The 57,671-nt window shown below is 61.2% G+C and carries 49 protein-coding genes, 1 tRNA gene and 2 rRNA genes (1 of these 52 cut by a window edge); 32 read left to right on the top strand and 20 right to left on the bottom strand.

The features are described 5' to 3' along the window. The first annotated feature begins 199 nt into the window (after window positions 1-199). The 3 genes from QFZ88_RS00020 (at window position 200) to QFZ88_RS00030 (ending at window position 3,497) form a co-directional block, all read left to right on the top strand. A 23S ribosomal RNA gene (locus QFZ88_RS00020) occupies window positions 200-2,998 on the top strand. A 176-nt stretch (window positions 2,999-3,174) separates the two neighbouring features. Further along, window positions 3,175-3,289: ribosomal RNA gene (gene rrf / locus QFZ88_RS00025) — 5S ribosomal RNA — on the top strand. A 131-nt stretch (window positions 3,290-3,420) separates the two neighbouring features. Further along, window positions 3,421-3,497 (top strand) — tRNA-Met (locus QFZ88_RS00030). A 108-nt stretch (window positions 3,498-3,605) separates the two neighbouring features. Here the strand turns inward: QFZ88_RS00030 and QFZ88_RS00035 are convergent. From QFZ88_RS00035 to QFZ88_RS00060, 6 genes are all read right to left on the bottom strand, one after another. Then, window positions 3,606-5,198, bottom strand: a complete 1,593-nt coding sequence (locus QFZ88_RS00035) for a GMC family oxidoreductase (RefSeq protein ID WP_024922109.1) — start codon at window positions 5,196-5,198, stop codon at window positions 3,606-3,608. Window positions 5,199-5,282: 84 nt separating this feature from the next. Next, window positions 5,283-6,320: an extracellular solute-binding protein gene (locus tag QFZ88_RS00040; RefSeq protein ID WP_024922110.1), complete on the bottom strand. Its 1,038-nt coding sequence runs from the start codon at window positions 6,318-6,320 to the stop codon at window positions 5,283-5,285. Window positions 6,321-6,421: 101 nt separating this feature from the next. Continuing rightward, window positions 6,422-7,204 carry an ABC transporter permease gene (locus tag QFZ88_RS00045; protein ID WP_024922111.1) on the bottom strand — a complete coding sequence of 261 codons (783 nt, stop codon included), beginning with the start codon at window positions 7,202-7,204 and terminating at the stop codon, window positions 6,422-6,424. Continuing rightward, on the bottom strand, window positions 7,201-8,100 hold the full coding sequence (locus QFZ88_RS00050) for an ABC transporter permease (protein ID WP_051504921.1): 900 nt from the start codon (window positions 8,098-8,100) through the stop codon (window positions 7,201-7,203). Before QFZ88_RS00050 ends, QFZ88_RS00045 begins: the two co-directional genes overlap by 4 nt. Continuing rightward, window positions 8,097-9,188: an ABC transporter ATP-binding protein gene (locus QFZ88_RS00055; RefSeq protein WP_024922113.1), complete on the bottom strand. Its 1,092-nt coding sequence runs from the start codon at window positions 9,186-9,188 to the stop codon at window positions 8,097-8,099. Before QFZ88_RS00055 ends, QFZ88_RS00050 begins: the two co-directional genes overlap by 4 nt. Window positions 9,189-9,276: 88 nt before the next feature. Further along, the gene (locus QFZ88_RS00060; RefSeq protein WP_024922114.1) at window positions 9,277-10,407 is read right to left on the bottom strand and encodes a branched-chain amino acid ABC transporter substrate-binding protein; all 1,131 of its coding nucleotides are present in this window, start codon (window positions 10,405-10,407) and stop codon (window positions 9,277-9,279) included. Window positions 10,408-10,606: 199 nt separating this feature from the next. Here QFZ88_RS00060 and QFZ88_RS00065 point away from each other — a divergent pair, with 199 nt between their 5' ends. From QFZ88_RS00065 to QFZ88_RS00105, 9 genes are all read left to right on the top strand, one after another. After that, window positions 10,607-11,524: a branched-chain amino acid ABC transporter permease gene (locus QFZ88_RS00065; protein ID WP_024922115.1), complete on the top strand. Its 918-nt coding sequence runs from the start codon at window positions 10,607-10,609 to the stop codon at window positions 11,522-11,524. A 1-nt stretch (window position 11,525) separates the two neighbouring features. Continuing rightward, window positions 11,526-12,701 carry a branched-chain amino acid ABC transporter permease gene (locus tag QFZ88_RS00070; RefSeq protein ID WP_024922116.1) on the top strand — a complete coding sequence of 392 codons (1,176 nt, stop codon included), beginning with the start codon at window positions 11,526-11,528 and terminating at the stop codon, window positions 12,699-12,701. After that, window positions 12,698-13,483, top strand: coding sequence for an ABC transporter ATP-binding protein (locus QFZ88_RS00075; RefSeq protein WP_024922117.1), 786 nt, complete (start codon window positions 12,698-12,700; stop codon window positions 13,481-13,483). The genes QFZ88_RS00070 and QFZ88_RS00075 overlap by 4 nt, the downstream gene beginning before the upstream one ends. Beyond that, a complete protein-coding gene (locus QFZ88_RS00080) occupies window positions 13,476-14,177 on the top strand; it encodes an ABC transporter ATP-binding protein (RefSeq protein ID WP_024922118.1) in 702 nt (233 codons plus the stop codon). The genes QFZ88_RS00075 and QFZ88_RS00080 overlap by 8 nt, the downstream gene beginning before the upstream one ends. 159 nt (window positions 14,178-14,336) lie before the next feature. Further along, complete coding sequence (locus QFZ88_RS00085; RefSeq protein ID WP_024922119.1) at window positions 14,337-15,611, top strand: flavin-containing monooxygenase; 1,275 nt, start codon at window positions 14,337-14,339, stop codon at window positions 15,609-15,611. A gap of 181 nt (window positions 15,612-15,792) precedes the next feature. Further along, a complete protein-coding gene (locus QFZ88_RS00090; RefSeq protein WP_024922120.1) occupies window positions 15,793-16,206 on the top strand; it encodes a RidA family protein in 414 nt (137 codons plus the stop codon). Window positions 16,207-16,215: 9 nt separating this feature from the next. Next, window positions 16,216-16,890, top strand: coding sequence for a DUF1028 domain-containing protein (locus QFZ88_RS00095; protein ID WP_024922121.1), 675 nt, complete (start codon window positions 16,216-16,218; stop codon window positions 16,888-16,890). 43 nt (window positions 16,891-16,933) lie between these two features. Continuing rightward, complete coding sequence (locus tag QFZ88_RS00100) at window positions 16,934-18,424, top strand: aldehyde dehydrogenase (protein ID WP_024922122.1); 1,491 nt, start codon at window positions 16,934-16,936, stop codon at window positions 18,422-18,424. Between the two features lie 50 nt (window positions 18,425-18,474). Further along, window positions 18,475-19,410 carry a LysR family transcriptional regulator gene (locus tag QFZ88_RS00105; RefSeq protein WP_024922123.1) on the top strand — a complete coding sequence of 312 codons (936 nt, stop codon included), beginning with the start codon at window positions 18,475-18,477 and terminating at the stop codon, window positions 19,408-19,410. Between the two features lie 5 nt (window positions 19,411-19,415). Here QFZ88_RS00105 and argE read toward each other — a convergent pair whose 3' ends face one another. Then, window positions 19,416-20,585, bottom strand: coding sequence for an acetylornithine deacetylase (argE, locus tag QFZ88_RS00110; protein ID WP_024922124.1), 1,170 nt, complete (start codon window positions 20,583-20,585; stop codon window positions 19,416-19,418). 132 nt (window positions 20,586-20,717) lie between these two features. Further along, complete coding sequence (locus tag QFZ88_RS00115) at window positions 20,718-21,134, bottom strand: cupin domain-containing protein (RefSeq protein ID WP_081766797.1); 417 nt, start codon at window positions 21,132-21,134, stop codon at window positions 20,718-20,720. Window positions 21,135-21,401: 267 nt separating this feature from the next. On the opposite strand from QFZ88_RS00115, the gene QFZ88_RS00120 reads away from it, so the two are divergent. Beyond that, window positions 21,402-23,471, top strand: coding sequence for an NAD(P)-binding protein (locus QFZ88_RS00120; protein WP_024922126.1), 2,070 nt, complete (start codon window positions 21,402-21,404; stop codon window positions 23,469-23,471). A 96-nt stretch (window positions 23,472-23,567) separates the two neighbouring features. On the opposite strand, the gene QFZ88_RS00125 is transcribed toward QFZ88_RS00120, so the two are convergent. Further along, window positions 23,568-24,251, bottom strand: coding sequence for a GntR family transcriptional regulator (locus tag QFZ88_RS00125; protein WP_024922127.1), 684 nt, complete (start codon window positions 24,249-24,251; stop codon window positions 23,568-23,570). A gap of 149 nt (window positions 24,252-24,400) precedes the next feature. Here QFZ88_RS00125 and QFZ88_RS00130 point away from each other — a divergent pair, with 149 nt between their 5' ends. The 14 genes from QFZ88_RS00130 to QFZ88_RS00195 all read left to right on the top strand — a co-directional run bounded on the left by QFZ88_RS00130 (window position 24,401) and on the right by QFZ88_RS00195 (window position 37,238). Beyond that, on the top strand, window positions 24,401-24,556 hold the full coding sequence (locus QFZ88_RS00130; RefSeq protein ID WP_161773102.1) for a hypothetical protein: 156 nt from the start codon (window positions 24,401-24,403) through the stop codon (window positions 24,554-24,556). Continuing rightward, a complete protein-coding gene (locus QFZ88_RS00135; RefSeq protein ID WP_024922128.1) occupies window positions 24,553-25,473 on the top strand; it encodes an SMP-30/gluconolactonase/LRE family protein in 921 nt (306 codons plus the stop codon). Before QFZ88_RS00130 ends, QFZ88_RS00135 begins: the two co-directional genes overlap by 4 nt. Next, complete coding sequence (locus QFZ88_RS00140; protein ID WP_024922129.1) at window positions 25,470-26,255, top strand: SDR family NAD(P)-dependent oxidoreductase; 786 nt, start codon at window positions 25,470-25,472, stop codon at window positions 26,253-26,255. The genes QFZ88_RS00135 and QFZ88_RS00140 overlap by 4 nt, the downstream gene beginning before the upstream one ends. Window positions 26,256-26,335: 80 nt before the next feature. Further along, complete coding sequence (locus QFZ88_RS00145) at window positions 26,336-27,583, top strand: enolase C-terminal domain-like protein (protein ID WP_024922130.1); 1,248 nt, start codon at window positions 26,336-26,338, stop codon at window positions 27,581-27,583. A 74-nt stretch (window positions 27,584-27,657) separates the two neighbouring features. Further along, window positions 27,658-28,812, top strand: coding sequence for a fumarylacetoacetate hydrolase family protein (locus tag QFZ88_RS00150; RefSeq protein WP_024922131.1), 1,155 nt, complete (start codon window positions 27,658-27,660; stop codon window positions 28,810-28,812). Window positions 28,813-29,126: 314 nt separating this feature from the next. After that, window positions 29,127-29,861 carry a FadR/GntR family transcriptional regulator gene (locus QFZ88_RS00155; RefSeq protein ID WP_373426362.1) on the top strand — a complete coding sequence of 245 codons (735 nt, stop codon included), beginning with the start codon at window positions 29,127-29,129 and terminating at the stop codon, window positions 29,859-29,861. A gap of 3 nt (window positions 29,862-29,864) precedes the next feature. Next, a complete protein-coding gene (locus tag QFZ88_RS00160; protein WP_036255042.1) occupies window positions 29,865-31,064 on the top strand; it encodes a mandelate racemase/muconate lactonizing enzyme family protein in 1,200 nt (399 codons plus the stop codon). Window positions 31,065-31,138: 74 nt separating this feature from the next. Beyond that, window positions 31,139-31,828 carry a GntR family transcriptional regulator gene (locus QFZ88_RS00165; RefSeq protein WP_024922133.1) on the top strand — a complete coding sequence of 230 codons (690 nt, stop codon included), beginning with the start codon at window positions 31,139-31,141 and terminating at the stop codon, window positions 31,826-31,828. 53 nt (window positions 31,829-31,881) lie between these two features. Further along, the gene (locus QFZ88_RS00170) at window positions 31,882-32,856 is read left to right on the top strand and encodes a sugar ABC transporter substrate-binding protein (RefSeq protein WP_024922134.1); all 975 of its coding nucleotides are present in this window, start codon (window positions 31,882-31,884) and stop codon (window positions 32,854-32,856) included. 64 nt (window positions 32,857-32,920) lie between these two features. Further along, window positions 32,921-33,904: an ABC transporter permease gene (locus QFZ88_RS00175; protein ID WP_024922135.1), complete on the top strand. Its 984-nt coding sequence runs from the start codon at window positions 32,921-32,923 to the stop codon at window positions 33,902-33,904. Next, window positions 33,901-34,632, top strand: coding sequence for an ATP-binding cassette domain-containing protein (locus QFZ88_RS00180; RefSeq protein WP_024922136.1), 732 nt, complete (start codon window positions 33,901-33,903; stop codon window positions 34,630-34,632). The genes QFZ88_RS00175 and QFZ88_RS00180 overlap by 4 nt, the downstream gene beginning before the upstream one ends. A gap of 7 nt (window positions 34,633-34,639) precedes the next feature. Beyond that, the gene (locus QFZ88_RS00185) at window positions 34,640-35,395 is read left to right on the top strand and encodes an SDR family oxidoreductase (RefSeq protein WP_024922137.1); all 756 of its coding nucleotides are present in this window, start codon (window positions 34,640-34,642) and stop codon (window positions 35,393-35,395) included. Beyond that, window positions 35,395-36,288, top strand: a complete 894-nt coding sequence (locus QFZ88_RS00190; RefSeq protein ID WP_024922138.1) for an aldose 1-epimerase — start codon at window positions 35,395-35,397, stop codon at window positions 36,286-36,288. The genes QFZ88_RS00185 and QFZ88_RS00190 overlap by 1 nt, the downstream gene beginning before the upstream one ends. 794 nt (window positions 36,289-37,082) lie before the next feature. Then, complete coding sequence (locus QFZ88_RS00195) at window positions 37,083-37,238, top strand: hypothetical protein (protein ID WP_161773103.1); 156 nt, start codon at window positions 37,083-37,085, stop codon at window positions 37,236-37,238. Window positions 37,239-37,909: 671 nt separating this feature from the next. Here the strand turns inward: QFZ88_RS00195 and QFZ88_RS00200 are convergent. The 6 genes from QFZ88_RS00200 to QFZ88_RS00225 all read right to left on the bottom strand — a co-directional run bounded on the left by QFZ88_RS00200 (window position 37,910) and on the right by QFZ88_RS00225 (window position 44,594). Continuing rightward, a complete protein-coding gene (locus QFZ88_RS00200; protein WP_036255041.1) occupies window positions 37,910-38,839 on the bottom strand; it encodes a nucleoside hydrolase in 930 nt (309 codons plus the stop codon). Window positions 38,840-38,850: 11 nt separating this feature from the next. Beyond that, a complete protein-coding gene (locus tag QFZ88_RS00205) occupies window positions 38,851-39,864 on the bottom strand; it encodes a nucleoside hydrolase (RefSeq protein ID WP_024922140.1) in 1,014 nt (337 codons plus the stop codon). 17 nt (window positions 39,865-39,881) lie between these two features. Beyond that, a complete protein-coding gene (locus tag QFZ88_RS00210) occupies window positions 39,882-40,868 on the bottom strand; it encodes an ABC transporter permease (RefSeq protein WP_024922141.1) in 987 nt (328 codons plus the stop codon). Further along, entirely contained in the window at window positions 40,856-41,896 is a 1,041-nt protein-coding gene (locus tag QFZ88_RS00215) for an ABC transporter permease (protein WP_024922142.1), read from the bottom strand. The genes QFZ88_RS00210 and QFZ88_RS00215 overlap by 13 nt, the downstream gene beginning before the upstream one ends. Then, entirely contained in the window at window positions 41,893-43,473 is a 1,581-nt protein-coding gene (locus tag QFZ88_RS00220; protein WP_024922143.1) for an ABC transporter ATP-binding protein, read from the bottom strand. Before QFZ88_RS00220 ends, QFZ88_RS00215 begins: the two co-directional genes overlap by 4 nt. A gap of 113 nt (window positions 43,474-43,586) precedes the next feature. Next, a complete protein-coding gene (locus tag QFZ88_RS00225; RefSeq protein WP_024922144.1) occupies window positions 43,587-44,594 on the bottom strand; it encodes a BMP family lipoprotein in 1,008 nt (335 codons plus the stop codon). Between the two features lie 243 nt (window positions 44,595-44,837). Here QFZ88_RS00225 and QFZ88_RS00230 point away from each other — a divergent pair, with 243 nt between their 5' ends. Together QFZ88_RS00230 and QFZ88_RS00235 are read left to right on the top strand one after the other, a co-directional pair. Continuing rightward, a complete protein-coding gene (locus QFZ88_RS00230) occupies window positions 44,838-45,422 on the top strand; it encodes an amino acid synthesis family protein (protein ID WP_024922145.1) in 585 nt (194 codons plus the stop codon). Next, window positions 45,419-46,003 carry an amino acid synthesis family protein gene (locus QFZ88_RS00235; RefSeq protein WP_024922146.1) on the top strand — a complete coding sequence of 195 codons (585 nt, stop codon included), beginning with the start codon at window positions 45,419-45,421 and terminating at the stop codon, window positions 46,001-46,003. The genes QFZ88_RS00230 and QFZ88_RS00235 overlap by 4 nt, the downstream gene beginning before the upstream one ends. A gap of 65 nt (window positions 46,004-46,068) precedes the next feature. Here QFZ88_RS00235 and QFZ88_RS00240 read toward each other — a convergent pair whose 3' ends face one another. The 3 genes from QFZ88_RS00240 to QFZ88_RS00250 form a co-directional block, all read right to left on the bottom strand. After that, window positions 46,069-47,280: an amidohydrolase family protein gene (locus QFZ88_RS00240; RefSeq protein WP_024922147.1), complete on the bottom strand. Its 1,212-nt coding sequence runs from the start codon at window positions 47,278-47,280 to the stop codon at window positions 46,069-46,071. 106 nt (window positions 47,281-47,386) lie between these two features. Continuing rightward, window positions 47,387-47,917 carry a MarR family winged helix-turn-helix transcriptional regulator gene (locus QFZ88_RS00245; protein WP_024922148.1) on the bottom strand — a complete coding sequence of 177 codons (531 nt, stop codon included), beginning with the start codon at window positions 47,915-47,917 and terminating at the stop codon, window positions 47,387-47,389. Window positions 47,918-47,962: 45 nt separating this feature from the next. Continuing rightward, window positions 47,963-48,607: a cysteine hydrolase family protein gene (locus tag QFZ88_RS00250; protein ID WP_024922149.1), complete on the bottom strand. Its 645-nt coding sequence runs from the start codon at window positions 48,605-48,607 to the stop codon at window positions 47,963-47,965. Window positions 48,608-48,858: 251 nt separating this feature from the next. Here QFZ88_RS00250 and QFZ88_RS00255 point away from each other — a divergent pair, with 251 nt between their 5' ends. The 3 genes from QFZ88_RS00255 to QFZ88_RS00270 all read left to right on the top strand — a co-directional run bounded on the left by QFZ88_RS00255 (window position 48,859) and on the right by QFZ88_RS00270 (window position 54,557). Further along, window positions 48,859-49,698, top strand: coding sequence for an NAD-dependent epimerase/dehydratase family protein (locus QFZ88_RS00255; RefSeq protein ID WP_024922150.1), 840 nt, complete (start codon window positions 48,859-48,861; stop codon window positions 49,696-49,698). A gap of 11 nt (window positions 49,699-49,709) precedes the next feature. Next, on the top strand, window positions 49,710-50,519 hold the full coding sequence (locus QFZ88_RS00260; protein ID WP_024922151.1) for an SDR family NAD(P)-dependent oxidoreductase: 810 nt from the start codon (window positions 49,710-49,712) through the stop codon (window positions 50,517-50,519). Window positions 50,520-51,074: 555 nt separating this feature from the next. Beyond that, a complete protein-coding gene (locus tag QFZ88_RS00270; RefSeq protein WP_024922153.1) occupies window positions 51,075-54,557 on the top strand; it encodes a P-loop NTPase fold protein in 3,483 nt (1,160 codons plus the stop codon). Between the two features lie 369 nt (window positions 54,558-54,926). Here the strand turns inward: QFZ88_RS00270 and QFZ88_RS00275 are convergent, their stop codons facing one another. Continuing rightward, window positions 54,927-56,138 (bottom strand): UvrD-helicase domain-containing protein, encoded by a 1,212-nt coding sequence (locus QFZ88_RS00275; RefSeq protein ID WP_024922154.1) that lies wholly within the window; start codon window positions 56,136-56,138, stop codon window positions 54,927-54,929. Further along, window positions 56,135-57,671: the 3' portion of an ATP-dependent nuclease gene (locus QFZ88_RS00280; RefSeq protein WP_024922155.1), read on the bottom strand. 98 nt of this gene lie beyond the right edge of the window; the window shows 1,537 of its 1,635 coding nt (coding positions 99-1,635); its start codon lies beyond the right edge, outside the window; the stop codon is at window positions 56,135-56,137. Before QFZ88_RS00280 ends, QFZ88_RS00275 begins: the two co-directional genes overlap by 4 nt.

Consider the following 57,671-nt stretch of genomic DNA (forward strand, 5'->3'; position numbering starts at 1 on the left):
TGTTCGGAGCCTGGCCCTGGAAGGTCCATAACCTTCCGTAAGCGGTCGGGTGATGATGGGCATGGTTCGTCGCTTGGGACGCTCAATCCCAGGCAGATGATGGGTAAGCCTAACCGCGCCCCCGGATAGATCTCGAGAAGCTGGTCTTTTTGTGCCGATGGCATTGGGAAAAATCCCGATGAACATTGGCAATGAGAACGATCAAGTGTCTTAAGGGCAATTGGTGGATGCCTTGGCATGCACAGGCGATGAAGGACGTGATACGCTGCGATAAGCGTCGGGGAGGTGCGAATACCCTTTGATCCGACGATTTCCGAATGGGGAAACCCACCTAAGGTACTTGGAAAATCAGAGTAGCAGAGCGATCTGCTGCTGTGGTTTCCAAGTATCGATATTAGGTAACTTACCCTGAATACATAGGGGTAAAGTGGCGAACGCGGGGAACTGAAACATCTAAGTACCCGTAGGAAAGGACATCAACCGAGACTCCGCAAGTAGTGGCGAGCGAACGCGGACCAGGCCAGTGGCTTTTGTGAGATAAGTGGAACCTTCTGGAAAGTTGGGCCATAGTGGGTGATAGCCCCGTACACGTAATGCGAACAAAAGTCCTAGAGTAAGGCGGGACACGTGAAATCCTGTCTGAACATGGGGAGACCACTCTCCAAGCCTAAGTACTCGTGCATGACCGATAGCGAACTAGTACCGTGAGGGAAAGGTGAAAAGCACCCCGACAAGGGGAGTGAAAGAGTACCTGAAACCGATTGCCTACAAACAGTGGAAGCCCGCAAGGGTGACCACGTACCTTTTGTATAATGGGTCAGCGACTTAGTGTGACGAGCAAGCTTAAACCGGTAGGTGTAGGCGCAGCGAAAGCGAGTCTGAACAGGGCGTTCAGTTCGTCGCATTAGACCCGAAACCGAGTGATCTAGCCATGAGCAGGTTGAAGGTAAGGTAACACTTACTGGAGGACCGAACCCATAACTGTTGCAATAGTTCGGGATGACTTGTGGCTAGGGGTGAAAGGCCAATCAAACTCGGAAATAGCTGGTTCTCCGCGAAATCTATTTAGGTAGAGCGTCGACCGAATACCCTGGGGGGTAAAGCACTGCATGGGCTAGGGGTCCTCACCGGATTACCAAACCTAAGCAAACTCTGAATACCCAGGAGTACTAGTCGGCAGACACACGGCGGGTGCTAACGTCCGTCGTGAAAAGGGAAACAACCCTGACCTACAGCTAAGGTCCCCAAGTTATGGCTAAGTGGGAAAGGATGTGAGGATCCCAAAACAACCAGGATGTTGGCTTAGAAGCAGCCATCATTTAAAGAAAGCGTAACAGCTCACTGGTCTAAATAAGGGTCTTTGCGCCGAAAATGTAACGGGGCTAAAGCCATACACCGAAGCTTAGGGTTCGCAGCAATGCGAGCGGTAGCGGAGCGTTCTGTAAGCCAGTGAAGGGAGACCCGTGAGGGCTCCTGGAGGTATCAGAAGTGCGAATGCTGACATGAGTAACGTAAGGGGAGTGAGAGACTCCCCCGCCGAAAGACCAAGGGTTCCTGCTTAAAGTTAATCTGAGCAGGGTTAGCCGGCCCCTAAGACGAGGCGGAAACGCGTAGTCGATGGGAACCACGTTAATATTCGTGGGCCTGTGGGTAGTGACGGATTGCACAAGTTGTTCGACCTTATTGGATTGGTCGGGCAGCGGAGCGGTTCCAGGAAATAGCTCCCACTTATAGACCGTACCCGAAACCGACACTGGTGGTCAGGTAGAGTATACCAAGGCGCTTGAGAGAACTATGCTGAAGGAACTCGGCAAATTGCACGCGTAACTTCGGAAGAAGCGTGACCCTTTCCTGCGCAAGCAGGGTGAGGGTGGCACAGACCAGGGGGTAGCGACTGTTTATCAAAAACACAGGGCTCTGCGAAGCCGCAAGGCGACGTATAGGGTCTGACGCCTGCCCGGTGCTGGAAGGTTAAGAGGAGGGGTGCAAGCTCTGAATCGAAGCCCCAGTAAACGGCGGCCGTAACTATAACGGTCCTAAGGTAGCGAAATTCCTTGTCGGGTAAGTTCCGACCTGCACGAATGGCGTAACGACTTCCCCGCTGTCTCCAGCATAGACTCAGTGAAATTGAATTCCCCGTGAAGATGCGGGGTTCCTGCGGTTAGACGGAAAGACCCCGTGCACCTTTACTATAGCTTTACATTGGCATTCGTAGTGGCATGTGTAGGATAGGTGGTAGGCTTTGAAGCCAGGGCGCCAGCCTTGGTGGAGCCACCCTTGAAATACCACCCTTATTACTATGGATGTCTAACCGCGGCCCGTTATCCGGGTCCGGGACAATGTATGGTGGGTAGTTTGACTGGGGCGGTCGCCTCCTAAAGAGTAACGGAGGCGCGCGATGGTGGGCTCAGAACGGTCGGAAATCGTTCGCTGAGTGCAATGGCATAAGCCTGCCTGACTGCGAGACTGACAAGTCGAGCAGAGACGAAAGTCGGTCATAGTGATCCGGTGGTCCCGCGTGGAAGGGCCATCGCTCAACGGATAAAAGGTACGCCGGGGATAACAGGCTGATGACCCCCAAGAGTCCATATCGACGGGGTTGTTTGGCACCTCGATGTCGACTCATCGCATCCTGGGGCTGGAGCAGGTCCCAAGGGTATGGCTGTTCGCCATTTAAAGCGGTACGTGAGTTGGGTTCAGAACGTCGTGAGACAGTTCGGTCCCTATCTGCCGTGGGTGTAGGAATATTGAAAGGATCTGTCCCTAGTACGAGAGGACCGGGATGGACGGATCTCTGGTGGACCTGTTGTGGCGCCAGCCGCATAGCAGGGTAGCTATATCCGGACGGGATAACCGCTGAAGGCATCTAAGCGGGAAACCCACCTTGAAACGAGTATTCCCTGAGAACCGTGGAAGACGACCACGTTGATAGGCCGGGTGTGGAAGAGCGGCAACGCTTGAAGCTTACCGGTACTAATAGTTCGATCGGCTTGATCGTTCTCATTCCTAATGTTCATCAAACCAGCGCTCACGCATGAGCGGCCCTTACAGGGCCTATGCTCCGCGGGGGCGCCGGAAAACCGGCGACGCGCAGTCGCGCTTGCGGGCCTTGCCCGGAAGAAACTGCAGTCGCCAGGCACAAAACAGCTTCTCGAATAACGTGCGTTTTGCCGACCTGGTGGTTATGGCGGAGCGGCTGCACCCGATCCCATTCCGAACTCGGCCGTGAAACGCTCCAGCGCTGATGGTACTTCGTCTCAAGACGCGGGAGAGTAGGTCGCTGCCAGGTCTGCCAAACGCACGTTAAATCTTCTCCTTACGATACGGCCCGCCAACGGGATCACGGGCCGCGAAAGCGGCCCTTTCATTTGGCGGATCGGTGGATTTTATGTAGGCAAATGCTTACATAAACTCGGTTGACGCGGGATGGAGCAGCCCGGTAGCTCGTCAGGCTCATAACCTGAAGGTCGTAGGTTCAAATCCTACTCCCGCAACCAAATCTAAAACCCGGCGCAAGGCCGGGTTTTTTGCGTTTGGACAAGGGCGACACGGCTAACGGTCCCATAGGGGCAGCGGCAACGACTGCATCCCGACACCACCCACGCTTAGCCCAGGATCATATCCGCCGCGCGCTGGCCGATCATCATCGTCGGCGCGTTGGTGTTGCCGCTGATCAATCGCGGCATGACGGAGGCGTCGGCGACACGAAGCCCTTCCATGCCGCGTACTTTCAAGGTGCGGGGATCGACGACAGCCATGGCGTCGTTGCCCATCTTGCAGGTGCCGACCGGATGGTAGACGGTCAGCGCCTCGGCGCGCAGATAGGCGAGGATCTCGTCGTCGGAGCGGACGTCCTTGCCGGGCAGTATCTCGGCACCGCGCAGCGGATCGAACACCGACGAGGCGAAGATGCTGCGGGCGATCTTGATGCCTTCGACCAGAACCCGTGCATCCTGCTCGTCGGAGAAGAAGCGGTGGTCGATGTGGATGGCTCGGCGTGAGCCGTCCCGTGAAAGCGTGATTTCGCCGACGCTTTTCGGCCTGAGCACGCAGGTGTGGATCGCATAGCCATGGCCATATTCGACCAGCCTGCCGCGATGGCTGCGGTAGCCGGGCACGAAGTGGAACTGGATGTCCGGTTCTTCGCCGGCATATCTGGTGCGCGCAAAGCCGCCGGCTTCGACATAGTTGGTGGTGAGCATTCCCTTGCGGCGCGCGAGGTACCGGTAGGGCGCGGCAAGGATTCGGGGCAGGTTGGCCAGGGAAAGACCCAGGCCGCGCGTGCTCGACGAGCGTACGGTGATCATGCCGTCGACATGATCCTGCAGGTTCTTGCCGATACCGGGCAGATCGTGAGCCGGCGCAATACCAGCGCGCGACAACTCTTCGGCGGGGCCTATTCCGGATTCGAGCAGGATCTGGGGTGAGTTGATGGCACCCGCCGAAAGCACCACTTCGCGGGCCGACAGTGTCGTCTCCACGCCTTCGCGCAGGACGCGGACACCGGTCGCGCGCTTGTCCGCGACGACGATGCTCTTGACCTGGCACTCGCTCAATATGGTCAAGTTCGGGCGGTTTATGACCGGGCGCACGAAGGCGGTGAACGCGCTGAAACGCTGTCCACGGTCCTGCGTCACGTTGTAGACGCCGAGCCCAAACTGGCTCTCGCCGTTGAAATCGCTGTTTTCCGGAAGGTTCGCAGCGCGACCGGCCGCCACGAACATGCGCGATAATTCGTTGGGATCGCGGGGATTGTCGACCAAAAGGTCCCCGTCGCTTCCGTGGTAGTGGCTGTCCTGGCCGATCAGGTTGCGCTCCAGCCGCTTGAAGACCGGCAGCACGTCATCATAGGACCAGCCGTTACAGCCGAGGCGCGCCCATTCGTCATAATCGGCGGCGGAGCCGCGGATGTAGACCATCGAGTTGATCGAGGTCGAGCCGCCGAGCGCCTTGCCGCGATTGACCGGAATGCGGCGGCCGTTCAGCTGCGGCTGCGGCACGCCGACATAACAATAATCGTAGTTCGGATTGCCGTAGAGCGAGAGGATGCCCGCCGGCACTTTGACGCGCAGGCTCTGGTCGCTGCCGCCGGCTTCGATCAGGCAGACCCTGGTTGCCGGATCGGCGCTGAGGCGGTTCGCCAAGACGCAGCCGGCGGAGCCGGAGCCAACGACGATGTAGTCAAATGGTTCATTCATGGCTTTTGTCGAGCGAGCAGGGGGACGACCCGCCCATGGAATGGGCGGGTATGAAATGCCAAGTGAATCAAGGCGATCGACGGTCTATTGAAGGAGCTGGGTCCAGACCTTGGTCACCAGTTCCTGCGCGGCCGGCGAACAGGCCTGGCCCATCTTGACCGGCGCGGACGGGAACAGTTCGGGCGCGTTCTGCTTGTTATAGAGCGCCTTCGCTTCATCCACCTTCACCGGCGACGAATGGCCGTAGTAGTTGTACTGGCCGGTCGCGTTGTCGAGTTCCGTCATGAAGTTGATGAATTTCTTGGCGTTTTCGATGTTGGTCGCGCCCTTCGGCACGACGTAGGAATCGAGCCAGCCGACCAGACCTTCCTTAGGCATCGCATATTCGACATTGGCCTTGTCGTTGCGGCGCAGCCGCATGGTGTTGCCGTCCCACCAGAAGTGCATGGCCACTTCACCACCGCCGATGCGGTTTTCGATGTTGTCGCTCGAATAGGCAGCCACGAACGGTTTTTGTGCCTTCAACAGGTCGAGAACGCGCTTCATCTCCTGCGGGTCTTCGCTGCAATATTTGATGCCGAGATAGTTCTGCGCGGCGGGGATGACTTCGTCGGGCTGGGCGAGGCTGGCGATCTTGCCCTTCAAATCCTCGGACGGCTCGAAGTAGATTTTCCAGCTGTCGACCGGGCCCTTGTAGAGGTTGCGGTTGACGGTGAAACCGGCATTGCCATAGGCCAGCGGCACGGAATAGTTGCCGGTCGGGTCCCACCATTGCTTCTGCCATTGTGTCGAGATCTGCTGGAAGGCGGGCATCGAACTGGCGCCGATATCCTCGAGCAGGCCGCTGTCGATCATGATCTTCACGAAATGCTGGGACGGCGTGACGATGTCGTATCCCGACGAGCCGGCCTGCAGCTTGGTCAAGAGATCTTCGTTCGAGGAGAAGGCGTCGACGGTGACCTTGATCCCCGTCTCCTTTTCGAACTTCGCGACCATGTCGGGCGCGATGGAATCGGCCCAGGCATAGATCGAAAGCGTGCCTTCGGCCCACGCGGAGGCCGTCGCCAAAAGGCTGATGGCGCTGGCGGCGGCAAGCGTTGAGATGCGGATGCGGATAGGCATGGAGTTCCCCTTATCTTTATGGTTCGGGGAACGATAACAAACGGGCGACGGCGATAAATTTCATTTGCCCGACGTGCTGCTTAGGAAAAAGCTCGCTCTGTCTATTGGCGGCGTTGCAGCAGGAAAGCGACTGTGGCCAGCGCGACCGAAACGATCATGATCAGCGTCGAGATGGCGTTGAGCTGTGGCGAGACGCCCTGCTTGATCAGCGAGAAGATATAGACCGGCAAGGTGGTGGCGCCGCCGGAATTCAGAAGATTACTGGTGATGAAATCGTCCATCGAAATGACGAAGGCGAGCATGGCGCCGGCGAACACGCCGGGCAGGATCAGCGGCAACGTCACCCGGCGAAAAGCAACCCAGCCCGACGCGTAGAGGTCGCGCGCGGCTTCCTCCAGATCGGCATCCATGCCTTGCAATCTCGCCCTTATCGGCAGGAATGCGAAGGGGATGCAGAAGGTGGTGTGCGCGATGGTGAGCTTCAGCAGACCGTTGGTCAGGCCCAGTTCGGAAAACAGGATGAGCACGGCCACGGCAACGACGATCTCGGGTAGCAGCAGCGGCAGATTGACGATCGTTTCGGAGACGCGCCGGAAGCGCACATTCCTGCCGCGCACCAGCACCAGCGCCGCCATCAGCGCGACGATGGTGGACAGAACCGTGGCGATGCTGGCGACGAAAAGCGACGTCTTGACCGCGCCGACAAGTGCGGCGTTCGACAGGGCCGTTGTGTACCAGTGCAGCGAGAAGCCGCCCCAATTGGCCACGATGCGGTTGGCGTTGAACGAATAGAAGATCACCACCGCGATCGGCAGATAGAGGTAGACAAAGAAGATGATGCTGAACAGGCCGAAGCCCGGATAGCGCCGCACATTGCCGGTCATGCGTTGCTCTCCCGGCTTTCCTTGCGGGTAGCCTGAAGGCCGCGCCAGAGCAGGAAGATCATCACCGCGCACATCAGCACGATGGAGATGGCGGCGCCCAGCGGCCAGTTGCGGGCAGCACCGAACTGCAGCTGGATGAGATTGCCCATCATCATCGTCTTGCCACCGCCCAGCAGCGTCGGTTCCAGCACCGCGCCCAGGCAAGGCACGAAGACGAGGATCGCGCCGGCGATCATTCCAGGGGCACACAGCGGCAGGATCACGCGGCGCAATGTGGTGAAGCGGCTGCCATAGAGGTCGTGCGAAGCCTCCACCAGCGCCGGGTCGAGCTTTTCGATCGAGGCGAAGACCGGCAGGATCATCAGGGGAATGTAGCTGTAGACGAGCCCGATGAGCATCGCCGTGTCGGTGAAGAGCAGGCTGCCCATATTGTCGACCAGCCCAAGCGCTCGCAGCGCCTTGGCGATCACCCCGTCATTGCCGAGGATGATGATCCAGGAATAGACGCGCACGATCATCGAGACCCAGAACGGCAGCGTCACCAGATAGATCAGCATCATCTTGGCCGACGCCTTCTGCAGCGAAATGAAGTAGGCGACCGGAAAGCTGAGAAGCAGGCAGATGATTGTCGTCGCCGCGGCCAGGATCATCGTGCGAGCAACGACGATCAGATATTGCGGATTGAACTCCAGCTCGCCCGACCAGCCCTCGTTGAACAGGATCTGCTTGTAGGGCGCCGTGGTGAACACATAGTCGAAGCCGCCATAGGGGCCGCGGGTCGAGAACGAGACCAGGATGATGATGCCCACCGGCACGATCAGCGTCAGAAGCATGATGAGTTGTGCCGGCAAAAGGCCGAGCACGTTCCAGCCGGGTGTTTTCAGGCGCCCGATCATGCGCCCAGGATCCGCGCCGATTCCGCCGCGAAGCTGAGCTTTACCGACTGGCCGACTTCGAGCGTGCGGTCGCGGCTCTGGCTGTTGCGTTTGGAAACGCGCAGCAAGGTGCCGTTCGCGTCCACCACATAGTGTGTGTAGCCGCCGAGATAGTTGGCGCCGACAATGGTGCCCTCGGCCGCGATATGGCCATCCTGCGAGGGCAGGCTGATCTTTTCGGGGCGGATGGACATCACGGCCTTGCCGCCGGCCACGGCCTGCTTGTGCGGAGCACTCAGCGTCACGCCGAGCGGGATCGACACCGTGGCGCTGTCGCCATCGAGCGCGATGACGTCGGCCTCGAGGAAATTGGTCTCGCCGATGAAATCGGCGACGAAGCGGTTCGATGGTTCCTCGTAGATGTCGGCCGGCGTTCCCAATTGCTGGATTTCGCCATCGCCCAGCACGCAGATGCGGTCCGACATGTCGAGCGCCTCTTCCTGGTCGTGGGTGACGAACACGAAGGTGATGCCGGTCTGGCGCTGCAGTGTGCGCAGTTCATCGCGCATGGCCTGCCGGAGCTTGAGGTCGAGCGCCGAAAGCGGCTCATCGAGCAGCAGCACTTCCGGCTCGGGGGCCAGCGCCCGGGCAAGCGCGATGCGCTGGCGTTGACCGCCCGACAATTGCTGTGGCTTGCGGGCCGCGAATTTTTCCATGTGCACGAGGCGCAACATGTCGGCCACGCGCGCCGAGCGGCGATCCCTGGACCAGCCGAGGTTTTCCAGTCCGAAGGCGATGTTCTGCTCCAGCGTCATATGCGGAAACAGCGCATAGGACTGGAACACGGTGTTTACCCGGCGCTTGTGCGGGGGCAGGGCCTGGATGTTGGCGCCACGTAGCGATATCTCGCCGGTCGAAGGCTGTTCGAAGCCGGCGATCATCCGCAACAGCGTGGTCTTGCCGCAGCCAGACGGGCCAAGCAGCGTGAAGAACTCGTTTTCGTAGATGTCGAAGGTTACCGGCTTCAGCGCCTGGAAGTTGCCAAAGGCCTTGGAGACACCTTTGATCTCCACCGCCTTCTTGTGCTGCGGCGAGCGGCTCATATCCATGTAATCGATCTCGATGGGAAGGGCATGGCAAGCCGCCACGTGAATGGGCCGCCGGCATTGCGCGCGATGGCGCAATGCCGGCAGGTCGTCACATCTTGACCCACTTGCCGCTGTGCACGATGAACCGGTCGATCTCGACCGGCATCTGGGTCTGGCCTTCCTTGTCGAAGGACACGGTACCCAAAATGCCATCGTGCTTGATCGCGCGGACGGTCTCGCTCAGCGCCTGCTTGTCCTCGATACCCTTTTCCTTGATGGTTTCGAGCAGGATCTGCGTGGCTTCGTAGGCATATTTGGCGTAGGAGCCGGCCGGATCAGGATAACCCTTGGCTTCGTACGCCTTGTAGAAGGCCTCCAGCTTCGGGTTGGTCTGCACGGCGGGCGTGCCGACGATGGTGCCTTCGGCGGCCGGGCCGGCGATCTCGATGAACTTCGGATCGTAGATGCCGGAAATGCCGTACATCGGCAGCGAACCAAGTCCGAGATCGGCCATCTGGCTGCGCACGAGGGCAGCCTCGGTGACCACGCCGCCGAAATAGATCGCGTCCGGGCTGGCTGCCTTGGCCGTTGTCAGCATGGCACGGAAGTCGGTCGTTCCGACCGCGGCCGCATCTGAGAAGACGACCTCGCCGCCCGCCGCCTTGAAGAAGTCGCCGAACCATTTGGTGTTGGCCGCGCCATAATCGGTGGTGTCGGAGATGATGGCGATCTTCTTGACCTTGCCTTCCTTGGCGATTGCCTCGGCAAGCGGCTTGTTCTCATTGACCAGCGTAGGCGTCACGCGGGTGACGTTGGGAAGGTTCTGCTCGGTGATCTTCGGGCTGACCGCACCCCAGACGACGAACGGCATTTGCGCGCGATTGAAGACCGGGATGGTGGCGAGCGCGACGGAGCTGTTCCAATGGCCCGTCGCCGCGACGACGGCGGGGTCGTTGATCAGCTTCTGGGCCGCCGAAACGCCGACTGCGGGGTCCGACGCGTCATCCAGGACAACGCCTTCGACCTGATGCGGATAGCCGCTGGCATTGGCCTCGTCGATGGCGAGAAGGAAGCCGTTGCGGGCACCAAGGCCCTGCTGGGCGTTGCCGCCGGACAGCGGTCCGATGAAACCGAGCTTGATCTGGTCGGCGCTGGCCTCGGCCATCCCTAAGGAGAGCGCGAACACGGATCCGGCCAGCAGTGAAGATATGCGCGCAAGCGCGCGGCGTCTGTTCAGCATGGTTCCACCTCTTTTTTTGTTTTCTTCCGCGAAGGTCGCGTTCCGGCCGATCGGGAGACCGCCATCTAGCGCAACTATATTTCGCCGCTACCGCCTCGCGAAATTCGGAAATTGCTATCTGCTACATCGGAGATTCATTATGTGCTCATAGGGGCGGCGCTGGTAATCGTCCGGGCTCCAAGGGAGAGAGACGGGCGGCATGGCAGAGCTATTTGTCCAGCAAGCGGTGAACTGGATTACCCTCGGGTGCATCTATGCTTTGCTGGCCATCGGCTTCAGCCTGATCTTCGGCGTTCTCAACGTCATCCACTTCTCGCATGGCGATGTGGCGATGACGTCACCCTTCATCGCGCTGGCAATCGCCCAGGCACTGGCAATCGCCGTCGGGGTTGCGAGCCCCGCCTGGCTGATCGTTGCCGCATGCGCTGCCGTGTTTGTCGTCGGCCTCATCGGCGTGACCCTGGACAAGGTGGTGATCCGGCGCTTCCGGGACGCGCCGCCGATGATGGCGCTGGTGGCGACGGTCGCATTGGGCATCGTCATCCGCGAACTGATCCGCCATCTCTACCCGCAAGGCTCCAACCCGCACGCCTTTCCGCGGCTCGCCTCGGGCGTCGCCTTCGAAGTGGCGGGCGTGCAGGTCGGCTGGTTTTCCCTGCTGGTGGTGACGCTGACATTCGTGCTTGTCGCCCTGCTTTTCGCCTTCCTGCGCCTGACGCCTCTCGGTCTGCGCATCCGCGCGGCCTCCGAGGACCGTGTCGTGGCGCGCATGATGGGTATCCGCGACACGCGTGTCTTCCGCGCTACCTTCTTCGTCGCCTCGGCCATCGGCGCTATCGCCGGCCTGCTGTTTGCGAGCTATGCCGGGGTGACGCGGTTCGATTTCGGCGTCATGGCCGGCCTGCTCGGCTTCTCCGCGGCGGTCATTGGCGGGCTGGGCTCGATGCCCGGCGCCATCCTCGGCGGCCTGATCATCGCCGGCATAGAGGTGCTCGCCCAGACATTCGTGCCGGACGGTGCCTCATACCGGCTGGTTTTCGTTTTCCTGCTGGTTATCGGGGTGCTGCTCTTTCGCCCTGAAGGACTGCTCGGTCGCGCCGTCATGGTGAAGGTGTAACATGAGCGCAGGTTCTTCATCGCCGACAATTGGCCAGGGCAAGGCGGCGACAATTGCCGTCGCGGCACAGCTTTGCGGTGCCGGATTCCTCTATTTGATCCTCAAGGCGGAAGGCGGTTGGCAGGTCATCGGCCTGTTGGCCCTGCTGGCTGCGGGCTTCTATCTCCTGGAAAAGAGGCCGCAGATCGCCGACCTGGTGACGGCGAGTTTTTCCCAGGCTCCCGTGGTGGCGGTCGGGACGGCGGCGGTGGTCGTGCTGTTGTTTCCGTTCGTGGTCGGCTCGAACACCTATGTCCTGCATCTGCTCATCGTCGCCCAGCTCTACGCGGTGCTGGCGCTGGCGCTGAATTTCCAGCTCGGCAGCGCCAACATTCCCAATTTCGCGACCGGCGCCTCCTATGGCATCGGCGCTTATGTGTCGGCGCTTTTGGCCATCAATTTCGGCATGAGCTTCTGGCTGACCCTGCCTGTCGCCGCCGTGGCCGCGACGCTGTTCGGCTTCCTCATCGGCATCCCGTCGATGCGCACCCGCGACACCTATCTGGCGCTGGTCACCATTGCCTTCGGGGTGGTGGTGCAGCAGCTTTTGAACAATCTCAGCTGGACAGGCGGCCCCAACGGGCTGGTCGGTATTCCCGCGCCCTCGCTGTTTGGCCATTCTTTTGCCGATCCGCTGGTCGTGTTCGGCTGGAAACTGCCGAGCCAAGCCAATTTCTACTACCTCTCGGCCGCTTTGGTGGTGGTGGCGATCGTCACTGCCCGCCGCCTGCATTCCTCGCGCATCGGGCTGGCCTGGAACGCGCTGCGCGCCGACGAGATCGCGGCACGTGCGCAAGGCATCAATGTCGCCTGGTTCAAGGTGCTGGCCTTCGCGGTGGATGCTTTCCTCGCCGCCTTCGCCGGCACCATCTACGCTTTCTATGTTTCCTACATCTCGCCCGACAATTTCACTTTCCTGGTTTCCGTCACTATCATGACGATGGTGATCGTCGGCGGCATGGACAACATCTTCGGCGTTATCGTCGGCGCCTTCCTGCTGACCATTCTGCCCGAGAAGCTGCGCGCCTTTTCCGACTACCGGCTGCTGTTTTTCGGCATCGTTATCATCGGCTTCCTGATGATCCGTCCGCAGGGCCTGTTTCCGCAGCGCATGCGCAGCTACGGAGAAAGCAAGTGAACGCTCTCCTCGAGGTCGAGAACGCGACGATGCGCTTTGGCGGCCTCGTCGCGCTGAACGACATCAGCTTCTCGGTCGGCCGCGGCGAGGTGCTGGCCGTCATCGGACCCAACGGGGCCGGCAAGTCGACGCTGTTCAATGTCGTCACCGGTGTCTACCGACCGACGTCCGGTCGCGTGCGCTTCGACGGTTCCGACATCACCGGTCACCCGGCGCATGACGTGGTTGCGCGTGGCGTCGGCCGCACCTTCCAAACCTCGCGCCTGTTTTCCGACCTCAGCGTGCTGGACAACGTCATCATCGGCATGCACACGCGCACCGGGACCGGCGTGCTGGGCGCGCTGTTTCTTCCCGGCGCATCGCGGCGTGAAATGGCTGCCTGCGTGGAAAAAGCCGAGGCGCTGCTCAAGGCCGGGTCGGGCGATCTGTTCGAACAGCGCTACAGGCTGGCCGGGACACTGGCGCAGGCCGACCGGCGCCGGCTGGAAATTGCCCGTGCATTGGCCTCCGAGCCGAAGCTGTTGTTGCTCGACGAACCTTCCGTCGGCATGGACGAGATCGAGACCGATGCATTGATCGCCGATATCGCGCGCCTGAAGCGCGAACGAGCGGATCTTTCCGTGATCCTGATCGAGCACGACATGCGCGTGGTCGAGGCCTTCCCGCACCAAGTCATCTGCATCGACTATGGCAGCAAGATCGCCGAGGGCGATTTCGCGGCCGTGAAGGCCGATCCGCGCGTGCAGGAAGCCTATCTCGGAAAGGCGGCCGTCCATGCTTGAGTTGAAGGATGTCGACACGGCCTATGGTCCGGTGCCGATGCTGCGCGCTGTGACGATGAGCGTGCAGCCCGGCGAGCTCGTCTGCCTGCTCGGGCCCAACGGCGCCGGCAAGACCACGACCTTCATGACGGTTTGCGGCGTCGTGCGGGCGCAACGCGGCAGGGTCGAGGTGATGGGCCGCGACCTGGCCTCGCTCGGCACCGAGAATCTGGCGGCGCTCGGTGTCGGGCTAGTGCCTGAGGGGCGGCGGCTGTTCCCCAGTCTCACCGTGCAGGAGAATTTGCGGCTCGGTTATGATGCCGTTTCCGGCCGGGGACCGGATTTCGAGCCGCAACTGGACAAGATGTGTCACTTGTTCCCGCGCATTCGCGAGCGATTGCGTCAGGTGGCGGGAACGTTGTCGGGTGGCGAACAAGCCATGGTGGCGCTGGCGCGCGCGCTGATCGGCGAACCTAGGCTGGTCATCATGGACGAGCCGTCGCTTGGCCTGTCGCCCAAGCTGATCGACGAATATTTCGAGATCACCAAAGAAGTGCATCGGCGCGGCACGACGATCCTGTTGATCGAACAGAATGCCGAGATGGGTCTTGGGATCGCCGACCGCGGTTATGTGCTGGTCAAGGGCCGCGTCGCGCAGGAGGGACCGGCTCGCGAGCTGTTGTCGTCGAAGGCAGCCAGGAGCCTCTATCTCTGACTGTCCGGGGCGACGGACCGCAGCCTCCCGGTATTTAGGGACAAGCTAACCAGTGCCACGTGAAATCGTAATTTTCGCGACCCGACCCCTCCAGTAAACCAGCCGTGAGACCTCCGCTGCAACCGCAGAAACTTCCGGAGGCCAGAAAAGGGCGCAGAAATGTCGGTCGAAACAGTAGACACGCTTGTGGTTGGCGCGGGCCAGGCCGGGGTGGCCATGAGCGAGCATCTGAGCAAATGCGGCGTGCCTCATCTCGTTCTCGAACGGCATCGCATTGCCGAACGCTGGCGCTCCGAGAGATGGGATTCACTCGTTGCCAACGGTCCGGCCTGGCACGATCGTTTTCCCGGCATGGAGTTTGAGGAGACTGGCCCCGACGGTTTTCCTTCCAAGGAAACGGTTGCGGACTATTTCGTCGCCTACGCGAAAATGATCGGTGCGCCGATCCGCTGCGGCGTTGAGGTGAAGCAAGTGCAGCGGCTTGCGGGCCGCCCCGGCTTCCGGGTCGAAACGTCGGACGGCGTGATCGAGGCCAACAGCGTCGTTGCCGCCACCGGCGCTTTCCAGAACCCGATTGTCCCGAATATCGTCCCCGACAGCGCGGGTATCGTCCAGATCCACTCCAACACCTACCATAACCCTCAGCAATTGCCCGAGGGTGCGGTGCTGGTGATCGGTGCCGGATCGTCGGGGGTGCAGATCGCCGATGAACTCGTTCGCACGGGAAAGCGCGTCTATCTCGCGGTTGGACCGCACGACCGTCCGTTCCGCAGCTATCGCGGCCGCGATTTCTGCTGGTGGCTGGGGGTGCTGAACAAGTGGGACGCCGAAACGCCGGGCCCGGGCACCGAACACGTCACGATCGCCGTCAGCGGCGCCCGCGGCGGCGAGACGATCGATTTCCGGCGTCTTGCGGCGCGTGGGATGACGCTTGTCGGCCGCGCCGAGAGTTTTCGGGACGGAGTGATGCGTTTCGCGCCTGACCTGAACCAGAACGTTGCGCGCGGCGATGCCAACCATCTATCGCTGATGGACGAGGCCGACGCCTATGTCCTGGCCAACGGTCTCGACCTACCGGAAGAACCCGAAGCGCGCCGGCTCGATCCCGATCCGGAGTGCATGACCAATCCCATTCTGGAACTCGATCTGGCGAAGGCCGGTATCACCTCGATCATCTGGGCCACCGGCTATTCCGTCGACTACAGCTGGATGAAGGTCGATGCCTTCGACGAGAAGGGCCGACCGAAACACCAGCGCGGCGTGTCGAGCGTGCCCGGCATCTATTTCCTCGGTCTGCCCTGGCAGTCGCGCCGGGGCTCCTCCTTCATCTGGGGTGTCTGGCACGATGCAAAACATCTGGCAGACCGCATTTCCACGCAGCGCAAATATCTGGCCTACCACGCCGCCGCTATAAAGCAGACCGAAGACGCGTAGCCGACGGCGGTTGCGCTGCCCGCCGCCCTGACTTTCGCTGATTAGGCCCGGCCTTATCAGCGATGAGAAAGACTGTTCTTTCGGCGCTCATTCCGCCCGACGAATATCCGCACAGCAGATGCGGGCATGGGTCGAACGTCGCTCGACGAGGGACCGCTGGCCCGTTCCGATGGAGACCACGATGGCGCATACCCGCATTCGCAAGTTCAACACCAAGGATACCTATCCCGAGCAGAAGCTCGACAACGATCTCTGCCAGGCGGTGATCGCGCGCGGCACCACGGTCTTCCTGCGTGGCCAGTGCCCGCAGGATCTCGATACCGCCAAGAACATCGGCAGCCACGATCCGGTCGAGCAGACCCACAAGGTCATGCAGAACATCAAGCAGCTCATCGAGGAGTGCGGCGGCAAGATGGAGCATCTGGTGAAGGTGGTGGTCTACATCACCGACGTTCGCCATCGCGAGGCGGTCTACCGGACCATGGGCGAATACATCAAGGGCGTGCATCCGGTATCGACCGGGCTGGTGGTGTCGGCGCTCGCCCGGCCCGACTGGCTGGTCGAGATCGACGGCACAGCCGTTATCCCGGACTGAGGGCGCGGCATGACCTTCTCGATCGTTGCGCGCTGCAGCCGCACCGGCATGTTCGGTGTGGCGGTGTCCTCGTCATCGCCGGCTGTGGCCGCGCGCTGTGCCTATGCGCAGGCCAATGTGGGGGCGGTCGCCAGCCAGAACGTCACCGACCCGACGCTGGGCACCCGCGCGCTCGACCTGATGGCGCGCGGTGCATCCGCCACTGAGGCGGTGTCCATTCTGAAGCGCACCGGCGCGTATATGGAATTTCGGCAGCTGCTGGCCGTCGACGGCGCCGGCATCAGCGCGATCCATTCCGGCCCAAAGGCGCTTGGCATCTGGGCCGAGGCGCGGGCTGAGAACGTCGCCTGCGGCGGCAATCTGCTCGCCAATTCAGGCGTGCCGCAGGCGATGGTCGACGCGTTCCTCGCCTCGGAAGGTCATCTCGGCGACCGCATCATCGCGACGATGCGGGCAGCCCTGAAAGCCGGCGGCGAGGCTGGACCGGTCCGTTCGGCCGGCATGAAGCTGGTGCGCGAAGTGGCCTGGCCGGTGGCGGATTTGCGCTGCGACTGGACGGAAGACTGTCCGATCGAGGAGCTGGGAAAGCTCTGGGACATCTACAAGCCCCAGCTCGACGCCTATGTGACCCGCGCCATCAATCCCTCCGATGCGCCGAGCTACGGCGTGCCCGGCGACGAATAGTCCGGACGGACAACCCTAAGCAAAGTGTGAAGCAGGAGCCCGCATGAGCGAACTCAGCCACAAGGACTGGATCGGCAAGGCGGCAACGATCCGCTTCCGTGACAAGGCCTTCATCGACGGCAAGTTCGTCGCCGCGCGTTCCGGCCGCACCTTCGCGAGCATCAACCCGGCAACCGGCGAGACGCTGGCCGAAGTCGCCTCCTGCGGCGAGGAAGACATCGACCTCGCCGTTGCCTCGGCACGTCGCGCCTTCGCTTCCGGCGCCTGGTCGCGGGCGACGCCCGGTCATCGCAAGGACGTGCTTCTGCGCCTGGCACAGTTGTTGCGCGAGAACCTGCACGAACTGGCGCTGCTGGAATCGCTCGACATGGGCAAGCTGGTCACTGACGCGGCCACCGTCGACGTGCCGGGCTCGGCTGGCATCTTCCAGTGGTATGCCGAGGCGATCGACAAGATCTATGACGAGATCGCACCGAGCGGTGCGGGCGATCTGGTGTTGGTGCGGCGCGAGCCGCTTGGCGTGGTCGGCGCGGTGGTGCCGTGGAATTTCCCGCTCGACATGGCGACCTGGAAATGCGCGCCGGCACTGGCAGCCGGCAATTCGGTCGTACTGAAGCCCGCCGAACAGTCGCCTTTCTCGGCACTGCGGCTGGCGGAGCTCGCCATGGAGGCCGGCTTGCCGGCCGGCGTGCTCAACGTCGTTCCTGGCCTCGGCGAGACCGCCGGGCAGGCGCTCGGCCGCCACATGGACGTCGATTGCCTCGCCTTCACCGGTTCCACCGCTGTCGGCAAGATGTTCCTGCAGTATTCCGGCCAGTCCAACATGAAGCAGGTGTGGCTGGAAACCGGCGGCAAGAGCCCGAACCTGGTGTTCGCCGATTGCGGCAATCTCGATGCGGCGGCCGACATGGCTGCCTTCGGCATCTTCTTCAACCAGGGCGAGGTCTGCTCGGCCAATTCGCGCTTGCTGGTCCAGCGCAGCGTCAAGGATCAGATGGTGGAGAAGCTTGTCGCGCGAGCCGCCGCGACGCAGCCGGGCGATCCGCTCGACCCGGCCTCGAAGATGGGCGCGATGGTCGATGCCCGTCACACCGCCAACGTCATGCGGTTTGTCGAGACCGGCAAGAAGACCGCGCGGCTTGTCGCCGGCGGCGAGCAGGTCACCGTCAATGGCCGCGGCAGCTTCGTGCAGCCCACCATCTTCGACAATGTCTCGCCGAACGACAGCATAGCCCGTGACGAGATTTTTGGACCGGTGCTGTCGGTCATCGCTTTCGACGACGAAGACGAGGCCGTCCGTATCGCCAATGACAGCGTCTATGGCCTGGCCGCCTCGCTGTGGACGGACAGTCTTTCGCGCGCGCACCGCATCGCCGGGCGCCTGCATGCCGGCACCGTTTCGGTCAACACCGTCGACGCGCTGAGCCCGATGACGCCCTTCGGCGGCTTCAAACAGTCCGGCTTCGGCCGCGACCTGTCGTTGCATGCTCTGGACAAATACACCGCGCTCAAGACCACGTGGATCAAATATTGAGGAACACCAACGCCTTGATCCGCGCGCCGAAACTGGCAACATAACCAGCCATGCCACTTCGCTTTACCCTCAGACAGCTGGAATATTTCGTTGCCGTCGGCGAAGCGGGATCGATCGCCAAGGCTGCCGAGCAGGTGAATGTCTCGCCGCCGTCCATTTCGGCTTCCATCGCTCAGCTCGAGACGGAGTTCGGCGTCCAGCTTTTCGTGCGCAAGCATTCGCACGGCCTGTCGCTGACGGCCGGCGGTCGCGTGTTCCTGAAAGAGGCGGCGCGGCTGCTTGCTGACGCGGATGCCTTGCACGACGTCGCCGGCGATATCGCCGAAAAGGTGAGGGGTCCGCTGGCGATCGGCTGCCTGCTGACCTTTGCCCAGATCATCTTCCCGACGCTGCGCCGCCGGTTCGAGGACAGCTATCCCGATGTCCGCGTCCGCCAGTTCGAGCGCAACCAGGGCCAGTTGCTGGAATTGCTGCAGCGTGGCGACATCGATGTGGCGCTGACCTACGATCTCGACCTTTCACAGGACATGGCCTTCGAGCCGCTGATGCAACTGCCGGCCTATGTGATGTTGCCGGCGGGACATGCGTTGGCCACCAGAACCTCGATAGCGCCGGAAGAACTGGTCGATCAGCCGATGGTTCTGCTCGATCTGCCGTTCAGCCGCGAATACTTCCTGTCCGCCTTCCAGCAGAAAGGGCTTCGACCCTATATCGCCGAGCGCACCGGCGACATCGCGGTGATGCGTTCGATGGTGGCCAATGGTTTTGGCTATGGCATTGCCAATATGCGACCGCTCAACACGCTTTCGCCCGACGGCAAGCCGCTGGTGTTCGTGCCCCTGGCTGGAGACCTGCGCCCGCTCACCATGGGCATAGCCATGCCCAATGCGGAGCACCGCACACAAACGGTGCAGGCTTTTATCCAGCATTGCCGCCGCTTCGTGGTCGAGCAGGGCGTGTTCGGCACCGAGCGTGTCGTCGGGTAGATCGGCTATCGAGTTACTGGCGACGCCTCGTCGGCGAGCCGCTCCAGCAATTTTTCCAACATCTCGTCGCAACGGCGCATCTGTTCGACCGTGACGAATTCGTCGGGCTTGTGGCCCTGCGCCATCGAGCCCGGTCCGCACACCACCGTCGGCGTGCCGACATCGCGGCTGAACAGGCCGCCTTCGGTGCCGAATGCCACCTTGATCGTGCCATTGGCGCCGGTCAGCGATTTCACGAAAGCCACCGCTTGCGAATTCACCGGCGTGTCGAGGCCGGGATAAGTGTTGGTGATTTCGATATCGATGGCGGCTTCAGGTGCAATTTCTGCGGCGGTGGAAACGATGCGTGCGGCCTCGCCGCGCAGGCGTTCCAGTATGGTGTCGGGATCGTCTGCCGCAATGTTGCGGATCTCGAAATCGACCTGGCAAAGGTTCGGCACGATGTTCAGGGCCACCCCGCCATTGATCCTGCCGGCGTGGATGGTGGTGTAGGGAATGTCGTAGTCGCCATCGCGCGCACCGTCGCGGGCCAGCCGCTCCTGTTCGCTGCGCAGCACATTGACGAAATCGCAGGCGAGGTGGATGGCGTTGAGCGCGAGCGGCGCGAGTGCGGAATGGCCTTCGCGGCCCTTGCAGATGGCGCGCGCGGCGACCTTGCCCTTATGGCCGGTGGCGACCTGCATGGAGGTCGGCTCACCGACGATGCATAGAAGCGGTTTCTGCGGCGCGGCGGCGAGCATTTCCACCAGGCTGCGAACGCCGAGGCAGCCGATTTCCTCGTCATAGGACAAGGCCAGATGCAGCGGCGTGCGCAGCGGGCGTTCGGCCGCCTTCAGCGCCGCTGCGACGGCGCAGGCGACAAAACCCTTCATGTCGGCCGCGCCGCGCCCCAGCAGCTTGCCGTCCCGGCTCGTCATCGCGAAGGGCGGCACGGTCCAGTCCTGGCCGTCGACCGGCACCACATCGGTATGGCCGGACAGCATGATGCCGGGCCGGTCGGCCGGGCCGATCGTGGCGAAAAGATTGACCTTGTGGCCGTCGTGGCTGGGAATGAGGTGGCACTGGATGCCCTTTGCTTCCAGCAGCTCAGCCACGTAGTTGATCAGAGCCAAATTGGAATCGCGGCTCACTGTTGGGAAAGCGATCAGTCTTTCGAGGATATGGATGCTGTCCATACTGCAGCTTGCCTGGTGATTTGAGCCGGTTCTAGGGCAATTCCGCTTTTCTCTGAATCGCGGAATTGCTCCATCTCTTTGTTTTTACGAAATTCCGGACGCAAAACCGCTGCGCAGCTTTGCTAGAATTGCCTAGCCTGCGATCTGATAGCGCGATGGCTCTGAAGGCTGAGCAGCAACGGTTACGAACCGATCGACCGTCACCACGAAGAAGGTCTTACGGAGGTGGTCCTTGACGTCCCAGGTCACGACCTCGCCTTGATGGCAAAACCAGCTATCTCCGGGACCGTATGTCACGCTGTTCCCGGCTTCATCGCTGATTGTCACCTCGCCATCGAGCACAGTGGCATGCTCATGAAAAGGATAGATTACTTTGAAACGGCCTTTCGTAACTTCATAGATGCCACTGAGGACCTGTCCGCCGTTCGACGAATACAGATTCTTGCCGTGCATGACCGGTTTGCCTTCTAAAGTAACAGCCGAAAGATTTTCGGGAGGTCCCCATACATCAAGGCCGATAGCTTCTGCACCAAGCTTAAACGCAATCATATTGATCCCCCCTCAGTCGACGTTGATTGTTCAGAGCATCCTATGATCTGGGCTTCCTGCGCATGAAGTCATATTTGGTTTCGTCCTGCATCGGTTGATCCTAACCGGCGACGACACGGCGATTAGGCCACTCCTAAGCGGTGCAGAAGAAAACTATAGTTTTCCGGTGCTTGGCGACCCTTATGACTAGGGCCGTGCTGCCTGGGTTGCGTGACGATCCGATTGGCAGTCGCGTCGGCGGCAGGGCCGGCGAGGAGAGGAAGTTTCATGCGCGATCCCCGCTACGACATTCTGTTCGAGCCGATGAAGATCGGGCCGGTGACGGCGAAGAACCGGTTCTATCAGGTGCCGCATTGCAACGGCGGCGGCTATCGCGACCCTTCTGCAGCGGCCGAGATGCGGCGCACCAAGTCGGAAGGCGGCTGGGGTGTCATCTTCACCGAGCAGACCGAGATGCACCACACCTCGGAAATCACGCCGTTCATCGAACTGCGGCTGTGGGAAGACCAGGATATTCCGGCACTCGCCAAGATGGCGGCGGCGATGCGCTCGCATGGCGCGCTGGCTGGCATCCAGCTCGCTTACTCCGGCATCAACGGACCGAACCTCTATACCCGTGAAGTGCCGCGCGGGCCGACGGCCTTGCCGATCCGCACCTTCACCAACGACCCGGTGCAGGCGCGCGCCATGGACAAGCAGGATATCAGAGACCTGCGCCGCTGGCACCGCAACGCCTTCAAGCGCGCCAAGCAGGCCGGCTTCGACCTGGTTTGCCTTTATGGCGCGCATGGCTTCGGCATCATCCAGCACTTTTTGTCCACTGCTACCAACCAGCGCACCGACGAATATGGCGGCTCGCTGGAGAACCGTTCACGCCTGATGCGTGAACTGATCGAGGAGGGTCGCGACGCCATCGGCGACACCTGCGGGCTGACGCTGCGCATCTCGCTGGACGAGATGATCGGCGAACTGGGCTTCGCCAATTCCGAAGTGCGCGACATGATCGAGATGCACGCCGATCTGCCGGACCTGTGGGATCTCGCCCATGGTGCCTGGGAGGATTGTTCCGGCCCGTCGCGCTTCAAGGAAGAGGCAGCACAGGAAAGCCTTGTCGCCGGCATCAGGAAGCTGACGTCGAAACCGGTCGTGGGCGTCGGGCGCTTCACCTCTCCGGACGTGATGGTGAAGATGATCAAGTCGGGCACGCTCGACTTCATCGGCTGCGCGCGGCCGTCGATTGCCGATCCCTACCTGCCGAAGAAGGTGGAGGAAGGCCGCATCGAGGACATTCGCGAATGCATCGGCTGCAACATCTGCATCACCGGCGACATGACCATGTCGATCTCGCGCTGCACGCAGAACCCGACCTTCATGGAGGAATGGCGCAAGGGCTGGCATCCGGAACGCATGCAGGCCAAGGGGGCGAGCGAAAGCGTGCTCATCGTCGGTGCCGGCCCCGCCGGCCTGGAAGCGGCGCGTGCGCTTGGTATGCGCGGCTATCAGGTGGCGCTGGCCGAAGCCGGAACCGAACTCGGCGGGCGTGTCGCACGCGAATGCCGCCTGCCGGGTCTTTCGGCATGGGGACGGGTGCGCGATTATCGCCAGTATCAGATCGGACAGATGCAGAATGTCGAGGTCTATTTCGACAGCCGGCTCTCCGCCGACGACATCCTTGGCTTTGGCTTCCAGAACATCGCCATCGCCACCGGTTCGACATGGCGGCGCGACGGCGTCGCCCGCGCCCATGTCGTGCCGATGCCGATGGACCCGGCCATGCCCGTCTACACGCCGGATGATCTGATGGATGGTAAGGTGCCCACCGGCAATGTCGTGCTGTTCGATGACGACCATTATTACATGGGCGGCGTGCTGGCCGAACTCATGGCACGGCAAGGCGCGAAGGTCACGCTGGTGACTGCTTCAGCCTATGTGTCGGACTGGACCCGCAACACGCTGGAGCAGGGCGCCATCCATCGCCGGCTGGCCGAACTCGGCGTTGAGATCGTGCTGAACCGCGCCGTCACGCGCATCAAGGCCGGCGGTGTCGCCACGGCCTGCGCCTATACCGGCGCGGAGCGCGACATCGCGGCCGACGCGGTGGTGCTGGTAACCTCGCGGCTGCAAAACGACGGGCTCTGGAGCGAGCTCAAGGACCGTCGGGCGGAGTGGGCCGACAACGGCATTCGCTCGATCAAGGTGATCGGCGATGCCGAAGCGCCCGGACCGATTGCCTGGGCGACCTATGCCGGCCACCGTTTCGCCCGCGAACTGGACGAGCCGGATATCGGCGACGCCTTGCCGTTCCGCCGCGAAGTGACGGCGCTTGCCGCAGAATAGTCGCCAGGCCGATAGCCGTTGTGTTCGACGGGCTAGCGTCCCGTCGAACGGCACGGCCTGGTGCTCGCCGGGGTCGATCGCCTCGGGTTCCTTCGGCTAGGATGCGGCGTTGTCCGCCTCGAAATAGGAGGAAAACCGCTGCGCGAGCTCGCCGAGGTCGAGCATGACGCGCCGCAGGTGGATCTGCATGATCTCCTGGGCGGCGGTCGGGTCGCCTGCCGTCACGGCCTCCAGGACTTTTTGGTGATCGTCCACCAACTGGTCGAGCTGCCCCGCCTGGAGCGACAGGCGGCGAACGCGGTCCATGTGCTTCTTCGCGTCGGAAATGAACCCCCAGACGCCGTCGCGGCCGGCCAGGTTGCAATAAAGCGCGTGCATGCGCTCGTCGCATTCGAAGAACAGGTCGGGATTGTCTTCCGCGACAGCCAATTCCTGTTCCTCGATGGTCTGGCGGATGCCAAGCAGGATGCGGCGGTTCGACTGCCTGGCTGCTTCGGCGACGATCGCCAGCTCCAGATGTTCGCGAACGAACTGCGCCGTCCGGACCGCATCCATGCGGATCGGTGCGACCACGACGCCCGCGCGGGATCGCAGATCGACCAGACCTTCCGCGCTCAGCCGCGACAGGGCCTCGCGCACCGGTGTGCGGCTGACGCCGAGCAGATCGGCCAGCGCATGCTCGCCCACCGGCTCGTTCGGCTTCAGTTCGAGCCTGATGATCTTCTGCGAAAGGCTGCGATAACAATGCTCCGCCGCCGAGATTTTCGTGTCACGCGCCATGAAGCATAAGCTCTTTGTTTTCTTGCATGCAATCCTTCAATCGGCACACGATAGCCTGAAAAATATACATTTTCCATACGCTCATGGAGCGATGCTTGACCGCTCGTTATATCTTGCATACAAGAATGCAAATGGTCTGGGAGGACACAATGGCGCATCGCGACGGCCCACATCCCGTCACGGTTTTCGTTTCGGGTGCGACCGGCATCGATGATCTGCCGGTCGGCTTCCTGGCGGGCCAGGAGAAGGCATCCGGCAAGGCCGACGAAAGCATGTTCTCGATCGAAGCTTCGGTATCTCCATGAGCGTGGCGGTTTCCTTACTGTTCGATGCCAAGGATGTCGTCGGCGAGAGCATCATCTGGTCTGGTGAGGAAAAGGCGCTCTACTGGGTCGACATTGTCGGCCGGCGCATCCACCGGCTCGAACCGGCGAACGGCCGCCATGATGTCTGGCCAACGCCCGATTTCGTGACTTCCATCGGCATGCGGGCGAATGGCGGTTTCATCGTCGGCCTGCGCCGCAGCGTCTGCCTGTGGCGGCCGGGCGGCGCCTTCGAGGAATTCGCGGTGCCGGAACCTGACTTGCCCGACAACCGGCTCAATGAGGGGCGTGTCGCGCCGGACGGCACCTTCTGGGTGTCGACCATGCAGAGCAATCTCCATCCGGACGGTTCGCCCAAGGAGATGGACCGCAATGCCGGCGCCATCTACCGCATCGACCCGAACAGCGGCGTCTCGCAACTGACGCCGAACGAATACGGCATCACCAACACGATGGGGTGGACGCGGGACGGCCGCTTCTTCTTCGCCGACACGCTGGCGAACGAGATTTATCTCTTCGATTGTGCTGTCGCCACGGGAACGCTGGCCAACCGGCGCACCATCGTCGCCGGTTTCGCGCGCGGTTTTCCGGACGGTTCCTGCCTCGACGCCGAGGACCGGCTGTGGAACTGCCGCGTCGCCGGCGGGGCCGCTGTAGCGGGCTTCGATGTTGAAGGCGATCTTGTCGGTCTCGTCGAATTGCCGGCGAGCTGGCCGACGAGTTGCACCTTTGGCGGGCCCGATCTTTCGACGCTTTATGTCACTTCGGCGCGTTTCACCATGTCGGCCGCCCATCTCGACGCGCATCCATTGGAGGGCGGGCTCTTCGCCGTCGAGGGCGTCGGCCGCGGCGTCGCCGAGTCGAAGTTCGGGGCGCCTGATTGGAAAAAAACACAATGAACGAATTTGCCGGCAAGAGCATCGTCGTGACCGGCGGCAGCCTCGGCATGGGCCTTGCCTGTGCTCGTCGCTTCGCGGCTGGCGGCGGCAAGGTGCTGGTCGTCGCGAACGACAAGGCGTCGGTCGATGATGCGGTCAAGTCGATTGGCGATCATGCGGCGGGCTTCGTCGGCGACGTGCGCTCGAAGGACGACATGGCGGCGGCGGTGGCAATGGCGGTTTCGCACCATGGCGGCGTCGATGTGCTGGCCTGCTGCGCTGGCATCCAGCGCTATGGCACGGTGGTCGATACGCCGGAAGAGGTCTGGGACGACGTGCTCGACATCAACCTCAAGGGCATCTTTCTCGCCGCGAAATTCGCCATTCCAGAAATGAAGAAGCGTGGCGGCGGCGCGATTGTCGCCATCTCCTCCGTGCAGGCCTATGCCTCGCAGGCGGGCGTGGCCGCCTATACGGCGAGCAAGGGCGCCATCAACGCGCTGGTGCGCGCCATGGCGCTCGACCATGCGCCGGACAACATTACCGTGAATTCCGTCTGCCCGGCCTCGATCGACACGCCCATGCTGCACTGGGCGGCGGATATCTGGAAAGGCGACAACACCGCCGAGGCAACGCTGGATGCCTGGGGCAGGGGCCATCCGCTGGGTCGCGTCGGCAAGCCGGCCGAGGTCGCCGATCTGGTCGCCTTCCTTGCCAGCGACAAGGCCCGCTTCATCACCGGCGCCGACATCAAGATCGACGGCGGCGTGCTCGCCAAGCTCGGTATCGTGATTCCCGAGTGATTGGTCCGAGTGATCGGAAAATCCGCTATGAAACCGTTTCTCGATGTCTTCCCGATGATAGCCTTGCCTTGGAGCCTTCCATGAAGCGACCGAAAATCACCGATATCCGCGCGACCACCGTCACCGTTCCGCTGGAGGCGCCGCTGCGCCATTCCAACGGGGCGCATTGGGGGCGTTTCGTGCGCACCATCGTCGAGGTTGAGACCGATGTGGGCATTGTCGGCCTCGGCGAGATGGGCGGCGGTGGGGAGAGCGCGGAGGCAGCTTTCCGGGCGCTGAAACCCTATCTCGTCGGGCACGATCCGTTCGAGCTGGAAAATCTGCGCTTCATGATCTGCAACCCGACCGCCAGCCTCTACAACAACCGCACCCAGATGCATGCGGCGATCGAATTCGCCTGCCTCGACATCATGGGCAAGTTCCTCGGCGTGCCGGTCTACGACCTGCTCGGCGGCAAGATGCGGGAGATGGTGCCCTTCGCCAGCTACATGTTCTTCCGCCTGCCCAACAAGGATACCGGCGAGGGCGAGACGCGCACCGCCGACCAGCTCATCGAGCAGACGCTGGCGCTGAAGAAGAAGTGCGGCTTCACTTCGCATAAGCTGAAGAGTGGCGTCTTCCCGCCGGACTACGAGCTCGAGGTTTACCGCGCCTGGGCGAAGGCGCTTGGCTCCGACAGCGTGCGCTATGATCCCAACGCCGCCTTCACCGTGGAGGAGGCGATCCGCTTCGCCAAGGGCATCGAGGATCTCAACAACGACTATTACGAGGACCCGACCTGGGGCCTGAACGGCATGCGCAGGGTGCGCGAAAACACGACGATGCCACTGGCCACCAACACGGTCGTCATCAATTTCGAGCAGCTTGCCGCCAATGTGCTCAACCCCGCGGTCGACGTCATCCTGCTCGACACGACCTTCTGGGGCGGCATCAGGCCTTGCGTGAAAGCGGCGGGCGTCTGCGAGACCTTCCAGCTCGGCATCGCCGTGCATTCGTCCGGCGAACTCGGCATCCAGCTTGCCACCATGCTGCATCTCGGCGCGGTCGTGCCGAACCTCGTCTTCCATGCGGACGCGCACTACCACCAGCTCGTGGACGACATTATCGTCGGCGGGCCGATGCGCTACGAGAACGGTGCCATCAAGGTGCCGTCGGCACCTGGCCTCGGCGTCGAGATCGATCGCGACAAGCTCGGAAAATACGCGGACCTGTACAAGAGCCTCGGCGGCTATCCCTATGACCGCGACCCGGCGCGTCCCGGCTGGTTCGCCACGGTGCCGAACACCCGATGGGCTGATCCAAACGATAATCGTGTTGTCGACTACTAGACTCATCCCCGCGCGTATACGCATTTGCACATACGCGGAAATTCGACCGCAAATGCAAAACCGGAGTGCCGGACGTGACAGCTGGACATGACACATTCAAGACCGGCATCTTTCTGGGACGCGTCTGGGACCCCGCCAAGGCCGGTCCATGCCTTGTCGTGGTGCGTGACGGCAAGCTGATCGACATCACTTCGAAAACCACGCCGACGATGCGCGATCTGCTCGAACGCGAGGATGCGGCCGACTATGCGGTACGCGCCGACGGCCCGGTGCTGGCAACGCTGGAGGCGCTGCTTTCGCAGACCGCCGAGGGTCAGGATCCGCAGGCCATGCACCTGTTGGCCCCCAACGATCTTCAGGCGGTCAAGGCGTGCGGTGTGACCTTTGCGCGATCGATGATCGAACGCGTCATCGAGGAGCGCGCCGCCGGTAACCCGGACCTTGCCGTCAAGATGAGAGAAAAAGTCGTCGCCATCGTCGGCGACAGCCTGCGCAACCTGAAGGCGGGCTCGCCGCAAGCTGCCAAGGTCAAGGAAGCGCTGATCGAAGTGGGCGTGTGGTCGCAATATCTTGAAGTCGGCATCGGCCCGGACGCCGAGGTGTTCTCGAAGGCGCAGGTGCTGTCCTCGGTTGGCCATGGGGCGGATGTCGGCCTGCATCCGATATCGAAGTGGAACAACCCAGAGCCGGAAATCGTGCTGGTCGTGAGTTCCGCCGGCAAGGTGGTGGGCGCGACGCTCGGCAACGATGTCAATCTGCGCGACGTCGAGGGGCGGTCCGCCCTGCTGCTCGGCAAGGCCAAGGACAACAACGCGTCCTGCTCGATCGGGCCGTTTATCCGCCTGTTCGATGCGACCTATTCCATTGACGATGTGCGCAACGCCGAGCTCCGGCTAAAAGTCGTCGGCGACGACGGTTTCGTGCTCGATGGTCGAAGCTCGATGAAGGAAATCAGCCGCGATCCGCTCGACCTCGTCTCGCAGACGATCGGCCGCCACCATCAATATCCCGACGGGTTGGTGTTGTTCATGGGCACGCTGTTCGCGCCGACCGAGGATCGCGACACGCCGGGACAAGGGTTCACGCACAAGATCGGCGACAGGGTCACCATTTCGAACGACGAGCTTGGCTCGCTGACCAACCGCGTGAAATTGTCGACGGATTGCCCACCCTGGGTGTTCGGCACTTCGCATCTGATGCGGAACCTGGCGGCACGGAAATTACTCTGACGCCTGGTTCCGGTACGCGTGCCATCAACCGGCCGCAGTCGATGCTGCGACCGGATCTGTCTTGTTTCGGCAACGCAGGGAACTGAGCAGATTTCGTTCGCCTGACATAGCGTATGCCGGCTGATGCTAGAAGCCCAGCGTCGTTGCGCCGGTGTGCCTGCCGATTGCCAAGCCGCGGAAGCGGTTGGCGCTGATATCTGCCCCTCCAAAAGAATAGCGGCCGCGTTCGCTCTGCGATGCCCTCGATAGGCGTTGACAAGAGGAAAATGCATATCTATCGATAGGTATAACAAGACCTGTATGATAGGTATGTCATGGAGACGGTTTCAACGATGCAGGCTCCGGCGGATCAAGTTCCGGAAGGCGAGGGGCTGCTCGATCGCGTGATGACGGCCGTGCAGACCCATATTCGCGAGAACGGCCTTCAGGTGGGCGATGAACTGCCAAGCGAAGGCGCCTTTTCCGAGCTGACCGGCACCTCGCGCACCATCGTTCGCGAGGCCTATCGTTCGCTTGCAGCACTGACCCTGATCGACATTGGCAACGGCCGCCGTGCCCGCGTCGCGGCGCCAAGGGCAGACGTGCTGGCGATCATCACCGACCACGCCGTCCATACCAATCAGGCGACCATCCAGCAGATCTTCGATGTCCGGCGCACGGTCGAGCGGCGCACGGTGGCGCTTGCCGCCTTGCGGCGCACGGACAGGGAGGCGGCCGAGATATTGAACCTCGCCGAGGCCATGCAGCGCGATTTTCATGAGCCCGTGAAGGTGATGGAGCACGACATCGCCTTCCACGAGGCCATCGGCCTGGCGTCGAAAAATCCCATGTTCGCGATGATCGTCGGTTCCTTCCATGTCGTGACGCGCCATACCTGGCCGATCGGCTGGGCAAGCCGCGCCAGCAACGAGACGCGGCAGGAAAGCGTCGACACGCATCTGGCGATCGCCCAGGCCATCGCCAATGGCGACCCCGCCAAGGGGGAGGCCGCCATGGTCGAGCATTTCGACCTGACCGTTAAAGCGCTGCTGGCCGCTGGAGTGTACTGATCGATGAAGATCACCGCGTTCGAAACAATCCGGGTCACCGAATTCCCGAACATCCTGTGGGTACGTGTTCATACCGATGAAGGCATCGCAGGCCTGGGCGAGACCTTCTTCATGGCCGAGACGGTCGAGGCCTATATCCACGAAGTTGCGGCACCCAAGCTGCTCGGGCGCGACCCGTTGGAAATCGACAAGATTTCCAAGGACCTCAACGGTTATCTCGGCTTCCGTTCGACGGGCGCGGAAATGCGCGGCAATTCCGCCATCGACATCGCGCTCTGGGATCTTTTCGGCAAGGTGACCAATCTGCCGATTGCTCAACTGCTCGGCGGTTTCTCGCGCCGAGAGATCCGCACCTACAACACCTGCGCCGGCAACACCTACATGCGCCAGGCCAAGGGCCAGCAGACGGCCAATTATGGCCTCGGCGAACGGGGCAGGGACTATGACGACCTGAACGGGTTCCTCGAGCGAGCCGACGAACTGGCCGAAGACCTGTTGGCCAGCGGCATCACGGCGATGAAGATCTGGCCGTTCGACATCGCGGCCGAAAAGAGCGGCGGCCAGTACATTTCCGGGCGGGACCTGCGCAAGGCGCTCGAGCCTTTCGAGAAGATCCGCAAGCGGGTCGGCGACAAGATCGACATCATGGTCGAGTTCCACTCGATGTGGCAGCTGACGCCGGCTATCCAGATCGCGCGGGCGCTCGAGCCATACGCCACCTTCTGGCACGAAGACCCGATCAAGATGGACTCGCTGTCGAGCCTGAAACGCTATGCGGCCGCCAGCCGCGCGCCGCTCTGCGCCTCCGAGACGCTGGCGACACGCTGGGCTTTTCGCGACCTGATGGAAACGGATGCGGCCGGCGTGGTGATGCTCGACCTTTCGTGGTGCGGCGGCATATCGGAGGCCAAGAAGATCGCCACGATGGCGGAGACCTGGCACCTGCCGGTCGCGCCGCATGACTGCACCGGCCCGGTCGTGCTTTCAGCGTCGACGCACCTGTCCCTGAATGCGCCGAATGCGCTCGTTCAGGAAAGCGTGCGTGCCTATTACAAGACCTGGTACGCCGACCTCACCACGCAATTGCCGACCGTCACGGACGGCATGATCACCGTTCCGCCAGGCCCGGGCCACGGCGTCGAGCTTGCCGAGGATCTGGATCGGAAATTCACCGTCTGCCGCCGTTCGTCCAAGGCCAATTGATGGTGAAACGAAGAAACAATTTGACTTGTATGGTAGTATGCTAGATTAATTTCTGACCCTGGGAGGAGGGCAGTATGCAGATCACCAACGTACCCGCCGGCATTTCCCCGGCGGAAACGGTCGGCCCGCAGATCTATCGTCTGCTGCGCCGGCAGATCATCCAGGCGGAGCTTCTTCCGGGCGAACGCCTTTCCGAATCCGAAGTCGCCAAAACCCTCTCCGTCAGCCGTCAGCCGGTGCGCGAGGCGTTCATCAAGCTTTCCGAGGAAGGCCTCGTGCAGGTTCTGCCTCAACGCGGCACCTTCGTGACCAAGATTTCAGTGGCCGCCGTGATGGACGCCCGCTTCGTGCGCGAGGCGATAGAGGCTGACATCGTGCGTCTGGTCGCCGAAAACAACGCCGCCAGCGCGATCGAGGAGTTGCGCGAGCAGATCGCTCTGCAGAAGCAGGTTCCGCACAATGACCGGGCTGCCTTCCTGCGCCTCGACGAGCGCTTCCATCGCACGCTCGCGGCATCGGCCGGCAAGAGCTACGCCTGGAATGTCATCGAAAGCGTCAAGGCGCAGATGGACCGCGTGCGGTTCCTGTCCGTCGACGACATGCATGTCAGCCGGCTGATCGACCAGCATGAACGCATCGTCGAGGCGATCGCGACCGGCGACCAGGCGGACGCCGAGAAGGCCATGCGCCTGCATCTGCGTGAAATTCTGAACTCGCTGCCGGAAATCGCCAGCAGCAGAGCCGGACTGTTCGACCGAAGCTAAACGGGAGCAGCGCGGGAACACCCAACAATAACAACACGTCAACGGAGGAAAACATGCTCAAGAAGTTCTTGGCCACCACCGCACTCGGCCTGTCGCTGATGGCATCGCCGGCCGGCGCCGAAGGTCTCAATATCGTATTCATCAGCCATTCGTCGGCGTCTAACACCTTCTGGCAGTCGGTCAAGAAGGGTTTTGACGATGCCTGCGCCAAGGTCAGCGCCACGTGCCAGCTGGTTCTCACCCAGCAGGAAGGCTCGGTCGAGCAGGCGGTGGCCAATCTGCAGGCCGCGATCGCTTCCAAACCGGACGCGATCTTTGTCGCCATCGTCGATGACAAGGCCTACGACAACGCCATCAAGGAAGCGACGGATGCCGGTATTCTCGTGCTGGCGGTCAATGTCGACGACAGCCAGGGCGCCAAGGGCAATGCCCGCAAGGCTTTCATAGGCCAGGGCTTTGTTGCCGCCGGCTATGCGCTGGCCAAGGCCCAGTCCGAGAATTTCCCGAAGGAAGGCCCGCTCAACCTGCTGGTTGGCGTCAACGCTCCGGGCCAGACCTGGTCCGAGCAGCGGGCAGGCGGCGTGAAAAAATTCCTGGAGGAATACAAGGCCGAGCACAAGGATCGCGAGATCAACATCACGCGCATCGATTCCGCCACCGATCTTGCCCTCACCGCCGACCGTATCGGCGCCTACCTGAACGCCAATCCCAACACGACGGCCTATTTCGATACCGGCTACTGGGAGGCCAGTGTCGCCAAGGTGCTCAAGGATCGCGGCGTCGCGCCCGGCAAGGTGCTTCTCGGCGGCTTCGATCTGGTGCCCGAGGTGCTTCAGCAGATGCAGGCCGGCTATGTCCAGGTCCAGGTCGACCAGCAGCCCTACATGCAGGGCTTCATGCCGGTCATGGAAACCTATCTCTACAAGACCGCCGGCCTGACCCCGGCCGACATCGACACCGGGCAGGGCATTGTCACGCCGAAGGATGTGCCGGCGATCATGGAAATGTCCAAGAAGGGTCTGCGCTGATCTTCCGATGTTCTCAGGCGCCCTGCCCGGTTTGGCAGGGCGCCAGGCAATGAGTGTGAGCCTTATGAAGCGGTTTTTGAAAATCTATCTCGACAAGCCCGAACTTGCCGGCCTTGCGCTGCTCGTCATCCTGATCGCGGTTTTCCAGATCAAGTCGAACGGCATCCTGCTGTCCATGGAAAACATCCGGGGCGTCATGGGCCTGCTGCCGGAAATGGCGCTGGTGGCCATCGGCGTGACGATCCTGATGATCTGCGGCGAATTCGACCTTTCGGTGGGTTCGGTCTTCGCGCTGATGCCGATGAGCATAGCGGTGATGCTGAACGACGGAGTTCCCTTTCCGGTGGCTCTGTTGCTGGGGTTGATGATCTGTGCCGCGATCGGGTTCATCAACGGCTACATCACGCTGCAATTCGCCATACCGAGCTTCATCACGACGCTCGGCATGCTGTTCATCGCGCGCTCGCTCACCATCGTGATTTCGGGCGGCTTCCCGCCGCTGTTGCCCGACAACCTGCCGACCTGGCTGTTTACCGACTATATCTGGCAGGGTTCGATTTTGCGGATGTCCTTCATCTGGTTCGTGGCCATCGCCGCCCTTGCCACGGCGCTTCTGTCGCTGACGAATTTCGGCAACTGGATCCGCGCCACCGGCGGCTTCAACGAGGCGGCTTCCTCGATGGGCATTCCGGTCAAGCGCGTGAAGATCATCTGCTTCATGCTGTGTTCGATGCTTGCCGGTTTTGCCGGCCTGTTGCAGGTGTTGCGCCTCGGCTCGCCCCTGCCGTCGATCGGCGAAGGGCTGGAGCTGCAGGCCGTGGCCGCCGCGGTCATCGGCGGCACAGCGCTTGCCGGCGGCATCGGCACGGTGTTCGGCGCCATCATCGGCACGCTGCTCATTCGCACCATCGACAACGGCCTGGTTCTGTCGCGCGTCGATGCCAACTGGTTCAAGTTCGCGATCGGCCTGCTCACCATGTTCGCGGTCATCGCCAACGCCTGGATGGCCAGGATCTCCCGCAAGATCAAGGTGGAGGTGCGCAAGTGACGACGCCGATCATCGAATGCCGCAACCTTCAGAAATGGTACAGCGGCGTCCACGCGCTCAAGAACGTTTCGCTGACGATCCATCCTGGAGAAACCGTCGGCCTTGTCGGCGACAACGGTGCCGGCAAATCCACCCTCATCAAGATCCTGTCCGGGGTCCACCGCCAGGATGCGGGCGAAATCCTGATCGAGGGCAAGGAGGTTCACCTTCGCTCGCCGAAGGATGCCATGCATCACGGCCTGGAGACGATCTACCAGTACAATTCGATGGTTCCGACCATGTCCATCGCCCGCAACCTGTTCATCGGCCGCGAGCCGTTGAAATGGAAGCTTGGCGGCTTTGGCCTCATGGACCAGAAGCGGATGCGCGCGGAAAGCGTCCAGGCCATCGCCGACGTCGATCTGCATCTGCGGTCGCCGGATGCCCTGGTCGGCGAACTGTCGGGCGGTCAGCGGCAGGGCGTGGCGATCGCACGCGCCATGCACTTCAAGTCGAAGGTGCTGATCCTGGATGAGCCGACCAATCACCTGTCGGTGAAGGAAACCAACAAGGTCATCGGTTTCGTGCGCGGGCTGAAGGCGCAGGGGCTGACCGGCGTCTTCATCTCGCACAACATGCAGCACGTGTTCCAGTCTTGCGACCGGATCGTGGCGATGGCGCGCGGCGAGATCGTTTTCGATCGGCCGACCGCCGAAACCTCCATCGATGAAGTCCACGAGCTTCTGTGAGAGCGCCATGACGACACTTGCCGGGAAAAACGTGCTTCTCACCGGGGCTTTGGGAACGCTGGGGCGTGCCCAGGCCGATATTCTCGCCAAGGCCGGGACCAACCTCTTCCTGCTCGACCGGCCGGACGCCGAGGGCGGCGAGGCGTTCGCCGCCGGGATTGCTGCGAAGCACGGCGTGGCGTCTTCCTATGTCGGCCAGGATCTCAACGACCTTTCCGGCACGCAGGCGCGGGGGGAAGCGCTGTCGGAAAGCTCGGGCGGCATCGATATCCTCATCAACAATGCGGCCCTGATCATCAACAAGCCGTTCGAGGCCTTCTCGCTTGAGGAATACGAAGACCAGTTGCGGGTGAATTCAGCCGCGGCATTCGCGCTGACACGCGCGGTGGCGGCTCAGATGAAGCAAAAGCGTTATGGCAAGATCGTCAATTTCTGTTCGGTGACGCTGAATGGCCGCTGGGATGGCTATGTGCCTTACGTCGCTTCCAAGGGCGCCATGCTCGGCCTGACCAAGACGCTGGCCCGTGAACTCGGCGCGCACGGGGTGCGCGTCAACGCCGTCTCGCCGGGCGCGGTGGTCTCGGACGCCGAACGGCGGGTCTTCGCCGACCGGTTGCAGGAGTACAATGACTGGATCCTCGAAAATCAGTGCCTGAAATCGCGGATCGAGCCAAGGCACGTTGCCGAGCTCGTCCTGTTCCTGGTTTCGCCCGCCTCCGACATGATCACCGGCCAGAACATCCATGTCGACGGCGGCTGGTGATGGCGCCACTCGGCCTGTCCAATGCGGTCGCCAGGATTACCGTCAGGCCGGATCTGGGGGCGGGGCTGACGTCCTTCGATGTGATGCACAAAGGCGGCTGGACGCCGGTGTTTCGTTCGGTCGACCCTGAAACCGAACAGCCGTTCGGCCTGTCGAACATCCTGCTGATCCCGTTCTCGGGGCGCGTCTCGGGCGGCGGTTTTGCCTTCGATGGCACGTTTCATCCGGTCGAGCGCAACATGCCGACGGAAAAATACCCCATCCATGGCAGCGGATTCTCCTCGGTCTGGACAGTCACCGAAAAGACGAACGAGACCGTTCTACTGACTCTCGAAGGGAAGGGGCCGGGACCATTCCGCTACGATGCCTCGATGACCTACCGGTTGGAGGGAACAACCCTCGTGATGGAGCTCACTGCTACGAACAGGGCAGGGATCGCCTTGCCCTATGGCTTGGGATTCCACCCGTGGTTCGTACGGGACCGCAACACCTGTCTCACCGCCAGTTCCGACCTAGCCTGGTTGGAACATACCGACCACCTGCCGCGATCGGTCGAAGCTGTTGCCGATCATCCGGAACTGGATTTCAACACGCTACGGAAACTGCCGTCGTCCTGGGTCAACAACTGGTTCGCCGGCTGGGATCGCAATGCTCGTATCGATTGGCCGGATCGCGGCCTGTCGGTGATCATCGAGGCGAGCGAACATCTGGATCAATACGTGCTGTTTTCTCCGTCGGGCGACGCCGATTTCTTCTGTTTCGAACCGGTCTCGCACCCCGTCGATGCGTTCAACCTGCCGGAAGGACCGATCGCGCACGGCATGACAAGGCTGGAGCCCGGAGCCGAAATGCGCGCCAGCGCCAGGTTTTCGGTACGCGCGACGGATGCGTGAATTGTCGGTCAGCGAGGCTTTCTAGGGTGCTAGATACCCTGTGATAAGTCGCAAACCGGTAGCTGCCTACCCACTATGTATTTGGACGAACACATCGGTCGGATAGTTACTACGTTCAATAACCGCATGTCGGTGCAACGGCGGACCGAATAGCCCCGCACGCAGGGGGAAGGCCGACCGCCGTGGAAAAGCTGAAGAACCGGCATCCGGCTGCTAGAATTGGCCTGCAATCCCAGCCAGCCGTTCGTAAAACAGTCTGCGGATCAGAAGAAGCGACTGATGTTCTGGCACCGCCGAACTGCCAATGGGGCTGTTGCGAGGTGTGAGATGTCTTCCGATAACCGTTGATTCGTGTTGCGGAAACAATCGCGACAACAAGGATGGAAGAAGCGCGAGGGCCAATTTGTGCATTAGGCATCCAGTTTGGCTGGGGAACCTGGATTCCCAGTCAGGCAAATCTCGCATCTCTGCTAGATCATTGATCTTGCTTGGAAATTTGTTCTATCGAAGCCGCTTTGCCACAATTTGTGCATCACCTGTGTGCCCAGATATGCGGGCGACGTCAAGGCTAGTGTCTGGCCATTTTACTGCGAGTAAAAATGCCGCCGGGCAAAGTTTGCCCAAGTCAGCAGTGACATGGTGGACATTCCTTCTGGCAGAGCGATGGATGTCGGCTTTGCGCCCTCATTCCGGCCGTTGACGTAGTCTCTGCCGCGACATCAAAGCTGACATCGTCCGCGATAGTGCTGGCAATCTATTTGCTGGCGAACGACAATGTTTCAGATGGAGGACGAATGCCCAAGGTCAAGCGTGAGAGCGCACTCGACAAGGAGCGCGCCAAAACAGAGAAGCTCCTCAAAAAAGTTGGATACACAGCCTTGAAGGAGGCCGGTGTGGTATCCATGCGACCCGACCTCCCAAATCTAAAGATTGAAAAACGAGAGAAATAGCGCGGTCACTCACTCCGGACAGCAATGCGCCGTCGTTTCGGCCGTAGAGATCGGCCTCGCAGCTTCCTGAACGCAGACCTTGGCGGTGATTCCGCTGGACGTCGCGGTCGCGCCGGAATCGGCAGTCGGTGGGCATACTCATAAACAGCTCGATCCGTGTCTATCCGAGACATCAGGCCGGCCGCTAAGATCTCGAAGGTTTTCGCCTACCAGGCCAAGCCGCGGGCTACCAGTGTTGCAGCGAGAAGCTCATTCCCGTCGACGGGCGCATACTCAGGTTCATCGATTCCGGCCCGGATGATGAATAGTTCCCTCCCGGATCACCGACATTGGGCACGTGACCGAGCCTAACATCCGGTTTTCCTTTTGCGCGTCGTTCCTGCGTTGAACCAACGGCCCATCCAGCCATCACGATCACGGCAGGGTTGGACTTAGAGTGAATGTACTTCGTGCTCCTGTGGCGCCGATGATTGAGGCATCTTTACCCATTCCCGAGCTGACAAACCGAAAAAGGATCTGCACGTGTTCCCCCTGGCGTCACCGGCAAGGCTTGCGCATCACGCGACCGCAACACAGCTTGTGACGCGCGGCAGACATCCATAGGGGCGGCTCTCACAAACGAGGGAGGGGACTGCCCAGCCTCCCCTTCCTCACTATTTGAAGTGCAACCTTCAATCTCTCAAAAGATCGAACATCAACTTGAAGAAGCGGTCGGCATCGACGTCGTAGGCAATCCTGGCGTTGTCTTTCTCGCCGCGCTCGCCCCAGAAGTCGGCGACGGTTGCGCCGAAGGTATGGGTGCCGGTCAGGTCGACGGCGATATGGGCCGGCCGGGTCTTGACCAGTGTGGGATCGATGGCCAGCGCCAGCGCTAGCGGGTCGTGCATAGCGCCGCCGACGCCCATCGAGTTGCGATGCAGCTTCTCGTAGAACAGCAGCCAGTCGTTGACGAGCTTGCCCAGCGGCGTGTCGATGGTGGCGAGTTCGGCATATTGCGCCTTCTCGACCAGCACCCGCATGGTCACGTCGAGGCCGACCATGAGGATCGGCACGCCGGAATCGAGCACGATCTTCAGCGCTTCGGGATCGCAGAAGGCGTTGAACTCGGTCGGCGTGATGATCTCGCTCTTGCGGTAGAACACGCCGCCCATCCAGATCAGTTCCTTGATCTTGGGCAGCACCTCGGGGTGCTTGAGGATCAATAGGCCGATGTTGCAGAGCGGTCCGGTGGCGACCACGAGCAGCGGCTCGGGCGAGGCCAGAAGCTTGTCGGCAAGGAAGTCGACCGCATGCTGATCGACCGGCTTGATGGTCGCCTGCGGCAGGTAGGGCGAACCTTCGAGGCCACTCGGACCGTCGGCGGTGCCGAGCACCAGCGGTCGCGCCAGCGGGCGGTGGCAGCCGGCAGCGACTGGCACGTCGCCGGCGCCGATGTATTCGAGGATGCGCAAGGCGTTGGTCGTCGTCTTTTCCAGCTCGGCATTGCCGCAGGTGGTGGTGACGCCGAGCAGTTCGATGGCTGGCGAGCGATGCGCCATGACCAGGGCGATGGCGTCGTCGTGGCCGGGGTCGCAGTCGAAGAGGATGGGTGTAGGTTTCATGATTGCACTCTTCACGCCGTCCGCTCGTAACGCGCGATGGTTTCTTTGAACATGTCGAGGAAGCGGCGGCCTTCGAGATCGGTGCCGATGCGCGTCGTCTTCGGGCCGCCACCGGGCAATATCTGGAAGCCACGATAGGCGACCGTCTGGCCGCGCGAGACGCGGCCGTCGATCAGCACGTCGACGAACAGCGGCTCGGTCAGAGTCGAAAGTTCGGGATCGAAGGCCAGCGCCACGGTGATGACGTCGTCGAGCGGGAAGCCGACGAGGCCGAAGAACTCGCGCCAGATGTCGATATAGATCGGGAACACGTCGGCGATCATGTCGAGGACGGGATTATCCTTCGATTTCGCCTGCATGTCGGCGATGTCGTCGCGCGTCAGCATGGAGGTGGCGACGCGGTTGTCTTCGCAAATGTCGAGTGGCACGAGGATCTTGTCGACCTCGGCGTTGAGCACGATGCGCGACGCTTCCGGATCGGCCCAGATGTTGTATTCGGTCACCGGCGTGATGTTACCGGGCGTGGTAAAGGTGCCGCCGAGCACTAAAAGCCGCTTCAGCGCCCCGGCGAGCCGGGATTCCTGCAACAGCGCCATCGCCGCATTGGTCAGCGGGCCGGTGGTGACAAGCGTGATCTGGCCGGGATTGGCCATCACCGTCTTGATGATGAAATCGACAGCATGGCCCGGCGTCGCATCGCGCTTTGGTTTTGACGCAGGCGGGTTGAACTTCTTCAGCCGGTCGCCGAAGCGGGCGGTAAGCGTCTTTTCGAAATGCACAGGCGCTTCCATGTCGGCCCTGGAGTGACCGACGATCGGCCGCCAGGCGCCGGCGTGAACCGGAATGTCGTCGCGGCCGGCGAGCGACAGCGTGTTGAGCACGACATTGGTAACCTGCTCGATCGGGCCGGCGGCACCGGTGCACGTAGTCACCGCCTCCAGCTTCACGTTCGGATTGGCCGCGGCAAACAGCACGGCGAGAATGTCGTCGCCGGCCGAATCCACGTCGAGGATGATGCGTTCCATTGTGCTGATGCGATCCTTCAACCTGCGTTGGTGCCGGTCCCGGCCGGCTTGTTCTCGACGGAGAGCAGCTTCTTCATACTCTCCAGCGTCTCGCGGATGATCTTCGGCCGGCTGCGGTAGGACAGAGCGAACAGTGCCACCAGTGCCACCAGATAAGGGACCGCCAGGATGAGGTAGGACGGGAAGCCGAAGGTCTGGAGCCGCAGCGAGAAGGCGTCGGCGAAGCCGAACAGCAGACAGCCCGCCAGCACCTTGAGCGGATCGCCGGCCGAGAAGATCAGGATGGCGACGGCCATGAAACCGCGACCAGACGACATGTTCTCGGTGAACATGGTGATGTAGCCAAGCGACAGATGCGCACCGGCGAGACCGGCCAGCAGGCCGCAGAGCAGCGAGGCGGTGTAGCGCACGCGGGTGATGGAGATGCCGAGCGCCTCGGCAGCCTCGGGCTTTTCGCCGACGACGCGAATATAGAGACCAAGCCGCGTGCGCTTGTAAAACAGCACCAAAAGCGGCACGGCGATGAAGGCGACATAGACCATCGGCGTGAAGCCGTTGACCAGCGGTGCCCACGAACCCAACAGGTCTCGCGCACCAGGGATCTGCACCTTGGGCAGGCCGACGATGCCCTTGCCGACGATCGAGCCACGCGTGCCGAAGATCGCCTTCATCAGTGAAATCGTCATGCCGCCTGCGAGGATGTTCAACGCGAGGCCGACGACAACCTCGTTGGCGCGGAAAGAGACCACCAGCACGGCGAAGGCGAGCGCGAAGATCAGTGCCGCGGCCACGCCACAGGCGACGCCGACCAGGGCCGAGCCCGACCAGATCGAGCCGAGCACCGCGAAGAATGCGCCGACCAGCATCTGGCCCTCGAGGCCGATGTTGAAGATGCCGGCCTTGGTGGTGAACGAACCGCCGAGAGCGACGAGCAGGATCGGCGCCGTGGTTCGCAGCATGGCGACCAGCAGCGCGACATTAAACAGGCTGCTCAGAACTTCCATCGACGTTCTCCCGCCGTGCTGTCGCCGCGGCGCTTCATCAAGACCTGCGCCGAAACGCTGAGGATGATGAGGGCCTGGATGACGGTGATGATTTCGCGCGAGGCGTTGGTGTCGGTTTCGAGCAGCAGCGAGCCGTTGCGCAGAGCGCCGAAGAACAGCGCCGTGAAGATGGTGCCAATGGGCGAGCCGTTGGCAAGCAGCGCCGCGATCAGTCCGTCGAAGCCGAACCCGGGCGCAAAACCCTCCATGAAGCGGTGATGGACGCCGAGCGTCTCGATGCCCCCGGCAAGGCCGCCGACCGCCCCCGAGGCGAGCAGCACCAGGAAGCCTTGGCGCTTGACGTCGATGCCGCCATATTCGGCGAATTTCGGCGCCGAACCGACCATCGAGACCGAGTAGCCCTTGGCGGTATGGCGGAAGAACCAGGCGACAAAGAGCGCCAGCGCGAGGCCGATGACCAGGCCCCAGTTGAGCCGCGAGAACGAGAACAGTTCGGGCAAATAGGCCGTCGGCAGGATCGGCGGGGTCTCCGACCAGCCACCCGGACGCTTGAACAGGAAGATGGTGAAGTAAGAGGTGAGTAGCACCGCGACATAGTTCGACAGGATCGTCGAAACGACCTCGTTGGTGTTGTAGCGCGCGCGGAAATAAGCAGGGATCGCCACCCAGGCGGCACCGGCAAGTACCGCCACCGCCATGCCGACCACGACATGCAGGCCGGCCGACAGTGGCAGGGCGAAGCCGACCCAGGCAGCGGCGAAACCGCCGAGGAACAGCTGGCCCTCGATGCCGACATTGAACATGCCGCCGCGCAGGCCAATGCAGGCGGCGATGCCGCAGATCAGGATTGGCGTCGTCTGCAGCAGGGTGCCGGCAACCTTGGCCTGATCGCCGAACGCGCCTCTGAGCAGCGTCATGAACACCTTGATGGGGCTCTCGTCGACGAGCACGATGATCACCGCGCCGATGGCGAGGGCGATCGCCACGGCGATGATCTGGCCGTAGAAGGCGCGCAATCTCTCGCTCATGCCGCTACCTCGCCGGTCGCAGCCTCAGCTTCCAGGCCTGCCATCATCATGCCGATCCTTTCGCTGTCGGCGCTGTCGCCATCGACCTCGCCCATGATGCGGCCGTTGAACATCACCAGGATGCGATCGGCCAAAGTGAGCAGTTCGTCGAGCTGCACCGAGATGACGAGCACGGCGCGGCCAGCGGCACGCTGGCGCATGATCTCGTCGTGGATGGATTCCTGCGCGCCGATGTCGACGCCGCGCGTCGGTTGGTCGATGAGCAGGAAGTCCGCTTCATTGGTGAATTCGCGCGCCAGCACCACTTTCTGGATATTGCCGCCCGACAGGCGCTTGACTGTGTCTTCTGGCCCGCGTGCGCGGATGTCGAAACGCTTGATCATCTCCGTCGCCTGATCGGCGACCGCGCGCCAGTCGAGACGGCCCCCGCGATTCCACGGTGCCTTGAACTGGCGCCCCATCAAAAAATTCGATGAGATTGAGGCGGAGCCGTCGACGCCACGCACCATGCGGTCGCCGGGTACATGGGCGAAGCCCGCCTCACGAATTTCGGCCGGCGACAGCGTGGTCAGATCGCGACCCTTGAGCATGGCGGAGCCGTGGCTTGCCGGACGCAGGCCCGACAGCACTTCGGCCAGTTCCGTCTGGCCGTTGCCGGCGACACCGGCGATGCCGACGATCTCGCCGGCGCGCACTGTGAAATTCGCATCGCGCAACGCCGGCAGGCGGCGGTCGTCGCGGGCCCAGAGGTTCCTCACCTCAAGAACCACCTGGCCGTCGGTCTTCCCGCGCGGGCGGCGATCGAAGCTCACGTCGCGACCGACCATCATGCGGACCAGATCGGCCTTGGTGAGTTCGGCTGTCGGGCGCGTGGCGACGTGTTTGCCGTGACGCAACACGGTCACTGTATCGGACACCTCCATCACCTCCTCGAGGTGGTGCGAGATGAAGATGACGGTCATGCCCCCGGCGACGAAGCCGCGCAGCGTCTGGAACAGCTCGCGGCTTTCCTGTGGTGTCAGCACCGCGGTGGGTTCGTCAAGGATGATCGTGCGCGCGCCGCGCGCCAGCACTTTCAGGATCTCGATGCGCTGCTCAATGCCGACAGAGAGCAGAGACACGCGCTCTTCCGGTTCCACCTTGAGGCCAAAGCGCTCGGACAGTTCACGCGTCCTGTCGATCTGGGCGGTGTGGTCGATCAGGCCGTTGCGGCGGATTTCCATGCCGAGAAACACGTTCTCGGCGACGGACAGCGATGGTACCAGCTTGAAGTGCTGGTGCACCATGCCAAGCCCGGCATCGATCGCCATGGCAGGATCGGTGACGACAATTTCCTTGCCGTTGAGCTTGATCTTGCCTTCGTCGGGCTGCAGCAGACCGAAAAGGATGTTCATCAGCGTCGTCTTGCCGGCGCCATTCTCACCGATGATGGCGTGGATTTCGCCGCGCTTGACCGTGAGGTTGACGTTCTCGTTGGCGACGAAAGCGCCGAAGCGTTTGGTGATGCCGATCAATTCAACGGCAGTTTCGGCCGTTGCCGTCGGTTTTTCAGTGTTGGCTGGCGACGTGTCCGACACGATTGCCTCGCAGCTTGAGTCCGATCCGCCCCGAACAGCGGAGCCGACCCATATCTATCTGATTTTCGGAAAAAGATGTCTCCGGAAGTCCAGCTTCCGGAGACAGGTTGTGCTCACTTGTGGCGTTCGACCTTGATCGAGCCGTCGGCGATGCCCTTCTTGATTTCGTCAAGCTTGGCCGTCACGTCCGCCGGGATCGATGGAGCAATGTCGCTGCAGACCTTAACTTCGACGCCACCGGAGGCGAGGTCGAAGGTACGCGTACCGGGGGTAATCTTGCGGCCCTGGACCTCGTCCTTGATCAGACTGTAGACGGCGATGTCGCCGCGCTTCAGCATCGACGCAAGCACGTTGCCTGGCGCCGAGGCACACATGTCGACGTCGACGCCAATCGAATATTTGTCGACGGCTGCGCTTGCCTGCATGACGCCTTCGCCCGTCGGGCCTGCGACATTGTAGACGATGTCGGCGCCTTGCCCGTAGAGCGCCTGAGCCAACTCGCTACCCTTTGCGGGGTCATCGAAAGTGCCGGCAAAAACAGCGTTCACCTTCACATCGGGAGCGGCATATTTCGAACCCTGCTCATAGCCGCCCAGGAAGTTGCGGATAACAGGGATGTCGCGGCCGCCGACAAAGCCAATGGCTTTGCCGCCACCGATCTTCTCAAAAGCGGTTCCCTTGTTCTCGATCATTCCAGCGAGTGCGCCGGCAACAAAGGAACCCTGTTCCTCGGCGAAATTGGCATAGATCATCTTGTCGCTGTCGAGCACGCCATCGATGAAGACGAAGCGCTGGTTCGGATAGGCGGCGCTGGCCTTCTGAAGCGCGTCAACCAACTCCCAGCCCATGACGAAAATCAGATCGTACTGACCGCCCTTGGCGAGATTGGAGAACTGTTCCTCATAGTCGAGCGCACGATTGCCGGTGTCGACAAGCTTGAGGTCGATGCCGAATTCGTCCTTGGCTTTGTTGAGGCCGTTGACGATGGAAACACCGAAGCCCTGCGCGAAATATCCCGAGATCGCAGCAACCGACACCTTGCCGTTGGCGGCTGCAGCCGAGCCGAGCGAGGCGACGAGGGCCACGCCGGCGATCATGCATTTTTGGAATACGCTTTTCATCTCACTCCCCATTAAAGCTCCCGCCTCCAAGGCTCCGGGCTCGTTTTTCGATGTCCCAAACTTGTTGGTGGTCATATGACTTTATGGGTGGTCAAACAAACTGTCAATCGGCCAGACGCTTGCCTGAAACCGTAATGGACGATCGACGCCGCCGCGTTTCCCCGTATGCGTCTTGACAAAACCGGTGGATCGATAATTGTTGATACTCTAACAAGTTTTAGCTGTCTGATTTGGGAGCAGTCGATGCCGGACGTGGTCGTCAGGAAATTGGTCGTGCAGGTCGAGGAGGTGTTTCACGAGGGCGGGCCGATACGTCCCGAACCGGTGAAACGTGGTTCCGTGCTCGCGGTGATCGCCAACCCCTATGCCGGTCGCTATGTCGAGGATATCCAACCCTTCATGGAAGACCTGAAGCCCTTGGGCCTGGAAATGGCGAGCAAGCTCGTCGATGCGCTCGGCGGCGACGCTTCCGTGGTGGAAGGTTATGGCAAGGGCGCCATCGTCGGCGGCGGCGGCGAGCTTGAACATGGTGCGCTTTGGCACAATCCCGGTGGTTACGCGATGCGTGAACTGCTCGGCGGCGCCAAGGCGATCGTGCCATCGAGCAAGAAAGTCGGCGGACCGGGCGTGCGCATCGATATACCGATCACGCATGTCAACGCTTCTTATGTGCGCAGCCATTTCGACGCGATCGAAGTTGGCATCAACGACGCCCCCCGAAACAACGAGATGGTTCTGGTGTTGGCCATGACGACCGGCGCTCGCGTGCATGCCCGTGCCGGTGGCCTACAAGCCCAGGACATCAAGGGTGAGGACGGCCTGCGATGAATGCCGAGATCCGCCGGATCATCACCATCGTCGAGGAAGTTCGCGACGAGGGCGGCAGGCTCGTCCATCCACCGACAAGGCGCGCCGCCGCGGTCGCGGTGATCCACAATCCCTTCGCTGGCCGGTTTATGGATGACCTTTCCGCACTTTCCGATATTGGCGAAGAACTCGGCGACATACTGCCGCGCCGCGCCGTTGCGGCGCTCGGCATTTCCGCCGATCGGGTCGAAAGTTTCGGCAAGGCGGCGGCCGTTGGTGCCGACGGTGAACTGGAACACGCCGCGGCGATCCTGCACCCCAAGCTTGGCGCGCCGTTCCGCGCGATACTAGGCAAGGCTGCGGCTTTGATCCCGTCGGCCAAAAAGCGCGGCGGTATGGGAGTTCCCCTCGATATTCCTTTGGGCCACAAGGACGCGGCGAAGGTCCGCAGCCATTTCGATGGCATGGAGGTGCGTATCCCCGATGCCCCGCGCGACAACGAGATCGTGGTTGCAATCGCCATTACCGGTTCAGGGCGTCCGCATCCGCGCATCGGCGGATTGAGCAAGGACAAGATTGTCGGCATCGACGGCGTGAACTGAGATCCACGCAGTCCCACAAAAAAGGCGGCTCCTAGGCCGCCTTTTTCTTTTGCGCTGTGGCCGGGTCAGGCCGCGACGATCTCAGGCATGCGGATCGCCGGCGGCGTATTGCGGCTACGGGCGGTGCATGGGGCGCCGTCGATCATGATCATGCCGATGCCTGGCAAATTGCCGAGCGCCAGACTGTCCAGGAAATCACGGCCGATGCCGCCAGCCGCCTGGTCCATGAACACCAGGTCGGCGGCTCGGCCAACTTCGACGACGCCGCGATCATCGAGTTTGCGCACGCGCGCCGTGTTGCCGGTGGCGAAGCAGAAGGCGACTTCGGTCGGCACGTCGCCGAGCGAGGCGAGGTGGCAGATGGTTCGAAGGATACCGAGTGGCTGCACGCCCGAGCCCGCAGGGCCGTCGGTGCCGAGGACAACGCGGTCGAGAATGTTGCGCTCCTTGGCGATGCCGAGCACGAACAGTCCGGTGCGCAAATTGCCGTTGTGGACGATCTCGAGGCCTCGCGGGCTCTCTTCGCAAATACGGCGGATCTCGTCGTCGGGCAGCGCCGTCGGTCCGCCATTGATATGCGCCACGATATCGGCGTCGACCTCGAGCACGACGTCGGCGCCAATGCGTCCCGAACCCGGGATCGACGGACCACCGGTGTGGGTCATCGAGGTCATGCCGTATTTGCGTGCCCAGGCGATCATCTGGCGGCCGGTAGGGCCGTCCTTGACGCCGCCGAGACCGACCTCGCCGATCAATGTCACTCCGGCGTCCGCCAGTTCGCGGAAATCGGCTTCAGTCATGCCAGGCTCAAGCACCGGCGCGCCAGCGATGATCTTCATGCCGCCGGGACGGAAATTGGCAAAGGCCCGCTGCGAGGCAATGCCTAGCGCCTTCACACCGATGATGTCCCTGGGCCGGCCCGGATAATGCGCCTCGCCCGCGGAGATGATGGTGGTGACGCCGCCATGAAGTGTGGAATCGATCCAGCCGATCTGGTTCTGACGAGGCGTCCAGTCGCCCGCCGCCGGATGAACGTGGTTATCGATCAGCCCGGGTGTGACAACACAGCCATTCGCGTCGATGACCGTCGCGGCGTCGCTCAAGTCGAGTTCCGTGGCCGTGCCGACGCCGGCTATCAGTCCGTCACTGATGACAATCGTATCCGCTCGGAGGATCGGTCGTTCGATATCGCCGCTTAGCAACAGCCCGATGTTGCGAATGACGGTTTTGCCGGTTTTGCCGGTTTGGCTGGCGGTGCTTTGCTGGTCGTGCGACATGAAAGGCTCCCTGTCGGCTTGTTTTTTGGCACAACGAAGGGCGGCCACCGGCGAGGCCGGTGGTTCCTTGTCGCGGTGTTGGATTGGCGATGGCCGGATCAGGCGATCACTTGCCTTCCGAACCCCCGTTTTCGTCGCGGCTAATACGTTGCAGCAGCTTTAGAAGTGTAGTCTGTTCGCTGGGTGAGAGCGGGGCAAGCAGCCGCTTGCCAACCTCGACGCTGCGTTCGAGCCGGTCGAGCGTATAGCGCGTGCCCTCGTCCGTGAGCGTAATGATGGCGAGCCGTTGATCGGTCTCGGACGGGCTACGCCTGATCAGGCCTTGCTTGAGCAGTTTGCGCACCACGAGGCTGATCGTGGAAGGGTCCATCGCGGTCATACGACCAAGAAGGTTCTGCGATACGTCGCCCTGTCTGAGGATCGTGGCAAGGGCGGCGAACTGCGTCGGCGAGAGGTCTTCTCCCGCCATTACTTGCTGGAAGCAGAGCGTGGCACGCTGATGCGCCCGGCGGACGACGTGCGCGGGATGCGCGTCGAGATCATAACCAGTCTCGGAATACCGCATCATCGCGTCTTCGCGGCTGATGCTGTTGTTTTTCGACGACTTGGACTTACGGGCATTGTCGAGGATCGTCACGGTTTGCTTTCACCTTCGGGCTGGAAGCCTGGGACACGGTCAAGGTCATGCTGCGATGTTCACATTCTCGACGAAGGCCCCGTCGGCAAGCGCACGGACGACGGCGGCGGAATCGCTGACCACGCCGAAATGCGTGGAGATGTCGTAGAGCGTGCTTTCCTGCTCGCGCGGGCCTGTTGCCGCGCAGCAATCGGCGGGCACGACCACCTGGTAGCCGTTGAAGAATGCGTCATGCACGGTGGACCGCACGCAGATGTTGGTGACGACACCGAAGACGATCAGCTGATCGACCATCATGTCCTTCAGCGTCAGGTCGAGGTCCGTCTGGAAGAATGCCGAGAAGCGGCGCTTGATGAGGTGGATCTCATCGGCGCGGGCACCGAGTTCTTCGATGATCTCGACGCCCCATGTGCCCTCGATACAGTGCGGCGAGCGCTTGAGAAATTCGCGATCCCTGCGCAGGCCGGGGCGATGTGCGTCGTGCACCCAAATCACCGGTGCACCAACGGCGCGAGCGGCCTCGATGACCCGCAGTTGCGGCGCAAGCAAGGTTTCGCTGCCCGGCAGAACCATGGCGCCGCCCGGTTTGCAAAAGTCGTTGACCATGTCGACAACCACGACGGCGACCCGACCAGGATCGACTGCGATCCCAACTTCCTGTCGATGCGACGAGAAACTATCCAATGGCATGACCTGGCCTCCTCCACGTCGGGCAATTGTTGGTGGTCATACAAAAAACCGAGACGGGTTCCAAGTCAATCCTTGCTGCCTCATTCAACTCACCCGCCTGGCGCGCTCGCAATTTACCACAACGCTGATCTTGATCCCGAAGCAAGGGATCGGACCAGCAAAAGCATTGACAAGTCCAGCGGTTTAAGGTGTCCGATTGTTTGACCACCAATGATATCCGCCGGCGTAACGGTGCTCGGAGAAGGGACGGCATGAAAATCATCGTCACAGGATCAAGCGGGTTGTTGGGCCGCCATGTTGCAAGCGCCTTTGTCGAGGCGGGGCACGATGTTCTCGGCATCGATACTGTCGCGCCGGGGGACGGCGGCTGGACCCACATCAGTACCGATCTGACTGATCTCGGCACAACGCTGCAGTTGGTCAGGCAGTGCGACGCGGTTGTCCACATCGCCGCCATTCCGCGCCCCGTCGGCAAGGCACCGGCGGAAGTGTTCAAGACCAATGTTGCCATCAGCTACAATGTTGTTGAGGCGGCGGCGCTGAGCGGTGCAAAGCGCTTCATCTATGCTTCCTCCTTCAGCGTTCTGGGCTATCCGTTCGCCGAAACCCTCGCTGCACCGGCTTATCTTCCGATCGATGAAAACCATCCCGTGGGCGCGCAAGATGCCTACGGGCTGTCAAAATGGCTGGGCGAGGAAATCGTCGAAGCCGCGGTGCGTCGCGGCGCGTTTTCAGCGGTCAGTCTGCGAATGCCATGGATCCAAACGCCGGAAGATTTCTTTGAGGTCGTCGAGCCTCGCCGCAAGCTGCGTGAATCGGCGCGCGATTTGTGGAGTTATCTCGATGCTCGCGACGCCGCCGATGCTTTCCTGAAGGCGCTGAGCTGGAAGGGGGAGGGGCACCTGCGCACCTTCCTGAGCGCTGCCGATACCTATTCGGAAGAACAGACGGAAACGCTGATTGCCAACGGCTTCCCCTCGACGCCGGTTTCTTCGGCTCTCCCGGGGTTCTCGGCCGTCCTCGACAATGGGCACGCTCGCAGAACGCTTGGCTTCGAACCACGCTATTCTTGGCGCGACTACAAGAATTGAAGGAGATCGGCATGCAGCGTTTCGAAGGTAAGGCGGTCCTCGTCACAGGCGCCGGGGGCGCGATCGGTAGTGCCGCTGCACAGCGATTTGCCAGGGAAGGGGGGCAGGTCGCGATTGTCGATATCGATGAGAAGCGCGCCGCCGCCACGGCGGCGGCCATCGGGTCCAAGGCGCTCGCCATTACGGCCGACGTTTCGGATGAAGGGGCAGCCAGTGAAGCCGTCGCGAAGGCGGTGAAGGCTTTTGGCCGTCTTGATGTGGTGTTCAACAATGCCGGCATTTCCGGCAAAGTTGCCCCGGTTCAGGATTTGCCTGTCGATGACTGGGACACCATCGTCCGGATCAATTTGCGCAGCATGTTTCTGGTGCTCCAAGCTTCGTTGCGGGCGATGATCTCAGTCGGCATCGAAGGATCGATCGTCAACATGGGCTCCTCCATGGCCGGCTGGGATGTGCTGTCGGGTGGCGCCGGCTACACCGCGACCAAACATGGCGTTGTCGGCCTGACACGGGTTGCCGCCCTCGATGCAGCGCCCTACGGCATTCGCGTCAATGCGATCTGCCCCGGCGTTATCGAGACATCGCTGGGCGTTCCGGCGGCCGATCGGGCTGGTTATCTGGCGGGCATCCAGCGCTTCGCCGATCGCATTCCGCTACGCCGTATCGGGCAGCCGGAAGATGTTGCTGCCGCGGTGGCGTTCCTCGCCGCGGATGAGGCTCGCCACATCACCGGTGTCGACTGGCTGATCGATGGCGGACAGACATTGCAGAGTTGGGCGAACGCGCCGGCGGGAACCGCCTTTCCCGATCTACGCCGCTAAAACCCGAAGAACACCTGATTGGGCCGTTCTTTTGGCTCGGCGCATAGAGTGTCGTCCTGGTTGGGGCTGCCGGACTCCGTGTACTGTCTGTTTTGCGCCCTCATGTCGGTCGCTTCGGCAGTGTCCGAGTTAGCCCTAAAACCGGCCATTCCTCGACCGCTTGGTCGTGGCGAAGAATTGCTGGTGCAGTCCTCTGCCAGAGGCGGACATGTTTGTCGGCACCTGAGAGTCCCGCATGAAAGCTGCATTCGCGTCCCTCGTGTCATTCGCAAAGCCAATCTTGGACCTGTCGGCAAAACCGAAGCCGTCCGCGGTAGTTTCGATGACAAATTCAGGCGGGGTCTCGTAAACCATGCCCGCCTAGGCGGGCATAGGGAATTCAAGACCTCAAATGCCAGGAACGAGTGCCCGCATGCAGTTGAAAGGCTGTCACAGTATCAACTGAGGGACAAAGAAGTGGAAATGATCGGACGATGCCAAGAACACCGGTTGTTTTTGCTTGTTCGAAGCCATGTTCTCGCGCTTTGATGTTCTTTGGTGGGGAAATCAACAATCATGACTGAAACGCCGACGAAACCGCACGCGCAGATACTGACCGGTAACGCGGCGGATGACGATGCCTTCGCAGGAGGAGGCCACACGCGGACCGCCACGGCACTAGCCGACACGATCAGCCAAATCGGCACACGTGACGGTGCAATTGGCTTGGAAGGAAGCTGGGGCACCGGAAAGTCGATGGTCATCAAATTGGCGGCCAAGGCGCTGCCCAAGGGCAAGTACGACCTCTTCACCTTCGATCTGTGGAGACATCAGACAGACAATTTCCGCCGGCTGTTTTTGGAGGAGTTCGTCGCGTGGCTAGAGCAGCAAAAGTATCTCACTACCACTGAAGTGACGCATGCGATCAGCCGGATTCGGGATCGCACTCAGACTATTGGAACGGATCGCTTTAGCCTCTACACGTGGCCGGGTTTGGTGTTTCTCTTGCTGCTGGCCTTGGCCCCCATTGGATACAGCCATCTTACTGCAGATGCGCCACCCGTGTTTCCGGGTGCACCACCGATAGTTCCTGACACTGTTTTTTGGGGGCTGAACTGGCCCCAAATCATCACACTCATTGTCCCGTTCCTTTTTGTTGTTTGGGTTATCGGACGTGCAATCAAGCTGATGTGGAATCCAGCTTGGCGGCGAGGCGCTACCGACAGATCGCTTCTTTATGCTCTGTCTGAGACAGCAATGATCTTCTCCAACGAGAAAAAAAGGGAGACCATTGAGCAAAACATCCGCGACGAAGATCCTACTGCCTTCGAGTTTTACGGACTTTTCCGCGACCTTTTGTCGAAAGCACAGAAAGACAAACGACGGATAGTCTTCGTGCTCGACAACATCGATAGGTTGCCTAGGGACGAAGTCCGCGCCGCCTGGTCGCAAATGTGGGCGGTCTTTTCGCCCAACCCGTCACAGATCCGGGGACCAGCTGCGCACGTCATCGCCGTCATACCTTACGATAGGGGCCACGTTCTGAGCGCCTTCAGCGGTACTGGCGAAGGACATGCTGTGGAGACGTCTGGAGGCGACCCAAATATCGATCTCTTCGAAAAGACGTTTGATCGGGTAATTCGGGTCGCCCCTCCAGTTACAAGCGATTGGAAGTCCTTTCTGGACGCGAAGCTAGTGGAGGCCTTCGGACTACAGATCTCGGGCGAAGCGCATCTCGACGATCGATATCATCTTTACCGCATACTGCAGCTCGCGCTCCGCGACAAAAGCCTGATGGCAACTCCGCGACGTATTATCTCTTTCGTCAACGAAGTTGGGGCACTTTGGGTTCAGTGGGGCCACAGCATTCCGATAGTCACCATCGGATTTTATGTGCTCCACCGGGAGATAATTGAGGCGGATCCGACGGTAATTGCCAAAGGCCTTTTTCCTCAGCAGTCTCTGACACATTTGCCATCAGCGTGGACTGACCACCTGGCCGCGCTCTGCTTTAACGTAGAGCCGCTTCACGCTCGACAAGTCTTACTCGCCGACCCCATTGCGAAAGCCTTTACCTCTATCGACGCTGGGGACCTCAATGGGTGGAAAGAGGCCACAGGTTTCGAGACTACAGCTTACGAGGTTCTCGACAGTGATGCGCATCAGTGGGCACAAAGCCCGCAAATACTTTCAAGAGCTGCCATCAATCTGGAAAAGGTTGAACTGGAAAGCAGCTTCGCAAAAAACTGCTGGAATATGCTCGGAGACTCTCTACCCAGCCTAGGGTCAATTCAAGAACAACCGGCCGCAGCATTTGCAGGTCTGTGCAAAATTATAGAGCATCTGGACACCAACCGTGCTGCCAAAGCAGCCATTTTTCTGCGCAATTACATGTCGCCACCAGCTAACTTAAGACCTGCGCCTGAGGTATGGGCTGCGTCGATGGTGGATCTATTTGATGCCCTTGAAAGATCTGCAGGAAAGGATACACGAATTTCTTTCCAGCGGGATACGCAGCCACCAGATGACGCTAATTTTTGCATCAACGCTGCGGCCGCATTCAGCCCGACTAAGTATTCATTCGGGGCGTTAAGCTGTCGGGTAAAGCCCGCAATGATCATTGAAACACTGAAGCAAACGGCTAGCGATGCACCCAATATTGCTCGCTTAGCGATCCCCGAACTCGACTCACTGCTCCGCCCGCACTCTAAGCAGTTGAACCCTCTCATCGAAGTAATTGCAGGTATCCTACGTAGCCCCGCTGACCTACTGGACAAGGGACACGGTGATCGCCTCGGCATGCTGGCGGAACTTGTCGAGATTGCCGGCAGGCAAAAGGAAGTGCGAACGACCCTCAGAGCCGTCGTCGAAGATGGAACCCTGCTATGGCACGCGTTCACAGCCGAGAAGACTTCAGTTCCGAGAGCTGCGGACGGTCTTTGGTTGATCGTCAGTGCTATCGGCACCACTGAGCATACCCCACCCGCCACCCATCCAAATCTTGGTGACAACACGGCCGCGATCGCATGGTACAAAAGTATCCGAATGAGCAGCAGTGGGTTCCAGGAGTTCATCGACGCACTGTCCGCGGTCGTGTCGAACCGTGGTAGGTTTTCCGATTGGACCAATTATGCGATTTCTACGGGTAGCACAGCCCCCTTGTTTCCTCGAGTGCTGAGAAAGGTCGTCGAGGAGCACGATTACTGGATTGATTCAAATCTTAAGTGGATGTCCGACTTCGACCGACTACGCGAGACAATTGGCCAAGACACAACAACGCTGCTGCTACAGCAACTTGCCGAAGAGAAAATTGATTGGAGGAAGGCAATAGACGATGTCGATATCCTCAATCTGTCCCCCCAGCTAGCGCGGGATATCGCCATGGCTCCGGAGGGCCAAGCTCCATCTGAAATTCTCAAGATCGTCGACGACAAGCTAGGCTCGTTGTCGGGCGAAGATTGGCTGGCTGCACTTTCGAATTCAACAGGCGCGGTGGGACTGCTGATCACGCGCGTGGAAGACTCAGACGTTGTCCTGTCGCCTGCGGCTTTTGGCGAGGCGATCAAGAAGCACACTTTGGAAATCTGCGTTGAAGAAACGCGACGTGAATATCGGCCAGACTGGCCGCAAATTTGCAAGGCGCTGCCTGTTCCCAATACCAAGACAATCGCATTCGAGGTTTTGAACGCGTTGGCGACTACGACATCTACGCCCACGGGCGTGGCACACTACATCGAGATGTATCATCCGATCGCGATCAAGATGCCGCTCGATAAGAATCCGGATGCGGCCGTCGGAGCGTTCCTCCATAAACTGGCGATTTCTCCTTCCGAGCGAGTCCTGCAATTTGTCCGCCAGCGCCAGAAGGACATGAAGCACTGCCTGGAAAAAGCGTCGCCTGACGAGGTAAAGGCATTAGACAATACCTTAAGAGGTCAGCTTCGCGGGGAGGACAATGCGCTGGTGGAACGCGTTAGAATTATGATCGATCTCCTTGGCTTCGAGCCTGAACAAGCGGAAGAGGAAGCGGCTAATCAAACGGACGAACAGCATCAGTAGTCGACACGGGCCGTCGCCTGTTAAACGGGTCTTGAGCGGTGGAAAGAGCATTCCTAGTAGGTCATCCCTCAGAAGCGCATCGCGGCCTCAGCATCGAATGCGACGCGGTTCGCTTGCGGCAAAGTTCGAAAACGTCAAGTTAAATTGATGCTGGTGCGTCGCCAGGAACATCTGTCACGGCGCGATGTTACGACGTTGGAAATCCGTTATGATCCCAGCCATGGTATGTGCGCGGAGAGAGTTTATCAGGAAGCATAGCGGTCTGAATCGCGGCGCATCGGAGCGGGACACTTCCATTGGCGGTGCTTTGTCAAGATGATCGACCGCCGCCCTCGGCGGCGGGATGTCTTCTATGCGCCTTCATTCTCGTCATTCATGATGCCGGTCGCCGTTCCCGATATCGGCCATCTGCCCGGCGGGGCCGGCGCCACACTGGCCTGTGCGCTCGTAGAGCGAAAATCCCGTGGGCAGAGGGGCGGTCCCCCAATCCATCGCTATGGCCACACTGTGGCGACCGCGCGTTAGAGCGACGTAGAACTTCGCCCGGGTCTGGGGTTTCAGGTTTGTTGCGGGATCGGAGAGCCAGAGGCGCATCGGCTCGGTAGGCAAGATGACCACATGGTCGAAGCCTCGGCCTTTCGACTCCCCAAAATTCATAGCGGGCCACCGGCGATCTACGCTGGGGCTGGTGATCTTGTCACGCAACTGCATCGGCCGGACGGTCGCCAGGAAGTGGGCGTAGTCGGCCATCTGGAGGATAAAGGCGCCAGTGACCGCCCCCGTTCCCGTGCGACACCGCAAACATTCACAGGCTTGGCTGGCGGGCAGGGCCGGAAACAGTCGTGACGACACTGCGCAGATGACTGCGCTGTTGCGGTGCGACCGATTCAAGGTGGTCTCGTCGATGTCGACTGACACCTTCCTGGGAAGCTCATTGCGTAGGAAGTCGATGATGCCGCCTTCGGCGTACTTCTGGTAGCGTCGTTCATGGTGCGTCAGATAGGTCACCTGCCGAGGATCGCCGACCATGAGCAGTCGAACCGGGCTGCGCGCGAGCGCTGCCAGGATGTCGAGATCGTAGCCCGCTAGATCCTGTACTTCGTCTACGAATACGTGCGGGAAGACGCGGCTGATCCGGTCGATCACAGCACCGCCGCTTTCTTCGTTGCAGCGGATGGCGAGCTTTGGAAGTTTGTCGGAATAGACCCGCCGGCTTGGGTCGAAATAGTGTTTGTCGATGGCATTCTCGGCCCAAAACACCGGCTGACCCTGACGAGTCCGAAATTTCAGGCCCGACTGGGTCGTGGCCAGTACCATGCCGGAGACCGGGAAGTCGAACAGACCGCCCTGAAACGGCTTAACTCCGTGGGTGATCAGAAAGCTGAACCATGTCATAATCACCACATTTGCCGGGACATAGCCGACCAAGTCGAAAAACTTCTGGCGGATCTCGGTTTCGTTCGACTCCGTGTAGGTCGTGATCAGGACCCGCTCACCCGTGATCTTCACCGCCTCCTCGACGAGGTAGGTGGTCTTGCCCGAGCCGGCGGCGGCGATGACGATCTTGTTCTCGCCGATCACGGCGCGATGGCTCTCTGGATGTAGTCCGGGTAGGTAATCGTGGCCGTCGAATTGAAGATGGCCAAGGCGCTCTCGGTCTTGTTGGCTCTCATGTAAATGCGCAACTCGTCGTCAGCGGTTGCCGACGTTCCGAGGATGGTATTTAACATCGCACGATCGTTGGGCTTAAGGAGCTTTGGCTCCAACGTATTGTAGTTGAAGGGCTTGTCCTTGATCATCAGCGCTCCGGTGTCGACGACGGGATCAAAGCAGATCCTGACGGTGCCGGAGTCCTTGAATGCAGCGTACTTCTTCTCGACGGCGGCGGTGTCGCCGTCATTGTCGGTGACCACGGCGACCGGGATCTTCAGGGCGCTGGCCAGTTCAAGGAAGCGCAAGAAGGCCGTGCCAACAGAAATGACGTCGATGCCGTCTTGGATAGGTAGTCGGCCACCGTTGGCGTCCATATAGGCCCGCTGAACGACCAGTTCATCGGAGTCGCCCTCCACAAGGATGGCCTTGGCGGCGAGCGCTAGGCGCAGGGTGTCGTAACCCGCCAGCTTCTTGAAGAAGTCGCTTGCTTTCAGTTCCGAGATGCGCGCCACCTCACCGCCACGCAGCACGATCAGGTGGTCGAGGCCGAGCTTATTGGCCACGAAGCTGCTGTGCGTGGAAATGATGATCTGCTTTTGCCCGTGCTGGTCGGTCAGGTCGGCGATGAGTTCGTTTAACCGCGCGTGCGACAAGTGATTCTCCGGCTCCTCAACCAGAATCGCCGTCGCCTCGGCGTTCTTCTTGGTGCTGAGAGCCAGCTTGGTCTTGATCACGCACTGTTCGCCTTTGCCGATGTATTGGAAGGGGATGAGGTCGATGTAAGTCATCAAGCTGCTTTCCCAGGCGGTCTGGGACGACAGATCGACCGAGATACTGACCGCCTTCTGGCTGATCTTAGCAGCCTGGGTGATCCGGTCGTTAATTAGCTTTAGGTTTGGGTCCGACACAAAAGTTTCCTTGAGCTTCCGGTGGGCTTGGGAAATGCTCGCGCGCTCCTTCTCCTCCAGCACGTCGCGGATGATCCGGGAGACGTAGACGTCCGACCCATTCTGCAGTCGGGTGCTGGACGAGTCGATCAGCGCGGATTTGATGGGGATATTGCGAGCGGTGATGCCCCTACGCGCGAACGACCGCATGGTCGTGATGTAGTACTCAACCGGGATGGAGCTAAGCGCGCCGGCTTTCACCAACTCCTCGTACGGCCCTTTGTAACTTTCCTCGTCGAACTCGATCTTATAGACGACGCCACTGTCCTTGGCCTTCTCAGAGTTTCCGTCGCCCTCGAGCTCCGCCAGTTCATTTGAGGACCCCGAAAAGAACAACTCGATGGTGATCGCTGGCGGCGGAAGCGGGGATGCTGTGCCGAGGCTCCGCACGTACTTGTTCTGAGCGGCCAAGTTGAAGAGATAGCTCGTCAGGTCGTTCTTCAACGGGCGGCCGTGCAGCAGTCCTGTCAGCGCGAGGTGAATCGCCTCCAGGATCGTGGTCTTCCCGGACTCG

This window comes from Mesorhizobium sp. YL-MeA3-2017 (assembly GCF_030814575.1).
GTDB classification, from domain to species: domain Bacteria; phylum Pseudomonadota; class Alphaproteobacteria; order Rhizobiales; family Rhizobiaceae; genus Mesorhizobium; species Mesorhizobium terrae.

Coding starts and splice junctions, on each gene's coding strand:
- QFZ88_RS00065 (WP_024922115.1), top strand. CDS start 10,607: ATGGCAGAGCTATTTGTCCAGCAAGCGGTGAACTGGATTACCCTCGGG.
- QFZ88_RS00235 (WP_024922146.1), top strand. CDS start 45,419: ATGAATGCCGAGATCCGCCGGATCATCACCATCGTCGAGGAAGTTCGC.
- QFZ88_RS00100 (WP_024922122.1), top strand. CDS start 16,934: ATGAGCGAACTCAGCCACAAGGACTGGATCGGCAAGGCGGCAACGATC.
- QFZ88_RS00050 (WP_051504921.1), bottom strand. CDS start 8,100: ATGATCGGGCGCCTGAAAACACCCGGCTGGAACGTGCTCGGCCTTTTG.
- QFZ88_RS00060 (WP_024922114.1), bottom strand. CDS start 10,407: ATGCTGAACAGACGCCGCGCGCTTGCGCGCATATCTTCACTGCTGGCC.
- QFZ88_RS00200 (WP_036255041.1), bottom strand. CDS start 38,839: ATGAAACCTACACCCATCCTCTTCGACTGCGACCCCGGCCACGACGAC.
- QFZ88_RS00120 (WP_024922126.1), top strand. CDS start 21,402: ATGCGCGATCCCCGCTACGACATTCTGTTCGAGCCGATGAAGATCGGG.
- QFZ88_RS00185 (WP_024922137.1), top strand. CDS start 34,640: ATGACGACACTTGCCGGGAAAAACGTGCTTCTCACCGGGGCTTTGGGA.
- QFZ88_RS00165 (WP_024922133.1), top strand. CDS start 31,139: ATGCAGATCACCAACGTACCCGCCGGCATTTCCCCGGCGGAAACGGTC.
- QFZ88_RS00085 (WP_024922119.1), top strand. CDS start 14,337: ATGTCGGTCGAAACAGTAGACACGCTTGTGGTTGGCGCGGGCCAGGCC.
- QFZ88_RS00105 (WP_024922123.1), top strand. CDS start 18,475: ATGCCACTTCGCTTTACCCTCAGACAGCTGGAATATTTCGTTGCCGTC.
- QFZ88_RS00090 (WP_024922120.1), top strand. CDS start 15,793: ATGGCGCATACCCGCATTCGCAAGTTCAACACCAAGGATACCTATCCC.
- QFZ88_RS00115 (WP_081766797.1), bottom strand. CDS start 21,134: ATGATTGCGTTTAAGCTTGGTGCAGAAGCTATCGGCCTTGATGTATGG.
- QFZ88_RS00230 (WP_024922145.1), top strand. CDS start 44,838: ATGCCGGACGTGGTCGTCAGGAAATTGGTCGTGCAGGTCGAGGAGGTG.
- QFZ88_RS00040 (WP_024922110.1), bottom strand. CDS start 6,320: ATGCCTATCCGCATCCGCATCTCAACGCTTGCCGCCGCCAGCGCCATC.
- QFZ88_RS00035 (WP_024922109.1), bottom strand. CDS start 5,198: ATGAATGAACCATTTGACTACATCGTCGTTGGCTCCGGCTCCGCCGGC.
- QFZ88_RS00045 (WP_024922111.1), bottom strand. CDS start 7,204: ATGACCGGCAATGTGCGGCGCTATCCGGGCTTCGGCCTGTTCAGCATC.
- QFZ88_RS00070 (WP_024922116.1), top strand. CDS start 11,526: ATGAGCGCAGGTTCTTCATCGCCGACAATTGGCCAGGGCAAGGCGGCG.
- QFZ88_RS00170 (WP_024922134.1), top strand. CDS start 31,882: ATGCTCAAGAAGTTCTTGGCCACCACCGCACTCGGCCTGTCGCTGATG.
- QFZ88_RS00155 (WP_373426362.1), top strand. CDS start 29,127: ATGGAGACGGTTTCAACGATGCAGGCTCCGGCGGATCAAGTTCCGGAA.
- QFZ88_RS00130 (WP_161773102.1), top strand. CDS start 24,401: ATGGCGCATCGCGACGGCCCACATCCCGTCACGGTTTTCGTTTCGGGT.
- QFZ88_RS00255 (WP_024922150.1), top strand. CDS start 48,859: ATGAAAATCATCGTCACAGGATCAAGCGGGTTGTTGGGCCGCCATGTT.
- argE (WP_024922124.1), bottom strand. CDS start 20,585: ATGGACAGCATCCATATCCTCGAAAGACTGATCGCTTTCCCAACAGTG.
- QFZ88_RS00140 (WP_024922129.1), top strand. CDS start 25,470: ATGAACGAATTTGCCGGCAAGAGCATCGTCGTGACCGGCGGCAGCCTC.
- QFZ88_RS00215 (WP_024922142.1), bottom strand. CDS start 41,896: ATGAGCGAGAGATTGCGCGCCTTCTACGGCCAGATCATCGCCGTGGCG.
- QFZ88_RS00250 (WP_024922149.1), bottom strand. CDS start 48,607: ATGCCATTGGATAGTTTCTCGTCGCATCGACAGGAAGTTGGGATCGCA.
- QFZ88_RS00190 (WP_024922138.1), top strand. CDS start 35,395: ATGGCGCCACTCGGCCTGTCCAATGCGGTCGCCAGGATTACCGTCAGG.
- QFZ88_RS00210 (WP_024922141.1), bottom strand. CDS start 40,868: ATGGAAGTTCTGAGCAGCCTGTTTAATGTCGCGCTGCTGGTCGCCATG.
- QFZ88_RS00225 (WP_024922144.1), bottom strand. CDS start 44,594: ATGAAAAGCGTATTCCAAAAATGCATGATCGCCGGCGTGGCCCTCGTC.
- QFZ88_RS00195 (WP_161773103.1), top strand. CDS start 37,083: ATGCCCAAGGTCAAGCGTGAGAGCGCACTCGACAAGGAGCGCGCCAAA.
- QFZ88_RS00080 (WP_024922118.1), top strand. CDS start 13,476: ATGCTTGAGTTGAAGGATGTCGACACGGCCTATGGTCCGGTGCCGATG.
- QFZ88_RS00055 (WP_024922113.1), bottom strand. CDS start 9,188: ATGGATATGAGCCGCTCGCCGCAGCACAAGAAGGCGGTGGAGATCAAA.
- QFZ88_RS00175 (WP_024922135.1), top strand. CDS start 32,921: ATGAAGCGGTTTTTGAAAATCTATCTCGACAAGCCCGAACTTGCCGGC.
- QFZ88_RS00240 (WP_024922147.1), bottom strand. CDS start 47,280: ATGTCGCACGACCAGCAAAGCACCGCCAGCCAAACCGGCAAAACCGGC.
- QFZ88_RS00125 (WP_024922127.1), bottom strand. CDS start 24,251: ATGGCGCGTGACACGAAAATCTCGGCGGCGGAGCATTGTTATCGCAGC.
- QFZ88_RS00135 (WP_024922128.1), top strand. CDS start 24,553: ATGAGCGTGGCGGTTTCCTTACTGTTCGATGCCAAGGATGTCGTCGGC.
- QFZ88_RS00145 (WP_024922130.1), top strand. CDS start 26,336: ATGAAGCGACCGAAAATCACCGATATCCGCGCGACCACCGTCACCGTT.
- QFZ88_RS00270 (WP_024922153.1), top strand. CDS start 51,075: ATGACTGAAACGCCGACGAAACCGCACGCGCAGATACTGACCGGTAAC.
- QFZ88_RS00205 (WP_024922140.1), bottom strand. CDS start 39,864: ATGGAACGCATCATCCTCGACGTGGATTCGGCCGGCGACGACATTCTC.
- QFZ88_RS00260 (WP_024922151.1), top strand. CDS start 49,710: ATGCAGCGTTTCGAAGGTAAGGCGGTCCTCGTCACAGGCGCCGGGGGC.
- QFZ88_RS00160 (WP_036255042.1), top strand. CDS start 29,865: ATGAAGATCACCGCGTTCGAAACAATCCGGGTCACCGAATTCCCGAAC.
- QFZ88_RS00095 (WP_024922121.1), top strand. CDS start 16,216: ATGACCTTCTCGATCGTTGCGCGCTGCAGCCGCACCGGCATGTTCGGT.